General features: G+C 59.4%; 59 protein-coding genes (2 of these 59 only partly in view). 56 read left to right on the top strand and 3 right to left on the bottom strand.

The window, feature by feature from the left end:
* The 6 genes in view from rfbG to IE038_RS11710 are tightly spaced (at most 49 nt apart) and all read left to right on the top strand, a layout consistent with a single transcriptional unit that may run on beyond the window.
* On the top strand, window positions 1-631 hold the 3' portion of the coding sequence (gene rfbG / locus IE038_RS11735) for a CDP-glucose 4,6-dehydratase (protein WP_163939310.1). The gene continues 452 nt to the left of window position 1, outside the view; 631 of the gene's 1,083 nt are visible here — the last part of the coding sequence; the start codon falls outside the window, past its left edge; the stop codon is at window positions 629-631.
* The gene (gene rfbC / locus IE038_RS11730) at window positions 628-1,188 is read left to right on the top strand and encodes a dTDP-4-dehydrorhamnose 3,5-epimerase (RefSeq protein ID WP_163939308.1); all 561 of its coding nucleotides are present in this window, start codon (window positions 628-630) and stop codon (window positions 1,186-1,188) included. Before rfbG ends, rfbC begins: the two co-directional genes overlap by 4 nt.
* An 11-nt stretch (window positions 1,189-1,199) precedes the next feature.
* Window positions 1,200-2,057: an NAD-dependent epimerase/dehydratase family protein gene (locus IE038_RS11725; RefSeq protein ID WP_163939322.1), complete on the top strand. Its 858-nt coding sequence runs from the start codon at window positions 1,200-1,202 to the stop codon at window positions 2,055-2,057.
* Window positions 2,047-3,114, top strand: coding sequence for a class I SAM-dependent methyltransferase (locus IE038_RS11720; protein ID WP_163939306.1), 1,068 nt, complete (start codon window positions 2,047-2,049; stop codon window positions 3,112-3,114). Before IE038_RS11725 ends, IE038_RS11720 begins: the two co-directional genes overlap by 11 nt.
* An 18-nt stretch (window positions 3,115-3,132) precedes the next feature.
* Window positions 3,133-3,870: a cephalosporin hydroxylase family protein gene (locus IE038_RS11715; RefSeq protein WP_189395660.1), complete on the top strand. Its 738-nt coding sequence runs from the start codon at window positions 3,133-3,135 to the stop codon at window positions 3,868-3,870.
* Between the two features lie 49 nt (window positions 3,871-3,919).
* A complete protein-coding gene (locus tag IE038_RS11710) occupies window positions 3,920-6,850 on the top strand; it encodes a TIGR00180 family glycosyltransferase (RefSeq protein WP_189395659.1) in 2,931 nt (976 codons plus the stop codon).
* 154 nt (window positions 6,851-7,004) lie between these two features.
* On the opposite strand, the gene IE038_RS11705 is transcribed toward IE038_RS11710, so the two are convergent.
* On the bottom strand, window positions 7,005-7,325 hold the full coding sequence (locus IE038_RS11705) for a DUF3077 domain-containing protein (RefSeq protein ID WP_163939304.1): 321 nt from the start codon (window positions 7,323-7,325) through the stop codon (window positions 7,005-7,007).
* A gap of 616 nt (window positions 7,326-7,941) precedes the next feature.
* Between IE038_RS11705 and IE038_RS11700 the strand changes: the two genes are divergently transcribed.
* From IE038_RS11700 to IE038_RS11500, 41 genes are all read left to right on the top strand, one after another.
* The gene (locus IE038_RS11700; RefSeq protein ID WP_163939302.1) at window positions 7,942-8,871 is read left to right on the top strand and encodes a ketoacyl-ACP synthase III; all 930 of its coding nucleotides are present in this window, start codon (window positions 7,942-7,944) and stop codon (window positions 8,869-8,871) included.
* A 348-nt stretch (window positions 8,872-9,219) separates the two neighbouring features.
* Window positions 9,220-10,071 (top strand): flagellin domain-containing protein, encoded by an 852-nt coding sequence (locus IE038_RS11695; RefSeq protein WP_189395658.1) that lies wholly within the window; start codon window positions 9,220-9,222, stop codon window positions 10,069-10,071.
* 72 nt (window positions 10,072-10,143) lie between these two features.
* A complete protein-coding gene (locus IE038_RS11690) occupies window positions 10,144-10,491 on the top strand; it encodes a flagellar protein FlaG (RefSeq protein WP_189395657.1) in 348 nt (115 codons plus the stop codon).
* A gap of 70 nt (window positions 10,492-10,561) precedes the next feature.
* Entirely contained in the window at window positions 10,562-11,974 is a 1,413-nt protein-coding gene (gene fliD, locus IE038_RS11685; RefSeq protein ID WP_163933686.1) for a flagellar filament capping protein FliD, read from the top strand.
* Window positions 11,975-12,103: 129 nt separating this feature from the next.
* Complete coding sequence (gene fliS, locus IE038_RS11680; RefSeq protein ID WP_065759980.1) at window positions 12,104-12,484, top strand: flagellar export chaperone FliS; 381 nt, start codon at window positions 12,104-12,106, stop codon at window positions 12,482-12,484.
* 24 nt (window positions 12,485-12,508) lie between these two features.
* Entirely contained in the window at window positions 12,509-12,805 is a 297-nt protein-coding gene (gene fliT / locus IE038_RS11675) for a flagellar protein FliT (RefSeq protein ID WP_163933683.1), read from the top strand.
* 173 nt (window positions 12,806-12,978) lie between these two features.
* Window positions 12,979-14,454 (top strand): sigma-54 dependent transcriptional regulator, encoded by a 1,476-nt coding sequence (locus IE038_RS11670; protein ID WP_163933679.1) that lies wholly within the window; start codon window positions 12,979-12,981, stop codon window positions 14,452-14,454.
* 204 nt (window positions 14,455-14,658) lie between these two features.
* On the top strand, window positions 14,659-15,867 hold the full coding sequence (locus tag IE038_RS11665) for a sensor histidine kinase (protein WP_163933676.1): 1,209 nt from the start codon (window positions 14,659-14,661) through the stop codon (window positions 15,865-15,867).
* Window positions 15,864-17,255 carry a sigma-54-dependent transcriptional regulator gene (locus IE038_RS11660; protein ID WP_163933672.1) on the top strand — a complete coding sequence of 464 codons (1,392 nt, stop codon included), beginning with the start codon at window positions 15,864-15,866 and terminating at the stop codon, window positions 17,253-17,255. Before IE038_RS11665 ends, IE038_RS11660 begins: the two co-directional genes overlap by 4 nt.
* Window positions 17,256-17,374: 119 nt before the next feature.
* A complete protein-coding gene (gene fliE, locus IE038_RS11655; protein WP_065759985.1) occupies window positions 17,375-17,704 on the top strand; it encodes a flagellar hook-basal body complex protein FliE in 330 nt (109 codons plus the stop codon).
* A 15-nt stretch (window positions 17,705-17,719) separates the two neighbouring features.
* Entirely contained in the window at window positions 17,720-19,498 is a 1,779-nt protein-coding gene (gene fliF / locus IE038_RS11650) for a flagellar basal-body MS-ring/collar protein FliF (RefSeq protein ID WP_163933669.1), read from the top strand.
* The gene (fliG, locus tag IE038_RS11645; RefSeq protein WP_065759987.1) at window positions 19,491-20,510 is read left to right on the top strand and encodes a flagellar motor switch protein FliG; all 1,020 of its coding nucleotides are present in this window, start codon (window positions 19,491-19,493) and stop codon (window positions 20,508-20,510) included. Before fliF ends, fliG begins: the two co-directional genes overlap by 8 nt.
* A gap of 135 nt (window positions 20,511-20,645) precedes the next feature.
* Window positions 20,646-21,407, top strand: coding sequence for a flagellar assembly protein FliH (gene fliH, locus IE038_RS11640; protein ID WP_163933666.1), 762 nt, complete (start codon window positions 20,646-20,648; stop codon window positions 21,405-21,407).
* Window positions 21,397-22,755 (top strand): flagellar protein export ATPase FliI, encoded by a 1,359-nt coding sequence (fliI, locus tag IE038_RS11635; protein WP_189395656.1) that lies wholly within the window; start codon window positions 21,397-21,399, stop codon window positions 22,753-22,755. Before fliH ends, fliI begins: the two co-directional genes overlap by 11 nt.
* A gap of 6 nt (window positions 22,756-22,761) precedes the next feature.
* Window positions 22,762-23,214 carry a flagellar export protein FliJ gene (gene fliJ, locus IE038_RS11630; RefSeq protein ID WP_163933661.1) on the top strand — a complete coding sequence of 151 codons (453 nt, stop codon included), beginning with the start codon at window positions 22,762-22,764 and terminating at the stop codon, window positions 23,212-23,214.
* 88 nt (window positions 23,215-23,302) lie between these two features.
* On the top strand, window positions 23,303-23,605 hold the full coding sequence (locus IE038_RS11625) for an STAS domain-containing protein (RefSeq protein ID WP_163933658.1): 303 nt from the start codon (window positions 23,303-23,305) through the stop codon (window positions 23,603-23,605).
* 8 nt (window positions 23,606-23,613) lie between these two features.
* Window positions 23,614-25,317 (top strand): ATP-binding SpoIIE family protein phosphatase, encoded by a 1,704-nt coding sequence (locus tag IE038_RS11620; RefSeq protein ID WP_163933655.1) that lies wholly within the window; start codon window positions 23,614-23,616, stop codon window positions 25,315-25,317.
* A 25-nt stretch (window positions 25,318-25,342) separates the two neighbouring features.
* On the top strand, window positions 25,343-25,690 hold the full coding sequence (locus tag IE038_RS11615; RefSeq protein WP_163933652.1) for an Hpt domain-containing protein: 348 nt from the start codon (window positions 25,343-25,345) through the stop codon (window positions 25,688-25,690).
* A 97-nt stretch (window positions 25,691-25,787) separates the two neighbouring features.
* A complete protein-coding gene (locus tag IE038_RS11610) occupies window positions 25,788-27,149 on the top strand; it encodes a flagellar hook-length control protein FliK (RefSeq protein WP_163933650.1) in 1,362 nt (453 codons plus the stop codon).
* A gap of 165 nt (window positions 27,150-27,314) precedes the next feature.
* Entirely contained in the window at window positions 27,315-27,812 is a 498-nt protein-coding gene (fliL, locus tag IE038_RS11605) for a flagellar basal body-associated protein FliL (protein ID WP_189395654.1), read from the top strand.
* 9 nt (window positions 27,813-27,821) lie between these two features.
* A complete protein-coding gene (gene fliM / locus IE038_RS11600; RefSeq protein WP_065759996.1) occupies window positions 27,822-28,790 on the top strand; it encodes a flagellar motor switch protein FliM in 969 nt (322 codons plus the stop codon).
* A gap of 48 nt (window positions 28,791-28,838) precedes the next feature.
* Window positions 28,839-29,303, top strand: coding sequence for a flagellar motor switch protein FliN (gene fliN / locus IE038_RS11595; RefSeq protein WP_163933647.1), 465 nt, complete (start codon window positions 28,839-28,841; stop codon window positions 29,301-29,303).
* Between the two features lie 24 nt (window positions 29,304-29,327).
* Window positions 29,328-29,753, top strand: a complete 426-nt coding sequence (fliO, locus tag IE038_RS11590; RefSeq protein WP_163933691.1) for a flagellar biosynthetic protein FliO — start codon at window positions 29,328-29,330, stop codon at window positions 29,751-29,753.
* On the top strand, window positions 29,753-30,505 hold the full coding sequence (gene fliP, locus IE038_RS11585) for a flagellar type III secretion system pore protein FliP (protein WP_065759999.1): 753 nt from the start codon (window positions 29,753-29,755) through the stop codon (window positions 30,503-30,505). Before fliO ends, fliP begins: the two co-directional genes overlap by 1 nt.
* An 11-nt stretch (window positions 30,506-30,516) precedes the next feature.
* The gene (fliQ, locus tag IE038_RS11580; RefSeq protein WP_163933644.1) at window positions 30,517-30,786 is read left to right on the top strand and encodes a flagellar biosynthesis protein FliQ; all 270 of its coding nucleotides are present in this window, start codon (window positions 30,517-30,519) and stop codon (window positions 30,784-30,786) included.
* 7 nt (window positions 30,787-30,793) lie between these two features.
* The gene (fliR, locus tag IE038_RS11575; protein WP_065760001.1) at window positions 30,794-31,570 is read left to right on the top strand and encodes a flagellar biosynthetic protein FliR; all 777 of its coding nucleotides are present in this window, start codon (window positions 30,794-30,796) and stop codon (window positions 31,568-31,570) included.
* A 2-nt stretch (window positions 31,571-31,572) separates the two neighbouring features.
* Window positions 31,573-32,709: a flagellar biosynthesis protein FlhB gene (flhB, locus tag IE038_RS11570; RefSeq protein ID WP_163933641.1), complete on the top strand. Its 1,137-nt coding sequence runs from the start codon at window positions 31,573-31,575 to the stop codon at window positions 32,707-32,709.
* Between the two features lie 181 nt (window positions 32,710-32,890).
* Window positions 32,891-35,020 carry a flagellar biosynthesis protein FlhA gene (gene flhA, locus IE038_RS11565; protein WP_163933639.1) on the top strand — a complete coding sequence of 710 codons (2,130 nt, stop codon included), beginning with the start codon at window positions 32,891-32,893 and terminating at the stop codon, window positions 35,018-35,020.
* A gap of 11 nt (window positions 35,021-35,031) precedes the next feature.
* The gene (gene flhF / locus IE038_RS11560) at window positions 35,032-36,342 is read left to right on the top strand and encodes a flagellar biosynthesis GTPase FlhF (protein WP_163933636.1); all 1,311 of its coding nucleotides are present in this window, start codon (window positions 35,032-35,034) and stop codon (window positions 36,340-36,342) included.
* A 120-nt stretch (window positions 36,343-36,462) separates the two neighbouring features.
* Entirely contained in the window at window positions 36,463-37,296 is an 834-nt protein-coding gene (gene fleN, locus IE038_RS11555; RefSeq protein ID WP_163933633.1) for a flagellar synthesis regulator FleN, read from the top strand.
* Window positions 37,293-38,033, top strand: a complete 741-nt coding sequence (fliA, locus tag IE038_RS11550) for an RNA polymerase sigma factor FliA (protein WP_163933630.1) — start codon at window positions 37,293-37,295, stop codon at window positions 38,031-38,033. The genes fleN and fliA overlap by 4 nt, the downstream gene beginning before the upstream one ends.
* A 106-nt stretch (window positions 38,034-38,139) precedes the next feature.
* On the top strand, window positions 38,140-38,514 hold the full coding sequence (locus IE038_RS11545; RefSeq protein ID WP_189395653.1) for a chemotaxis response regulator CheY: 375 nt from the start codon (window positions 38,140-38,142) through the stop codon (window positions 38,512-38,514).
* Window positions 38,515-38,533: 19 nt separating this feature from the next.
* Entirely contained in the window at window positions 38,534-39,322 is a 789-nt protein-coding gene (locus IE038_RS11540) for a protein phosphatase CheZ (protein ID WP_163933624.1), read from the top strand.
* A 12-nt stretch (window positions 39,323-39,334) separates the two neighbouring features.
* The gene (locus IE038_RS11535; protein ID WP_189395652.1) at window positions 39,335-41,575 is read left to right on the top strand and encodes a chemotaxis protein CheA; all 2,241 of its coding nucleotides are present in this window, start codon (window positions 39,335-39,337) and stop codon (window positions 41,573-41,575) included.
* Window positions 41,576-41,620: 45 nt separating this feature from the next.
* Window positions 41,621-42,730: a protein-glutamate methylesterase/protein-glutamine glutaminase gene (locus IE038_RS11530; protein WP_163933621.1), complete on the top strand. Its 1,110-nt coding sequence runs from the start codon at window positions 41,621-41,623 to the stop codon at window positions 42,728-42,730.
* Complete coding sequence (locus tag IE038_RS11525) at window positions 42,730-43,470, top strand: flagellar motor protein (RefSeq protein ID WP_163933617.1); 741 nt, start codon at window positions 42,730-42,732, stop codon at window positions 43,468-43,470. The genes IE038_RS11530 and IE038_RS11525 overlap by 1 nt, the downstream gene beginning before the upstream one ends.
* A 3-nt stretch (window positions 43,471-43,473) precedes the next feature.
* Window positions 43,474-44,361, top strand: coding sequence for a flagellar motor protein MotD (motD, locus tag IE038_RS11520; protein ID WP_163933614.1), 888 nt, complete (start codon window positions 43,474-43,476; stop codon window positions 44,359-44,361).
* Between the two features lie 45 nt (window positions 44,362-44,406).
* A complete protein-coding gene (locus IE038_RS11515; protein ID WP_163933611.1) occupies window positions 44,407-45,195 on the top strand; it encodes a ParA family protein in 789 nt (262 codons plus the stop codon).
* On the top strand, window positions 45,195-46,070 hold the full coding sequence (locus IE038_RS11510) for a CheW domain-containing protein (protein ID WP_189395651.1): 876 nt from the start codon (window positions 45,195-45,197) through the stop codon (window positions 46,068-46,070). The genes IE038_RS11515 and IE038_RS11510 overlap by 1 nt, the downstream gene beginning before the upstream one ends.
* A gap of 68 nt (window positions 46,071-46,138) precedes the next feature.
* Entirely contained in the window at window positions 46,139-46,618 is a 480-nt protein-coding gene (locus IE038_RS11505; protein ID WP_065760015.1) for a chemotaxis protein CheW, read from the top strand.
* Between the two features lies 1 nt (window position 46,619).
* Window positions 46,620-47,012: a DUF2802 domain-containing protein gene (locus tag IE038_RS11500; protein ID WP_065760016.1), complete on the top strand. Its 393-nt coding sequence runs from the start codon at window positions 46,620-46,622 to the stop codon at window positions 47,010-47,012.
* Window positions 47,013-47,600: 588 nt separating this feature from the next.
* On the opposite strand, the gene IE038_RS11495 is transcribed toward IE038_RS11500, so the two are convergent.
* Together IE038_RS11495 and fliK are read right to left on the bottom strand one after the other, a co-directional pair.
* Complete coding sequence (locus IE038_RS11495) at window positions 47,601-47,939, bottom strand: EscU/YscU/HrcU family type III secretion system export apparatus switch protein (protein WP_163939550.1); 339 nt, start codon at window positions 47,937-47,939, stop codon at window positions 47,601-47,603.
* Window positions 47,936-49,507, bottom strand: coding sequence for a flagellar hook-length control protein FliK (fliK, locus tag IE038_RS11490; RefSeq protein WP_189395650.1), 1,572 nt, complete (start codon window positions 49,505-49,507; stop codon window positions 47,936-47,938). The genes IE038_RS11495 and fliK overlap by 4 nt, the downstream gene beginning before the upstream one ends.
* 194 nt (window positions 49,508-49,701) lie before the next feature.
* Here fliK and ccmA point away from each other — a divergent pair, with 194 nt between their 5' ends.
* The 9 genes in view from ccmA to ccmI are tightly spaced (at most 45 nt apart) and all read left to right on the top strand, a layout consistent with a single transcriptional unit that may run on beyond the window.
* Window positions 49,702-50,334, top strand: coding sequence for a cytochrome c biogenesis heme-transporting ATPase CcmA (gene ccmA, locus IE038_RS11485; RefSeq protein WP_163939548.1), 633 nt, complete (start codon window positions 49,702-49,704; stop codon window positions 50,332-50,334).
* Window positions 50,331-50,999 (top strand): heme exporter protein CcmB, encoded by a 669-nt coding sequence (ccmB, locus tag IE038_RS11480; RefSeq protein WP_065759853.1) that lies wholly within the window; start codon window positions 50,331-50,333, stop codon window positions 50,997-50,999. Before ccmA ends, ccmB begins: the two co-directional genes overlap by 4 nt.
* 45 nt (window positions 51,000-51,044) lie before the next feature.
* Window positions 51,045-51,821, top strand: a complete 777-nt coding sequence (locus IE038_RS11475; protein WP_163939546.1) for a heme ABC transporter permease — start codon at window positions 51,045-51,047, stop codon at window positions 51,819-51,821.
* Window positions 51,818-51,994: a heme exporter protein CcmD gene (gene ccmD, locus IE038_RS11470; protein ID WP_163939544.1), complete on the top strand. Its 177-nt coding sequence runs from the start codon at window positions 51,818-51,820 to the stop codon at window positions 51,992-51,994. The genes IE038_RS11475 and ccmD overlap by 4 nt, the downstream gene beginning before the upstream one ends.
* Window positions 51,991-52,455, top strand: coding sequence for a cytochrome c maturation protein CcmE (ccmE, locus tag IE038_RS11465; RefSeq protein WP_163939542.1), 465 nt, complete (start codon window positions 51,991-51,993; stop codon window positions 52,453-52,455). Before ccmD ends, ccmE begins: the two co-directional genes overlap by 4 nt.
* A gap of 11 nt (window positions 52,456-52,466) precedes the next feature.
* The gene (locus tag IE038_RS11460; protein WP_189395672.1) at window positions 52,467-54,440 is read left to right on the top strand and encodes a heme lyase CcmF/NrfE family subunit; all 1,974 of its coding nucleotides are present in this window, start codon (window positions 52,467-52,469) and stop codon (window positions 54,438-54,440) included.
* Window positions 54,437-54,973, top strand: coding sequence for a DsbE family thiol:disulfide interchange protein (locus IE038_RS11455; protein WP_163939538.1), 537 nt, complete (start codon window positions 54,437-54,439; stop codon window positions 54,971-54,973). The genes IE038_RS11460 and IE038_RS11455 overlap by 4 nt, the downstream gene beginning before the upstream one ends.
* On the top strand, window positions 54,970-55,446 hold the full coding sequence (locus IE038_RS11450; protein WP_163939536.1) for a cytochrome c-type biogenesis protein: 477 nt from the start codon (window positions 54,970-54,972) through the stop codon (window positions 55,444-55,446). Before IE038_RS11455 ends, IE038_RS11450 begins: the two co-directional genes overlap by 4 nt.
* Window positions 55,439-55,518, top strand: partial view of a c-type cytochrome biogenesis protein CcmI gene (gene ccmI / locus IE038_RS11445; protein WP_163939534.1) — the start only. It continues 1,129 nt past the right edge of the window; 80 of the gene's 1,209 nt are visible here — the first part of the coding sequence; the start codon lies at window positions 55,439-55,441; its stop codon lies beyond the right edge, outside the window. Before IE038_RS11450 ends, ccmI begins: the two co-directional genes overlap by 8 nt.

Genomic DNA, 55,518 nt, shown 5'->3' with positions numbered 1-55,518 from the left:
AGATGAAGCGTTGGGGGGGCATGACCCCTACAGCAGCAGCAAGGCGTGTTGCGAGATTCTGGCGCAGTCCTATGGGGCATCATTCTTCAATCCACAGCAGTATGCCGAGCATGGCTTGGCCCTGGCGACCGCGCGTGCCGGGAACGTGTTGGGTGGTGGCGATTTTTCTGCCGAGCGCCTGATCCCGGACGTGCTCAAGGCCTGGTCGGCCGATGAACCGGTGACGCTGCGTTATCCCAAGGCCGTCAGGCCCTGGCAGCACGCGCTGGAGCCCCTGGCGGGTTACCTGCAATTGGCGGCTGCGCTTTATGAGCAGGGGCCGGTGTTTGCCGGCGCGTGGAACTTTGGGCCTGATGACGCCGACATGTGCAGTGTGGGTGAGGTGATTGCCTCGCTTGCCAGTCAGTGGCCACAGGCGCCGGGTTTGCGCGTTGAGCCCAGCGACATGCACGAAGCCGGCCTGCTGCGCCTGGACAGCAGCCGCGCTCGGCAGTTGCTTGGTTGGCAGCCACGCTGGTCGTTGCAGCAGTGCCTGGAGCAGACCGTGGGTTGGCATATGGCCTGGCAGGCGGGCAAGGACATGCGTGCGGTAACGCTTTATCAACTGAACCTTTACAAGGACTGGTCATGAGTGACTTTGATCTGCAGCCGCTAGCGCTTGAAGGGCTTTGCCTGATCCAGCAAAAAGTCTTCCATGACCATCGTGGCCGCTTCGCCCGCTTGTTTTGCCAGAGCCGGCTCAGTGTGCAGGGCCGATCCTTCGAGATTCGCCAGATCAACCATTCACGTACCCTCGGCAAGGGCAGTGTGCGTGGTCTGCATTACCAGCAGGCGGGCTACGCCGAAGCGAAATTGATCACCTGTGTGCGTGGTGCTATCTGGGATGTGGCTGTCGATCTGCGCCCTGATTCGCCAACGTTCCTCCAATGGCATGCTGAGGAGCTGGTCGCCGACGATGGTCGGAGCCTGTTGATTCCAGCGGGTTTTGCCCATGGTTTTCAGGCACTCAGTGATGAGGCTGAAGTGCTCTACTTCACGGATGCCGACTATGCGCCAGCGCATGAGGCCGGGTTGTTGGTGAGTGATCCTGCTTTGGCTATTTCCTGGCCGTTGCCCGTGTGCAATCTCTCCGCCAAGGATGCGGTGCATCCGTTGCTCGATGCCGATTTTGCGGGTGTGCGCGTGTGAGCCAGCGGCCGATGAAGGTGCTGGTTACCGGCGCTACCGGGTTTGTAGGGCGACATCTGGTCGCTGCCTTGCTGGCTGAAGGCATTGCGGTACGGGCTGTTGCCCGTCGACTTGAACTGGCGCGGGAAATGCCCTGGTTTGATCAGGTCGAGTTCATGGCGGTCGACGTGCATGCCGCAGCGCTGCCAATCGATGCATTGGTCGAGGGGGTGGACGCGGTTGCCCACCTGGCCTGGCCTGGCCTGCCGAACTATCAGGCGCTGTTTCATTTCGAACGCAATTTGCCGGCTGACTACGCCTTTCTCAAGCGTGTCGTCGAGGCGGGGGTGCGGCAGGTTCTGGTGACGGGCACCTGTTTTGAGTACGGCATGCAGAACGGCCAGTTGAGCGAGCACTGCCCAGCGCAACCCAACACGGCCTACGGTCTTGCCAAGCATACCTTGAGGCTGTTCCTGGAACGTTTGCAGGGCGAGCAGCCCTTTACCCTGCAGTGGGCCCGGTTGTTCTATCTGCATGGCCCCGGGCAAGCGCCCAATAGCTTATTGGCCGGCCTGGATCGCGCCATCGATGCCAACGATGAACAATTCAACATGTCGGCGGGTGAGCAGTTGCGTGATTACCTGAGCATCGAAGAAGCCGCCGGGCTGCTGTTGAGTGTGCTGAAACAGCGGACGTTTTCCGGTGTGATCAACTGCTGCAGTGGCAAGCCCGTGTCGGTTCGCACACTGGTCGAGCAGCGGGTTCGCCAGCGCCATTCGGCGATTACCTTGAACCTTGGGTACTACCCCTATTCGCATCATGAACCCATGGCGTTCTGGGGCTCGACCGAGCGTTTGCGAGACCTGACAGGAGAGCGGCATGACGCATGAGCTATACCGGGCGCAAGGCTTGCCCGTTTTGCAGAACCGCACCTTTGCGACGGCCGAAGAGGCGCGCGCCAGCGGATACGCGGACATCGTGCTGGTACAGGATGAGCAGAGCGGTCTGATCTTCAATCAGGCGTTTGATGGCAGCAAGCTGATCTACGATGCGGACTACCAGAACGAGCAGGCGCATTCGACGCAGTTTCAGAAGCACTTGGGGGATGTCGAGCAGATTCTGGCCCGCCACTTCAGTGGGCAGCGCTTGATTGAGGTCGGTTGCGGGAAAGGTTACTTCCTGGAGATGTTGCGCGAGCGGGGCTACACCATCACCGGCGTCGACCCTTCCTACGAGGGCGATAATCCTGATGTGATCAAGGCACCTTTCACGCGTCAGTTGGGGCTGTCCGCCGAGGGTATTGTCTTGCGCCATGTTCTGGAACACATGGCTGATCCGCAGGCATTCCTGAGTGAAATTGCCGCCGCCAACCAGGGTGGAAAAATCTACATCGAAGTACCGTGCTTTGACTGGATTGTCGAGCACCATGCATGGTTCGACGTGTTCTACGAGCACGTCAATTATTTCCGGCTTGACGATCTGCGACGGCTCTTCGGCACGGTTCACGAAACCGGCCATCTGTTTGGCGGGCAATACCTCTATGTCGTCGCCGATCTTGCCAGTTTGCGCGCGCCGCGTACGGGCTCAGCCCTGCTGCAAATGCCGACGGGGTTCACCGCCAGCCTTGAGCGGGCGGTACAGATCATCAAGGACGCTCCCGATCAGCGCGCAGCGATCTGGGGGGCGTCGTCCAAGGGGGTTATCTATTCGCTGTTCCTGCAGCGCGCTGGCGTCGCGGTGGACCATGTGGTCGACATCAACCCGGCCAAGCAGGGGCGTTACCTGCCGCTCAGTGGTTTGCGCGTTTCATCGCCGCAAGAGGTGCTGGACAGCCTCCCAGATGGCGCAAACCTGTTTGTAATGAACTCGAACTACCTCGAAGAAATCAAGCGCATGACCGATGAGCGCTATGTCTACCACGCTGTAGACAGCGCCTCGTTTCAATGACAATCAGTGAGACCCTACATGACTGACAATAACGTACATCAGGCTTTTGAGGCTGAGTGCAAGGCTGAGATCGATGCCCAGGGCCAGAACGAAACGCTAAAAGGTCTGGCTCGCGACTTTTTCAATGAATCGGCCCGGCATAAGTACAGTTATCACTTCTCGTGGATGGGGCGTCCCATCATTCAATTGCCTCAGGACATGATGGCAATGCAGGAGCTGATCTGGAACATCAAGCCGGACCTGGTGATCGAGTGCGGTATTGCCCATGGCGGCTCGATTATCTACTACGCCTCGCTGCTGGAGCTGCAAGGGCACGGTGAGGTGCTCGGTATCGACAGGGATATTCGCCCACACAACCGCCAGGCCATCGAAAACCATCCGATGTTCAAGCGTATTCGCATGATCGAGGGGTCCAGCGTTGATTTGGCCGTCGTCGAACAGGTTCGTGCGTTGGCGGCGGGCAAGAAGGTTATCTTGGTACTCGATTCCAACCATACCCATGAGCATGTGCTTGAGGAACTGCGGCTGTATGCACCACTGGTTTCGCTGGGCAGCTACTGCGTCGTGATGGACACGGTGGTTGAAGACATGCCGGCCGATGCTTTTCCTGATCGTCCCTGGGGGCCAGGTGATAACCCGAAGACTGCGGTCTGGGCCTACCTGGAGGAAAACGGCGATTTTGAAATCGATCAGCAAATGAACGACAAATTGCTGATTAGTGTGGCGCCGGACGGCTATCTGCGTCGGGTTCGTTGAATTCTCTGGTCTAAAGCGCACAGGCCCCAGTGGCCGGCAGGAAAGTGATATGCACGTTGAACACATTGCACAAGAAGGCGCAGCGCTGAAAGAGCGTTTTACGCTGGTCATTATCAGTCATGAACGGCCGGCTTTCTTGCGTCGTACGCTGCAGTACTACCAAGGCTTTAGCGGTAAAGTGCTGGTCCTGGATTCTTCGCGCGAGGCGGCAGACGATCTTGTCCAGGATTATCCTGAGGTGGATTATCGCCACCTGCCGGCGTTCAGCTACAAGGGCCTTCAGGATAAGCTGGTCTACGGTGTGGCGCAGGTCAACACGCCTTACATGGCTTTTGCTGCCGACGACGATTTCCTCCTGCACGATGCGTTGGCTGAATCCGTAGCCTTCCTTGAGGCAAATCCCGAGTATGGGTTATGCCATGGCTACGGCATGATGTACCTGGCGCGTGGCACCGAGGTGAACTTCTATCGCCGAGACAAGCGGGTTTGTGAAGACTACAACTCTGATCTTTCCGAAGAGCGGGTGCTGGACTTCCTCGGGCAGTTCTTGCCGCCATTTTATGCGGTGACGCGCACCGACCTGCTGCAGCAGTGGTATGCCGTGCTGCCGGCCAATACCAGTTTTGAATGGCAGGAAATTGGTCACGCGTTCTACCTGCTTGCCTGTGCCAAGGCCAGGATCCTGCCCATTCCCTATGCTGTGCGAGAGGTCAACTACGGTGGCTCGGAGCACAACACCAATGTCTTGACCGTATTGACCTACACCGACTCCAAGTCCGTGGCCGAGCGTGAGGCGTTTGCTCAGTTCCTGGCGTCGACGCCAATGGGCTTTCGCAACAAGACACCTGATCAGATCAAGCACATCGCGTTGATGAGCTTTACCGCAATGGCCCGTGGCTTGCAAAGCGGGCGGGCGCTGGAAGCCTGCATGATCGTTCGCTCCGAGTGGTCGCAGCCGGGGGCTGAGCCTGTGCGCTTCTTTGGCGAGAAACAATTCGTCGAGATGCCGTTCTATAACAAGACGATGTTCGATCTGCTTGCACGTATCGAGTTCCTGATTCACGCCATGCCGGCGGGTCGCTTGCAGCTTCAGGAGCTGGAGCCGATCTTGCTGCGTCAATCGGAACTGATGCAGGTTCATGCCAACGACACCGAGCGCACGATCAAGAGTCGCTTGTGGGAAGCCTTGGGGTTGAGCCCGTTCAACCGTACGGTGGTAGAGCGTTTGTTGAAGTCGCTGCGTGCCACTGGCGATGATGAAGAGGTTGCCCCGCTTCAAGGCTGGTTTGAGCGTTTGTGCAGCGTGCCCGCGTATGATCGCAAGATACTGCTCGACAGTATGGCGTCCGGGCGTTTGCTGAACTGGCTGGAAGCGCGCAATCCAACAGCTGTCCAGGTTCGTCTGGCCAATAAGCGTCTGGCTCGTCATGCCGGTGGTCCGACCTTCGGCATTCTGCTGTTGGACCTGGATGCCGACATGTTCAAGCTGCAGGCGACCTTCGACAGCTTGATGGCGGGCCATTACAAGGCTTTCAAGATTGTGGTGCTGACCACGGGCGATTTGCCCGCCAACACGACACCGGAGCAGACCGTACACTTCGTCAAGGTCACTGCAGAGGATCATGTCGACAAACTCAATCGTGCGCTGACTACCCTCGGCACCGACTGGGTGATTCTTGTCGAGGCTGGCGACTGTTTCACGGCAGGTGGTTTGCTGCGCGCCAGCCTGGAGTTGCTGGAGGCCGATGGTTGCCGTGCGGTGGCAATGGATGAGGTGATGCGTCAGGCCGACGGTACCCTGGTAGAGGTTTTACGCCCAGGCGCCAGTCTCGACATGTTGCAGAGTGTTCCGGGTCTGATGGCGCGGCATTGGCTGGTGCGTCGCGAGTTGTTGCTTGAGGTGGGCGGTTACGATGCTGAGTTTGCCCGGGCACTGGAATTCGACCTGTTGCTCCGCCTGATCGGGCAGGGTGGACTGGCTGGGTTGGCTCACTTGGCCGAGCCGCTGTTGATCGGTCAGGCGCGCGTGCTCGAGTCCAATGAGCATGAGCGTGCAAGCCTGACGCGACAGGTAATACAGCGCGGCTATCCGGGGCAGGTCAGTTCGGCAAAGCCGGGTACTTACCAGATCGACTATCGTCATGAAGCACGCCCACTCGTGTCGATTGTGCTTTATTGCCAGGACAACATGGAGCAACTGCAGCCTTGTCTGGTGAGCGTGCTGCAGCGTACCCGTTACCGGAATCACGAGATTGTCATTGCCGATAACAACAGCCAGTCGCCGCAATTGCTGGCGTGGTTGTCTAGCCTGAGCGCAGGTGGCGATCGTATTCGGGTGGTACGTAGCGAACAGACCATCAGCCCGTCGGCGATGACCAACCTGGCCTGTCAGCAGGCGATCGGGGAATATCTGGTGTTGCTGGCCAGTGATGGCGAAGTGGTAAACGCCAACTGGCTGGAAAGCCTGCTTAACCAGGCGCAGCGTCCAGAGGTTGGTATCGTGGGTGGCAAGCTGCTCGACCGGGCGGGTACGGTCACTCAGGCTGGCCTGGTGCTGGGCTTTGGGGCAGGCGTTGCGCCGGCTCTGGCAGGTGAGGGCAAGGACGCGGCTGGCTATATGCAGCGGCTGCATGTCGAGCATAACGTTTCGGCCCTGTCTGCCGCGTGCCTGATGATCCGCAAGGAACTGTATCTGGCACTGGAAGGCCTCGATGAAGTCGATTTCATGACCCATTACGCCGATGTCGACCTGTGCTTGAAATCCGCTCAGGCGGGTTACCTGACGGTATGGACGCCTCAGGTGCAAGTGATTCATCACGGCGCTGTCGGGCATGAGGAAGCGGCTTTGCAGGCGTTGCGTGAGAAGTGGCCGGGCTATCTGGAAAACGATCCGGCCTATAACGCGAGCCATGCGCGCACGGGCAGAACCTTTGGCCTGGGTGCTCCAACGGCTGTGGAGTGGGAGGTGCTGGTCGGTTAATCGCCCGGTACGCCACTAATCAAAAGCCACGAGCGCCTAGGGGTGTTCGTGGCTTTTTTTATAGGGGCAGGTGTGGCCTGGGCTGCCTTGCACGGAGCTATCCGCACTGCGTAAGAGGAGGGACGATGCAAGGCTGCTACCCCCAATAGAGCACTCAGCCGCTCTGTAGTGAGTGAGAGGGCTGCACGTCTATGCCATCAAGTAGCGCTTCTACTAATCCAAGTGCCATCTCAATGCTGGTACGTGTGGACCAGAGCACGCTGAGGGTTTGGTTGTCGACCACCTCACAGGCTTTTGCGTTGGTGGCGTAGGCGGAACGCAGAAGAATGGACAGGTGTATCAGCGCATCTTCTGCATTGATGCCGGGGCGAACGCTGAATAGCGGGTCATGGCTGCCTTCGCAAGAGCCGAAAGTGGCGCTGGCGGTTCTTTGCAAGGTGCAGGTGGGTGGAGGGTCAGGGACGACTTTGTGCATGGTGAACTCCTTTTGCAATGGAGCTGCCAGTTATCGCCGCGAAACGATAGGGTGGCAGCTGTGCGCGGGTTCGCGGACCGAGGCAAAAGGAACTCGGCAGACCCGAAGGTCTCCCACGCACAGCCGCCATTACACAGAAAACGGGCACAAAAAAAGCGCCTGGAATTGTGTTGGTGGGGCGCTGTAGCGCCTTTTGCTATACGGGCCGCGACGCCCGGTCACTGAATTTGCAGTGACCGGGCGAAGGTTAGCGAGGTTGGGAAGGGTATTCAAGTGAAGGATCGGAAGGATTCAAGGTGGCTGACTTTAGCGACTGAATCTCGATAGAACGGAAAAGCATTGCCGGCAATTTCGGCTTTTTCGATGTGTAATCCATTGGTCTGGGTGTTGTTGGCTTGTCAGCAATTCGGCAAATTAAGCGTGACCTGCGAGTCATATCGCGCATCTTCACTGTATATTGTCAGGACCGGGAATCGCCCTGCCATCCGGTATGTGCCTGCCAGGCCTCCCTGGCAGCCTGCTTCGCCGCGTTTTTGGGTGGCAAACATCCCTGATTGTCGGTGCCTCTCCACTGTGCGAGCGGCGGGTATTCAGTTGTTAATTAATGGGAAGCCATATGATTGGCATTAAAAGCATCGCCAGTTACGTGCCGGCCGCTGGCGTGGACAACTACGCTCAAGGCGCAAAATTCGAAAAGGATGAAGCTTTCATCCTGGGCAAGATCGGTTCCGCTTTCCTGCCACGCAAAGATGTCGCTCAGGAAACCTCGGACCTCTGTGTAGAAGCTGTCAATGCCTTGTTTGCGGCCAACCCGCAGCTTTCGCGTGAATCCATCGATGCGTTGATTGTCGTTACTCAGAATGGTGACGAAGAAGGCTTGCCGCATACCGCTGCCATCGTTCAGGACAAGCTGGGCCTGCCGACTCATGTGGCTGCGTTTGATATCTCGCTGGGCTGCTCGGGCTACGTCTATGGTATCTACGCGCTCAAGGGCTTCATGGAAGCCACAGGCCTGAAGAACGGCCTGCTGATCACGGCTGACCCTTATTCGAAGATCGTCGATCCGGAAGACCGCAATACCACCATGCTGTTTGGTGATGCGGCCACTGCTACCTGGATGGGCGAAGATGCACCGTGGCAGTTGGGTAAAGCCAAGTTCGGTACCGACGGTTCTGGTGCAGCACACCTGAAGGTCACTGATGGTGTATTTTTCATGAACGGCCGTCAGGTGTTCAACTTTGCCTTGCTCAAGGTCCCGGCCCACCTGCATGAATTGCTGGGTGAAAGCGGCCTGCAGCCGGCAGATATCGATGCGTTCTGTATCCATCAGGGCAGCGCGGCCATCGTGGATGCGGTTGCACGACGTTTCGAGGACGACCCGGAGAAGTTCATCAAAGACATGGTCGAGACGGGTAATACCGTGTCGTCGAGCATTCCGCTGTTGCTGGAAAAGCACGTGCTTGAGTCGAATTTCAAGCGTGTGGCGTTGAGTGGCTTTGGTGTTGGCCTGTCCTGGGGATCGGCGATCATCCAGCGTGCGGACTAAGCACAGCGACTGATGACGAACCCCCCGCTTTTTAGCGGGGGTTCGTTTTTTCAGGGCGTTCTTTTTCGGGTTCCAGGTTTACTGGCGCAGGCTTGCCAGCGATGCAGGTGCTGCATGCTTGCGAGCGCTTCACAGGGCGTTGGGTGGTGTGAGGGGGGGTAGGGCGGCGCTGTTTTTATGGCGTCAAACCCTTGATTTCATTGGGCTGGCACGATGCCAGTAAAAATTTTCAAAAAATCCCTAAAGCAACGTGCCTTGACGACGATAACTATTACGAAGGTTCTCTAGGCCAAACCCGGCGGTTGCCAAGGCCGGAAGCCGCAGTATCCCACAAACGAGGAATTCGTCATGGCATTAACCGTAAACACCAACGTTGCGTCGCTGACAGTTCAGAAGAACCTGAGCAGGGCCTCTGATGCACTTAGCAACTCGATGACTCGTCTGTCTTCCGGCCTGAAAATCAACAGCGCTAAAGATGACGCTGCCGGCCTGCAGATCGCTACCCGTATGACCTCGCAGATCCGCGGTCAGACCATGGCAATCAAAAACGCCAACGACGGTATCTCCATCGCCCAGACCGCTGAAGGCGCGATGCAAGAGCAGACCAACATTCTGCAGCGTATGCGTGAACTGGCTATTCAGTCGCGAAACGACACTAACAGCACCACTGACCGTGCAGCGCTGAACAAAGAGTTCGCGGCAATGTCCGACGAACTGACTCGTATCGCAAGCAGCACCCAGCTCAACGGCAAGAACCTGCTGAACGGTAACGCTGGTACAATGACTTTCCAGGTTGGTTCCAACAATGGCGTTTCGGACCAGATCTCCATCACCCTGAGCGACTCGATGGGTGCAGTGAAGCTGGGCGTTGACTCCGACGCTGTTGCTATCACTGGTTCGGATAGTACTACTGCAGAGGCAAGCTTCCAGAAAGCGATCACTGCAATCGACACTGCCCTGCAAACCATCAACACCACTCGTGCTGACCTCGGTGCTGCACAGAACCGTCTGAGCAGCACCATCAACAACCTGCAGAACATCAACGAAAACGCCTCCGCTGCACTTGGTCGCGTACAGGACACTGACTTCGCTGCCGAGACTGCTCAGTTGACCAAGCAGCAAACTCTGCAACAAGCGTCGACTTCGGTTCTGGCTCAAGCCAACCAGTTGCCATCTGCCGTGCTGAAACTGCTTCAGTAATCACCTGATGGTTATCGGCGGGGGAGTGCGTTCATGGCGTTCCCCCGCCTTTTGCATTAAGAGGTGACAGACATGGATATGAGCGTGAAGCTGAACCAGTCTTACCCGGCAGTGCGACCCACCGAGCAGGTCGCCGAAAAAGCCACGGCAAAACAAAGTGAGCCGTCGCGGGATACAGCCGACAAGGGTGTGCCCGATACTGAAAAGGTGAAGAGTGCTGTCAAGGAAATCGAAAAATTCCTGGCCTCGAACCGACGAAATCTCGAATTCTCCACGGACGAAGAATCCGGCAAGATTGTGGTCAAAGTCATCGCTAGCGAGACCGGTGAGCTGGTGCGCCAGATTCCATCGGAAGAAGTCTTGAAGATTGCTAACAGCCTCAGCGATGTAAATAGCCTGCTGTTCAACGCGAAGGCCTGAACTGGCAGACTTACCATGTGTTCGCTAGTCTCGCTGGGCTAGGGAAGCGCGAAACCTAGAGGGATTAACAATGGCAAGTCCAATTACCTCCACTACGGGCATGGGCTCGGGGCTGAACATCGGTTCGATCGTCGAGGCACTGGTTAACTCCGACACGGCCGCCAAGCAGGCCCAGATCACCCGTCAGACGACCAACAACAAGGCCTACATCTCCGGTGTCGGTGCGCTCAAGAGTGCGCTGGCGGCTTATCAGGCTTCCATGAAGAAGCTTAACGATAGCGCTGCACCTTCATTCAATGCCTATGCTGCTAGCTCCGCCAATGAGAATGTTCTCAAGGCTACGGCAAGCAACACTGCAGTTCCCGGTACCTATGAAGTCAACGTCTCCCAATTGGCGACGGGTTCCAAGGTGGCCAGCAGGTTGTTTGCCACCGCTGACGGTGGCGCTGCGACCCCTATTCCCAAGGGCGACCTGGCCATTGAGCAGAACGGCAAGACCTATACGGTAAGCATCGGTGATGGCGCCACGCTGCAAAGCGTGCGCGACTCGATCAACGACGCCCTTGCAGTGAACGGCATCAGTGCGAACATCATCAATGAATCTGGCGGTGCGCGCCTGGTGCTGGGTTCGACGACTACCGGTGCTGGTTCCGATATCAAGGTGATAGGGGGGGCTACGGGCATTAGTATCGATGGTACCAAGCCCATGGCTACCAATGGTTCCGGTTACATTAGTGCGCTTGCTCAGGACGCGAAACTGACCATTGACGGTCTGGCTGTCACGAGCAAATCCAATACCGTCGAGAATGCTATCAGTGGTATTACGCTTGATCTCGTTGCAGTGAGCTCGGGCGCGGCTACCACTAAGGTAACAGTCGGTGCCAACAATGACGGGCTGAAAGCTTCGGTGCAGCAGTTCGTCGATGCCTACAATACGATGGTCAAGGCGGTCAATGCGCTGACAGCGACCAGTACGGATGCAAATGGCAATACGGTGCTTGGTTCGCTGACTGGGGATGCAACTACGCGTTCGCTGTTGGCGGATATTCGTAGTGAGTTGGCAACCATTGGTTCAGGTGATCGCCTGACATCGCTAAGCCAGTTGGGTATTAATACGCAAAAAGACGGCACGCTTGAGTTCAATGGCACCAAGTTCACCGCTGCCATGAATGACAAGAAACTGGGCAATGAGGTCCAGGAGCTGTTCACGGGCACCAATGGTGTCTTTGAGCGGATGAACAAAGCGATTGAGCCCTACATCAAGACTGATGGTGTTCTGACTTCGCGTGCCAATAATCTGAATGCGCTGCAGAAGCGGCTTGATCAGCAGCAAGAAGACCTTGATCGTCGTGTCGAACTGCTCACAGCTTCGCTGACCAAGAAGTACATCGCTATGGATACCGTGGTGGGTAAGCTGAAGGCGCAGGCTAATAGCATCACCTCGATCTTTGAGGCGATCACTGCGCAGCAACGGAATTCCTGATCGATTGGCGGTGCCAAAAGCCCGGCGTCACCCTTTGGGTGCGCCGGGCTTTGTACATGGTGGCTAAAGTTTTTTGACGCGCTGTCGATACAGCCGTTATATGAATCCTTTTGTGTGACGAGGTAGAACATGAACCCTATGTTGGCCCTTCGGCAATACCAGAAAGTTAACGGTCAGGCGCAGACCTCCGAGGCTAGCCCGCACCGCTTGGTGCAAATGCTGATGCAGGGCGGCCTGGACCGTATTGCTCAGGCCAAGGGCGCCATGGCGCGCAATGATATCGCCCAGAAAGGCATCCTGATCGGCAAGGTCATCGGTATCGTCGGCGGCTTGCGCGAGGGGCTGGATCTGGAAAATCATGCTGATTCATTGGCGGACCTGGACAGCCTGTATGCCTACATGAGTAAGCGTCTGGTCGAAGCCAATGTGCAGAACGATCCGGAAATTCTCAACGAGGTAGCTCGTTTGCTGATTACCGTCAAGGAAGGCTGGGACGCAATTGGCGAATAATTCGCTTGCGCCGAGGAGGTTGTGATGAGCGCCGTGCTCGAGCGTATTGAACAAACCCGTGACGCACTACTGGGAGCATTGGCCAATCGTGACTGGGATGCGATCAGTGATCTGGATGTGAATTGCCGCCTCTGCGTCGATGATGTGCTGGGTGAGCCCGAGCTGGATGAGGCGGTGTTGCGCGTCAAGCTTGAGGAGTTGCTCGGTGTCTATCGGCAATTAATTGAGGTTGCAAGTGGTGAGCGTCAAACAATAGTCGATGAATTGGCACAGATCCGACAAGCCAAAAACGCGGCAAAGGTATACCATCTGTTTACCTGACGCTGGCCGATTCGAAAAAGAAGTGCGCCATAAATTTGACTATGTGCGACTTTTTGACTTAACTAGTGGCTGTTTTCTAAATGTTGACGTCCAAGCACTGACGGTTCAGTCGGAATGATGTCGAGCAAGCCCTGAGCGTGGGGCGCTGAGTTGACTAGGGAAGTTGCTATTGCATGTGGCGTGAAACCAAAATTCTCCTGATCGATGACGACAGTGTTCGCCGCCGCGATTTAGCGGTGGTCCTGAATTTTCTCGGCGAAGACAATTTATCCTGCTCAAGCCATGACTGGCAGCAGGTCGTCGAGTCGTTGTCATCCAGTCGTGAAGTACTTTGCGTCCTGATTGGTGCTGTGAATGCTCCGGCAAGTCTTTCGGGCTTGCTTAAGACCGTGGCAGCCTGGGATGAGTTCCTTCCTGTGTTGCTTTTGGGCGAAATTTCTTCTGCCGATCTGCCAGATGAGTTGCGCCGCCGCGTGCTGTCCAGCCTTGAAATGCCGCCCAGCTACAGCAAGTTGCTGGATTCCCTGCACCGTGCGCAGGTCTATCGCGAGATGTACGATGCTGCCCGTGAGCGTGGTCGGCAGCGTGAGCCGAACCTGTTTCGCAGCCTGGTCGGCACCAGTCGTGCCATCCAGCATGTGCGGCAGATGATGCAGCAGGTGGCTGATACCGACGCCAGTGTGTTGATCCTGGGTGAGTCGGGCACTGGCAAGGAAGTGGTTGCGCGCAACCTTCATTACCATTCCAAGCGCCGCGAAGCGCCGTTCGTGCCAGTGAACTGTGGTGCGATTCCGGCAGAGCTGCTGGAAAGCGAATTGTTCGGCCATGAGAAGGGCGCCTTCACCGGTGCAATCACCAGCCGTGCCGGGCGTTTCGAGTTGGCCAATGGCGGCACCCTGTTCCTTGATGAAATTGGCGACATGCCGCTGCCGATGCAGGTCAAGCTGCTGCGGGTGCTGCAGGAGCGAACCTTCGAGCGTGTGGGCAGCAACAAAACCCAGAGCATTGATGTGCGTATCATCGCCGCGACCCACAAAAACCTCGAGAGCATGATCGAGGTGGGGTCCTTCCGTGAGGACCTGTATTACCGGCTTAACGTTTTCCCCATCGAAATGGCTCCCCTGCGAGAGCGGGTTGAAGACATCCCGTTGCTGATGAACGAGTTGATCTCGCGCATGGAGCACGAAAAGCGTGGCTCTATCCGCTTCAATTCGGCTGCGATCATGTCGCTGTGCCGTCATGGCTGGCCGGGCAACGTCCGTGAGCTGGCCAACCTGGTCGAGCGCATGGCGATCATGCACCCATATGGGGTGATCGGGGTCTCCGAGCTGCCTAAGAAGTTCCGCTATGTCGACGATGAGGATGAGCATCTGGTCGACAGTTTGCGCTCTGATCTTGAGGAGCGCGTGGCAATCAACGGTCACACGCCGAACTTCTCCAGTCACGCCATGCTGCCGCCCGAGGGGCTGGATCTCAAGGACTACCTCGGCAGTCTGGAGCAGGGCTTGATCCAGCAGGCGCTTGACGACGCCAGTGGTGTGGTGGCGCGTGCTGCAGAGCGTTTGCGTATCCGGCGTACCACGTTGGTCGAGAAAATGCGCAAGTACGGCATGAGTCGACGTGAGGGCGATGAGCAGGCAGAAGATTGACACCTGCCGGGCGGCGGCGGAAGTCGAAGTGCTACTGTCGCCGCCAATATCCTTATCCTTTGCAGGGCTGTAGTGCCCGTCGCCGTTGGTTCTCGCTGGTGTTTGCAGGTAGCGTGGCTGTGCCGTGAAAAGTATCCGGCACGGCTATTGCTATATCGCTGGCAACATACCGTTTTATGACGGTCAGCCACGCGAGAGTGCACGATGCCCCACGCCGCTACCATCTCCAGTCTCCCTGAGCTGAAGGGAGCGAACACTTGTGAGCAGGAAAGTCGTAACGGGCTTGAGCAGGCCTTTGCCCTGTTCGACCAGATGTCGACGCAGCTCAATCAATCCTACAACCTGCTTGAGGCGCGAGTCACAGAGCTCAAGGGTGAGCTGGCGGTGGTCAGCGCTCAGCGGATGGCTGAACTGGCAGAGAAAGAGCGGTTGGCCAACCGTCTGCAGAATCTTCTGGATTTGCTGCCGGGGGGCGTCATTGTCATCGATGCGTTGGGCCGGGTGCGTGAAGCCAACCCCGCTGCGCGTGAATTGCTGGGTGAGCCGTTGGACGGTGAGTTGTGGCGCCATGTGATCGCGCGCAGCTTTGCACCACGTGAAGATGATGGTCATGAGGTGTCATTGCGCGATGGTCGGCGTCTGTCTATAGCCACTCGATCGCTTGATGCCGAGCCGGGGCAGTTGGTGCTGCTCAATGACCTGACCGAAACCCGCCATCTTCAGGATCAGCTTGCGCGCCATCAGCGTCTGTCGTCGCTGGGGCGAATGGTAGCGTCGCTCGCCCATCAGATTCGCACGCCCTTGTCTGCGGCCTTGCTGTACGCCAGTCACCTGGCGGAGCAGACCTTGCCTGTGGAAACTCAGCAGCGTTTCGCCGCTACCCTCAAGGAGCGTTTGCACGAGCTGGAGCATCAGGTGCGCGACATGCTGGTGTTCGCTCGCGGCGAGTTGCCATTAACCGATCGCCTGACACCCAAGGCGTTGTTTCAGGCCTTGCAGCAGGCCGCACACCCTCATGTTCAGGGGCACCTGGTGCGTTGGCAATGTGACAGCCATCTGGGTGATCTGTTGTGCAACCGCGACACCTTGGTTGGGGCGTTGCTCAATCTGATTGAGAACGCGATACAGGCCAGTACGGATCAGGCTCGTTTGAAAATTCACCTGTATCGCCGAGATCAGGTGCTGTACGTGAGCGTGAGTGATGCCGGGGAGGGTATTGATGCCGGGTTGCTGGCGCGCTTGGGTGAACCGTTCCTGACCACCAAGGCGACCGGTACCGGGCTGGGTCTGGCGGTGGTCAAGGCGGTGGTGCGGGCGCATCAGGGCGAGCTGCAGTTGCGCTCGCGTCCTGGGCGAGGTACGTGTGCCCGTGTCAGCTTGCCCTTGATCGGTGCGCAGGAGGGTGTAGCGTGACGGCGATCAAGGTGTTGCTGGTCGAAGATGACCGGGTGCTGCGCCAAGCCCTTGGCGATACCCTGATGTTGGGGGGGGTCGACTATCTGGCGGTGAGTTCTGCGGAAGAGGCGTTGGCGGCGGTTGCTGAGCAGGCCTTCAGTCTGGTGGTCAGTGATGTGAATATGCCGGGCATGGACGGTCACCAACTGCTGGCGCTGTTGCGGGCCCGCCATCCGCAGTTGCCCGTGCTGTTGATGACGGCGCACGCAGCGGTTGAGCGCGCCGTGCAGGCGATGCGCCAAGGGGCTGTCGATTATCTGGTCAAGCCGTTCGAGCCGCGCGCCCTGCTGGACCTGGTGGGTTGTCATGCCGTCGGGGCGCCCGACAGTGCTGAAGGTGACGGTCCTGTGGCGCGCGAACCGGCCAGTGCCCAGTTGCTGGAACTGGCGGCAAGGGTGGCTCGCAGTGATTCTACCGTGCTGATTTCCGGTGAGTCCGGTACCGGTAAAGAGGTGCTGGCGCGCTACATCCATCAGCAGTCGCCGCGGGCCCAGCAACCGTTTGTAGCGATCAACTGCGCAGCAATTCCCGACAACATGCTCGAGGCTACCCTGTTCGGTCACGAGAAGGGTTCGTTTACCGGGGCCATTGCCGCTCAGGCGGGAAAGTTCGAGCAGGCGGATGGCGGTACCTTGCTGCTTGATGAAATTTCCGAAATGCCACTGGGCTTGCAGGCCAAGCTCTTGCGTGTGCTGCAAGAGCGCGAGGTGGAGCGAGTGGGTGGGCGTAAGCCGATTGCGCTGGATATCCGTGTGGTCGCCACTACCAACCGTGACTTGGCCGGTGAAGTGGCGGCGGGGCGGTTCCGTGAAGATCTCTACTATCGTTTGTCGGTGTTTCCCCTCGCCTGGCGCCCCTTGCGCGAGCGCAGTGCCGATATTCTGCCGCTGGCCGAGCGTTTGCTGGCGCGCCACGTCAATAAAATGAAACATGCGCCGGTCAAGTTGTCCCCTGGTGCCCAGTCCTGCTTGCAGGAATACCCGTGGCCAGGCAACGTGCGTGAGCTGGATAATGCGATCCAGAGGGCGCTGATTTTGCAGCAGGGCGGCGTGATCGAAGCGGAAGATTTCTGTCTGGCGGGCGTCCTGCCTGCGTTGGCACCGGCATCTGTCGAGCCGCAGGCGTTAGCCCCTTCGTTGCCTGAACAAGAAGTCAACGGCCTGGGAGATGACTTGCGTCGGCACGAATTCCAGATGATCATCGACACCCTTCGCGCTGAGCGCGGTCGCCGCAAAGAGGCCGCCGAGCGACTGGGCATCAGTCCTCGTACCCTGCGTTACAAGCTTGCGCAGATGCGTGATGCAGGGGTGGATGTCGAAGCCAGCCTGTACGCCTCGGGCGGCTAAAGCCCTGGTTATTTAGAGTTTTTATTCGGCTCGTTACGTAGCTGGCACTCTTGTTGCTAAGTCCAGCCTATCCGCTGCGTGAGTGTCAAAAAAATGCGGGCCGTCGGAGAGAGAAGTCCATGAGCCAAGGTGTTGAATTTAATCGATTGATGTTGGACATGCGCGCCATGCAGATGGACGCCATGTCCATGCCGAAGGCTGCGGCACCAGCGTCTGAGCTAGGCTCTAGCAATTTTGCCGACATGCTCGGCCAGGCGATCAACAAGGTCAGCGACACCCAGAATGCGTCTACTCAGTTGGCCAATGCGTTTGAAGTTGGCAAGAGCGGCGTCGACCTCACCGACGTAATGATTGCTTCGCAGAAAGCGAGCGTTTCCTTTCAAGCCTTGACCCAGGTGCGCAACAAGCTGGTGCAGGCCTATCAAGACATCATGCAGATGCCGGTTTAAGGGCGAGATTGAGTCATGGCCGAAGCAGTCGTCGATAACGTGCCAGCCAATAGCAGGCCGCCAGCTCCCAAGCCGCCTTTATTCGGTTTGTCGTTCCTGGAAAATATTTCGCAGATGCCGGTGCTGCGTCAGGTCGGTCTGCTGGTCGGTCTTGCCGCGAGCGTGGCGATTGGCTTTGCCGTAGTGCTTTGGTCACAGCAGCCTGACTACCGTCCGCTGTATGGCAGCCTCACCGGCATGGACACCAAGCAGGTCATGGAAACGCTGGCTGCTGCGGATATCCCGTACAACGTCGAACCCAACTCGGGTGCGTTGCTGGTCAAGTCCGAGGATATTTCCCGTGCCCGCTTGAAACTGGCTGCTGCCGGCGTAGCGCCGAGCGATGGCAATGTCGGTTTTGAAATCCTCGACAAGGAGCAGGGGCTGGGCACCAGCCAGTTCATGGAAGCGACCCGCTATCGTCGGGGCCTCGAAGGTGAGCTGGCGCGGACCATTTCCAGCCTGAGCAATGTCAAGGGCGCGCGTGTCCATCTGGCGATTCCGAAAAGTTCGGTGTTCGTCCGTGACGAGCGAAAACCCAGCGCCTCGATTCTGGTCGAGTTGTACCCGGGCCGTGGTCTTGAGCCTGGTCAGGTGATGGCCATCATCAACCTGGTGGCAACCAGCGTACCGGAGCTGGAAAAGTCTCAGGTCACCGTGGTTGACCAGAAGGGCAACCTGCTCTCCGATCAGGTGCAGAACTCCGAACTGAGCATGGCTGGCAAACAGTTCGATTACAGCCGCCGCATGGAAGGCATGCTGACTCAGCGCGTACACAACATCCTGAACCCTGTACTGGGCAATGACCGCTACAAGGCGGAAGTGTCCACCGACGTCGACTTCAGTGCGGTCGAGTCGACCTCTGAACAGTTCAACCCAGACCAGCCTGCCTTGCGTAGCGAGCAGTCGGTCAATGAACAGCGCTCCAGCAGCATGGGGCCGCAAGGTGTGCCAGGGGCGCTGAGCAACCAGCCTCCCGGTCCTGCTTCGGCGCCACAACAGACCGGCCAGGCGCAGGCCGCCGCTGGCATGATTCAGCCAGGCCAGCCACTGCTCGATGCCAATGGGCAGCAGATCATGGACCCGGCAACCGGCCAGCCAATGCTTGCGCCGTACCCGGCAGACAAACGCCAGCAGTCGACCAAGAACTTTGAACTGGACCGCTCCATCAGCCATACCCGTCAGCAGCAAGGGCGTCTGACGCGCCTGTCGGTTGCCGTGGTGGTTGACGATCAGGTCAAGCTCGACCCTGCTACCGGCGAGACCACGCGTACGCCTTGGGGTGCCGAAGATTTGGCGCGCTTTACCCGCCTGGTTCAGGACGCAGTGGGCTTTGATGCCAGCCGCGGTGACAGCGTCAGTGTGATCAACGTACCGTTTGCTGCCGACCGTGGCGAAGAGATCGCCGATATTCCGTTCTATTCGCAGCCCTGGTTCTGGGACATCGTCAAGCAAGTGCTTGGTGTGCTCTTTATCCTGGTGCTGGTGTTCGGTGTATTGCGTCCGGTGCTCAACAACATCACCGGCAATGGCAAGCAAGCCGCTGGCGATGGCGACATGGAACTGGGCGGTATGATCGGTCTGGATGGCGAACTGGCCAACGACCGGGTAACCCTGGGTGGTCCGCAAAGCATTCTCTTGCCGAGCCCGAGCGAGGGCTATGACGCTCAGCTCAATGCAATCAAGAGCCTGGTGGCCGAAGACCCGGGCCGTGTGGCCCAGGTCGTGAAAGAGTGGATCAACGCCGATGAGTGATAACCGAGCGGTTACCGCCAAACTGACCCGTGTCGACAAGGCCGCTATCCTGCTGTTGTCATTGGGTGAAACCGACGCTGCACAAGTGTTGCGCCACATGGGGCCCAAGGAGGTCCAGCGGGTCGGCGTGGCCATGGCGCAAATGGGCAACGTGCATCGCGAGCAGGTCGAGCAGGTGATGAGCGAGTTCGTCGAGATCGTCGGCGACCAGACCAGCCTTGGCGTCGGCTCCGACGGTTACATCCGCAAGATGCTGACCCAGGCATTGGGTGAAGACAAGGCCAACGGCCTGATCGATCGTATCCTGCTCGGTGGTAACACCAGTGGCCTGGACAGCCTGAAATGGATGGAGCCGCGCGCTGTAGCCGATGTGATTCGTTACGAGCACCCGCAGATTCAGGCCATTGTCGTGGCCTATCTCGACCCTGACCAGGCGGGTGAGGTGCTGAGCAACTTCGACCACAAGGTGCGCCTGGACATCATCCTGCGTGTATCGTCACTGAATACGGTTCAGCCAGCGGCACTCAAGGAACTGAACCAGATCCTCGAGAAGCAGTTCTCTGGCAACTCCAATGCTGCTCGGACGACGCTGGGTGGTATCAAGCGTGCTGCCGACATCATGAACTTCCTCGACAGTTCCGTCGAAGGCCAGCTCATGGACGCGATCCGCGATGTGGATGGCGATCTTTCCGAGCAGATCGAAGACCTCATGTTTGTCTTCAACAACCTTGCCGATGTCGACGACCGAGGCATTCAGGCCCTGTTGCGCGAAGTGTCCTCCGACGTGCTGGTGGTTTCGCTCAAAGGTGCTGATGAGCGGGTCAAGGACAAGGTCTTCAAGAACATGTCCAAGCGTGCTTCGGAGTTGCTGCGTGACGATCTTGAGGCCAAGGGGCCGGTTCGTGTCAGCGATGTCGAAGCGGCGCAGAAAGAAATCCTCACCATTGCCCGACGCATGGCCGAAGCTGGAGAAATCGTGCTTGGCGGCAAGGGTGCCGAGGAAATGATCTAACGACCTTGATGCGGGTGCCGTCACATTGCAGGCCGGCACCCGCGATAGGATCAATGCGATGCCGGTGGATGCGCGGTGTTCGCATCGCTGGCACGCCAGTGCCGATACGGTGCTTTATTTTGAGCGCGTGGAATCATGTCGACCAACGAGCATTTAACTGAACTGATTCGCGCTGGCGACCTGGAAGCCTTCGATCGTTGGGCTTTGCCTTCGTTCGACCCGGAGCCAGAACCCGAGCCTGAACCGGAACCCGAGATCGTCGAAGACGAGATAGAGGAAGTGCCGCTGGAGGAAGTCCAGCCGCTGACGCTTGAAGAGTTGGAGAGTATCCGTCAGGAGGCCTACAACGAGGGCTTCGCCACCGGTGAGCGCGAAGGCTTCCACAGCACTCAGCTCAAGGTTCGGCAAGAGGCCGAAGTGGCCCTGGCCGCCAAGTTGGCCAGTCTTGAGCAACTGATGAGCAACCTGCTTGAGCCGATTGCCGAGCAGGATGTCCAGATCGAAAAGTCTCTGGTACATCTGGTTGCGCACATCTCGCGGCAGGTCGTTGGCCGTGAGCTGCGCATCGACTCCAGTGAGATCACCCATGTGCTGCGCGAAGCGTTGAAGCTGCTGCCGATGGGTGCGGACAATATCCGTATTCACGTCAATCCGCAGGACTTCGAGCTGGCCAAGGCGCTGCGCGAACGTCATGAAGAAAGCTGGCGTCTGCTCGAAGATGAAGCGCTGCTGCCGGGAGGTTGCCGTATCGAGACTTCCCAGAGCCGCATTGACGCGACCATGGAAACGCGTATCGAGAAAGCCGTGGCGCAGTTGTTCGACCAGTTGCACGACCAGAGCCTGCATCCGGCAGCGCCGGACCTGGCCATCGAACTGGACGCGCCCGATGCGCCTTGAGCGTACCAGCTTCGGCAAGCGTCTCGGCACCTATGCCGACGCCGTCAAGTTGCCGTCTCAGCCGGTTGTCGAAGGGCGGTTGTTGCGCATGGTCGGCCTTACGCTGGAGGCCGAGGGGTTACGTGCGGCAGTCGGCAGTCGTTGCGTGGTCATCAATGACGATAGCTATCACCCGGTGCAGGTTGAAGCCGAGGTCATGGGCTTCTCCGGTGGCAAGGTGTTTCTGATGCCGGTGGGCAGCGTGGCGGGTATCGCGCCGGGAGCCCGGGTCGTACCGCTCGCTGAGAGCGGCCGCCTGCCGATGGGCATGAGCATGCTCGGGCGGGTGCTTGACGGTGCCGGTCGTGCGCTGGACGGCAAGGGCGGCATGAGGGCTGAAGATTGGGTGCCGATGGATGGTCCGACGATCAACCCGCTCAACCGCGACCCGATCAGCCAGCCTCTGGATGTCGGCATCCGCAGTATCAATGGCCTGCTCACCGTGGGGCGCGGCCAGCGCCTGGGGCTGTTCGCCGGTACCGGCGTGGGCAAGAGTGTGCTGCTGGGCATGATGACCCGGTTTACCGAAGCCGACATCATCGTCGTCGGGCTGATTGGTGAGCGGGGGCGTGAGGTCAAGGAGTTCATCGAGCACATCCTGGGTACTGAAGGCTTGAAACGCTCCGTCGTGGTTGCCTCGCCCGCCGATGATGCACCGCTGATGCGCTTGCGGGCCGCCATGTACTGCACGCGTATCGCCGAGTATTTCCGCGACAAGGGCAAGAATGTCCTGTTGCTGATGGATTCACTGACGCGCTTTGCCCAGGCACAGCGGGAAATTGCCCTGGCCATCGGCGAGCCGCCGGCGACCAAGGGGTATCCGCCGTCGGTGTTTGCCAAGCTGCCCAAGCTAGTGGAGCGAGCCGGTAACGGTGAGGCCGGTGGTGGCTCGATCACTGCGTTCTATACCGTATTGTCCGAAGGTGATGACCAGCAAGACCCGATTGCGGATTCGGCGCGGGGCGTGCTCGATGGCCATATCGTGCTGTCGCGGCGGCTGGCTGAAGAAGGGCATTACCCGGCCATTGATATCGAAGCCTCTATCAGTCGGGTGATGCCGCAGGTGGTCAGCCCTGAGCAGATGGGGCAAGCCCAGCAGTTCAAGCAGCTGTGGTCGCGCCTTTCGCAAAGCCGCGACCTGATCAGTGTGGGCGCCTACGTTGCCGGGGGCGACCGCGAGACCGACCTGGCGATTTCGCTGCAACCGAAGTTGGTGCACTTCCTGCGCCAAGGGCTGAACGACAACGTCAGCCTCGCTGCGAGCGGCGAACAGTTGGCCAGTGTGTTCGCGCCCGTCGCGCCGGGCTGATAGATCATGGCCCAGCCAAGTCGAGCGGCGCGTCTTGCGCCCGTAGTGGAAATGGCCGAGAACAATGAGCGTCAGGCAGCTCAGCGCCTCGGCCAGTTCCAGCAGCAGGTGAATATGGCTCAGGCCAAGCTTGCCGAGCTTGATCGCTTTCGCGAAGAGTATCAGCAGCAGTGGCTGCAGCGGGGCGGGCAGGGGGTTACGGGTAACTGGTTGATGGGGTATCAACGCTTTCTCAGTCAGTTGGACACGGCAATGGCCCAGCAGCACCAGAGCCTGACCTGGCACAAGAGTAATCTGCATAACGCCCGCACGACCTGGCAGCAAGCCTATGCGCGCGTCGAGGGATTGCGCAAACTGGTGCAGCGTTACATTGACGAAGCGCGGATGGTGGAGGACAAGCGCGAGCAAAAGCTGCTCGACGAGCTGTCGCAGCGCCTGCCCAGGCATGATCGTTACTGATATTTAGTACGGTTTGGGTTGTCGTGGCGTGGGAGGGCTGCTACACCTTCCTTTGTCTGCAATTGCCATCTTCGAAGGAATCGCATAAATGGCTGTGGAATCCGAGCTATCCCAGGACGGGAAACTGACCATTCGCGTGAAGGGTCGGTTTGACTTTGGCAGGCACATGGAGTTCCGGGGTTCATACGAGCGCCTTCAATCCGTACCTCGCTGTGTTGTGGTCGACCTCAAGGAGGCAACGTACCTCGACAGCTCTGCGCTGGGCATGCTGTTGCTGTTGCGTGACCATATGGGGGGCGACAAGTCGCAGGTCAGCATGGTCAATGTCGGCTCGGATGTGCGCAAGATCCTGGCGATTTCCAATTTTGACAAGCTGTTTGACATCAGTTGAGCCTGCCCATGTCAAGTCAGGATGTCTTGACCGTACTGATTGCCGAAGACAGCGCGACTGATCGGTTGTTGCTGGCCGCTATCGTTCAAAAGCAAGGGCACCAGGTGTTGATGGCGGAAAATGGCGAACAGGCGGTTGCCTTGTTTGCGGCCCAACGACCGCACCTGGTGCTGCTCGATGCCTTGATGCCGGTCATGGATGGCTTTGAGGCGGCGCGCACGATCAAGCTTTTGGCGGGTGAAACCCTGGTGCCTGTGATCTTTCTGACTTCGCTGAGCGAAGAGGAAGCGCTGGTGCGTTGCCTGGAGGCCGGCGGGGATGACTTTCTCGCCAAGCCTTACAGTCAGGTGATCCTGGCGGCGAAAATCAAGGCCATGGAGCGCATGCGTCGCCTGCAGGCGACGGTGCTTGAGCAGCGTGATCAGCTTGCCCATCATCACCGTCATCTGCTCAATGAGCAGCGGGTGGCCAAGGCGGTTTTCGATAAGGTGGCGCATGCAGGTTGCCTGGACTCGCCGAACATCCGTTTCCTGCAGTCCCCTTATGCGCTGTTCAACGGCGACTTGATGCTGGCAGCCTTTACACCCTCCGGGGATATGCATGTGCTGCTGGGCGACTTCACAGGCCATGGCTTGCCCGCTGCAGTGGGCGCGATGCCATTGGCGGAGGTGTTCTATGGCATGACGGCCAAGGGCTACGGCCTGGCGGAGACCTTGCGCGAGATGAACGCCAAGCTCAAACGTATATTGCCGGTGGACATGTTCTGTTGTGCGGTTCTGCTCAATGTGAGTTTTCAGCGGCGTACGGTTGAGGTGTGGAACGGCGGTATGCCCGATGCCTACTTGCTGCGGGCTACCGGCGGCGAGCCATTGCCGCTGGTGTCACATTTCCTGCCACTGGGTGTTCTGCCCCCAGAGCAATTCGATGACCATACGCAGGTGGTGCCCATGGCGGTGGGGGATCGTCTGTTTCTGCTCAGCGATGGCGTTGTCGATACCCGTGATGAAAATGAGCAGTTGTTTGGTGCTGAGCGCCTGCGTCAGGTGCTCATCGCCAATCAGGTGCCCGGGCAGCTGTTTGAGGATATCCAGGCGGCGTTAGCGCATTTTGGCGGGCAGCCCCGTGATGATGTGAGCATGATGGACCTGTGCATGGTCGAGTCTCATGCGTTGTCGCTGCCGCCGCTCACTTACACCGACAGCGGTCAATCCAGCCCGCTGGACTGGTCGCTCCACCTGGAGTTTCGTGCTGAAAGCCTCAAGCGCTTTAATCCGCTGCCCTTCCTCTTGCACCTGTTGCAGGAAATTCATGGTTTGCGGGTTCGCAGTGGTGAGTTGCACAGCGTGCTCAGCGAGTTGTACTCCAATGCGCTGGAGCACGGCGTGTTGGCGCTTGATTCCCGGTTGAAGCGAGATGCCTGCGGGTTTACCGAGTACTATCGGGAGCGAAATCGGCGTCTACAGGCCTTGCAGGAGGGTTACATTCGCGTGGGCCTGCAGGTGGAGCCTCTCGCCTCGGGTGGGCGTCTGACCATTGAAGTCGAAGACAGCGGCGCGGGCTTCGACGTCGAGAGCGTGCTTGGGTGCTCGCGGGCTGGGCAAGGTTTTTTTGGCCGTGGCTTGAGCTTGATACGCGGTTTGAGCCAGCAGGCGCAATGGCTTGATGGCGGGCGTCGCGCCTGCGTAGTGTTCGTCTGGGTGTCTGAGGCATAATCCAGCTTGATCAAGGAGTGAACAAGTGTCAGACAATCATATTGATCGCAAGGTACTGAGCGATTTGCAGGAAGTCATGGAAGATGGCTATCTGTATCTGCTTGAAACCTTTCTCTCGGACTCTGAGGAGCGCCTTAGCCAGTTGCATGAGGCCAAGGATGCCGAGGAGCTCGGCTTGGCTGCCCATAGCTTCAAGGGCAGCACCGGCAATATGGGGGCAATGGTGTTGGCCGAACTGTGTCAGCAGCTTGAGGAGCGAGTAAAGCAGCGCCCGCTCTACGGCATCGAGGATCTCATCAACCGCATTGATCGTGAATATGCGGCGGTTCGTCAGCTGTACTGTGCTGAGCGACAACGGATCCTGATCGGGTGATGTGTGTTGCCGACGTGGCGTGCTGCTTCGGGCTGGCGTGACTTTTGCAGTATCTTTTCCATCACTGTATCAGACACGCTGTCACGGAGACCCTTTCATGCCTGTCGCCACAAACCCATTGCTGCAATCGGGCTCCGTAGCCAATTCATCGCGGGCATCCGTTGCGTCCTCGGACAAGTCTCAGCAGGCGCTTGGCGACAAGGCTTCAGGCTTCTCCCAAGTGCTTTCGCAATCCAGGGACAAGGTCGCAGATGCGCCTTCGGTCGATAAGTCGGCTGTGCCGACCGGTGCTGCCAATAGTGGCAACAGCAAGGTCGACGGGCAGCAGAAAGTTGCCGTCAGCGGCAAAAACTTGCCTGCGGATAAAGCGGATAAAAAAGACGTTCAGCGTCAGGATGACGCTCAGGCCGCCGACCCTGCGCCAGCGGAAGACGCTGTGGCGGCAGATGGCACGGTCGATCAGACCGATCCGCAGTTACTTGATCCGAGTCTGGTTGCCGGTCAGATCACCGACGCGCAGCCAGGGGCGCAACTGATCCAGGCTCAGGCCGAAGCGGTCGCGCCTGTGGTACAGGCTGCGCAGCTCCAGGCGCAGGCGCCGGTTGCCGAGGATGTCCCGCAAGAACCACCTTTCGATCCTGAGGCTGATCCGCTTGCGGATTTGCCGACACTGCGTCTTGCACTGGAGCAGAGTGCTCAGGCCCAGGGAACGACGTCGGTGAATGCCGCTACAACCGGCAAATCGGCTCAGCCACAATCTGAAGCGGTTCCGGGGCAGTCTGCCGTCAATACACTGGCGGCCATCGTCGACAAGCCAGGTGCCGAGACGGAGCAGGGCGAGCCTGGTGACAAGGCGTTTGGTGCGCTGCTGGACGACGGTCTGAAAGATCCCAAGGCGGCCGCCAGTGATACGCGTGTCGATAACTTTGCCGAGCGCTTGAGTGCCTTGACCCAGGCGGCAACCGCCAAGACAGCCAATGCCGTACCGGTTGCAGCAGCGCCCCTGAATCAACCGCTGGCCATGAACCAGAGCGGGTGGACCGAAGGTCTGGTCAACCGTGTCATGTACCTGTCCAGTCAGAACCTGAAGTCAGCCGATATCCAGCTGCAGCCTGCTGAGCTGGGGCGCCTGGACATTCGTGTCAACCTGGCGGCCGACCAGCCGGCCCAGATCACTTTCGTCAGTGGTCATGTCGTGGTTCGCGATGCGCTTGAGGGGCAGGTACATCGTCTGCGTGAATTGTTTGCCCAGCAGGGGCTGGCGCAGCCGGATGTCAACGTTTCCGATCAGTCGCGTGGTCAGCAACAGGGCGCTGAAGAAGGTCCGCGCCTGAGCGGTGTTGCTTCGCGGCGCAGTGAGTCTGGCGAGTCCGGCGAGCTGAGCGAGGGTGAAGCGGGCGTCAAAGCGGTCGAGCGGCAGGTGGTGATCGGCTCCAGTGCAGTGGATTACTACGCCTGATGTGAGTCGCAGCGGGGCCCGCGCAAGGCTGGCCCCTTTCGGTTTTTTTCGGGCGACCTTGCCGGTGCTTCCGGGAATCGATCAGCTGTTCCGGAAAACTGGCATAACACTTGCTCAACCCTCGCCATCTGACTGAAATCTCTTGATGAGTGACGGATTATTGGCATGGCGAAGAGCGACGCAGTGAAAGACCCCGCCTCGAAAGGCAAACTCAAACTGATCCTGCTGCTGGTATTGGCATTGCTCCTGGCGATTGGTTTGTCCGTGGGGGCCACTTGGTTCTTCCTGCACAAGGCTGGCAGCAAGCCTGAGGCCGAACCCGCGCAGGCGACCAACGTCAAGCCGGCAGCGATCTACGAACCGCTGTCTCCTGCATTCGTAGTCAACTTCAACCAGAACGGTCGTCAGCGTTTCATGCAGGTGAGTATCACCATGCAGGGGCGCGATCAGGCAGCGCTGGATGCACTGAAGGTGCATATGCCGGTAATCCGCAACAACCTGGTCATGCTGTTCTCCGGTCAGGGCTTCGATACCCTGGCAACGCCGGTCGGCCAGGAAATGTTGCGCCAGAAGGCCACTGCCAGTGTTCAGGAAGTGGCGCAGAAGGAAGTTGGCAAGCTGGTCGTCGACCAGTTGCTGTTCACCAATTTCGTATTGCAGTAGGAGCCCAAAATGGCCGTGCAGGACCTGCTGTCCCAGGATGAAATCGATGCCCTGTTGCACGGTGTCGATGATGGTCTGGTGCAAACCGAAAGCGCTGCCGAGCCTGGTAGTGTCAAAAGTTACGACCTGACCAGCCAGGATCGGATCGTCCGCGGACGCATGCCGACCCTGGAAATGATCAACGAGCGTTTCGCCCGTTACACCCGTATCAGCATGTTCAACCTGTTGCGTCGTTCCGCCGATGTGGCGGTAGGCGGTGTACAGGTAATGAAGTTTGGCGAGTACGTGCATTCGTTGTACGTGCCGACCAGCTTGAACCTGGTGAAAATCAAGCCGTTGCGTGGCACGTCGCTGTTCATCCTTGATGCCAAGCTGGTGTTCAAGCTGGTGGACAACTTCTTTGGCGGTGACGGTCGTCACGCCAAGATCGAGGGTCGGGAGTTCACGCCGACTGAGCTGCGTGTGGTACGCATGGTGCTGGATCAGGCCTTCGTCGACTTGAAGGAAGCCTGGCAGGCGATCATGCCGGTCAACTTTGAGTACATCAACTCGGAGGTCAACCCGGCCATGGCCAACATCGTCGGCCCGAGTGAGGCTGTGGTGGTTTCGACCTTCCACATCGAACTCGATGGTGGCGGTGGCGACCTGCACGTGACCATGCCGTACTCGATGATCGAGCCGGTGCGGGAGATGCTTGATGCAGGCTTCCAGTCCGACCTGGATGACCAGGATGAACGATGGGTCAAGGCGCTGCGAGAAGACGTGCTGGATGTCAGCGTGCCCTTGAGTGCCACGGTGGCTCGACGTCAGTTGCGCCTGCGCGACATCCTGCACATGCAGCCCGGCGACGTGATCCCTATCGAATTACCCGAAGAACTGATCCTGCGGGCTAATGGCGTGCCGTCGTTCAAGGCCAAGCTGGGTTCGCACAAGGGCACCCTGGCCCTGCAGATAACCGATCCGATCGAGCGCCGCTAAGCGGTGCTGCTGGTTTACCCCCCGAATTGATTGTACGTCGAGGACAAAATGGCTGACGAAAACGATATCACCTCCATGGAAGATCAGGCCCTGGCCGATGAGTGGGCTGCTGCCTTGAGCGAAACTGGCGAGGGCGGTCAGGCCGACATCGATGCCCTGATGTCGGGTGGCAGCACGGCGCCTGCTTCGGGTCGCCTGCCGATGGAGGAGTTTCCTTCCTCGCCGCGCAGCAATGAGCAGGTCAGCCTGGAAGGGCCGAACCTGGATGTGATCCTGGATATTCCAGTGAGCATTTCCATGGAAGTCGGCAGTACTGAAATCAACATCCGTAACCTGCTGCAACTCAACCAGGGTTCGGTCATCGAACTTGATCGTCTGGCCGGTGAGCCGCTGGATGTACTGGTTAACGGCACGCTGATTGCTCACGGCGAAGTGGTTGTGGTCAACGAGAAGTTCGGTATTCGTCTGACCGACGTGATCAGCCCGAGCGAACGTATCAAGAAGCTGCGCTAAGTGAAAAACACTCTGCTCAAGGGCCTGGTCGTGGCCGGCCTGTTCTTCGTCGACGTGGCCTTTGCAGCACAACCAGTGGCAACTGCCGCAGCGCCCGTTGCACCCGGAAGTGTCGGTGGGCAGTTGGCGCAGTTGGTGCTGGGGCTGCTGGTGGTTGTCGGCCTGATCTTCTTCCTGGCCTGGCTGCTGCGCCGGGTGCAGCAGGCCGCGCCTCGTGGTGATCAGGTGATCGAGATCATCGGTACGCGGGCCTTGGGGCCGCGCGACCGCCTGCTGCTGGTCAAGGTGGGTAACGAGCAGATTCTGCTGGGGCATTCGCCCGGCACGATCGAGGCTTTGCACGTATTGCGTGAGCCTGTCGAAGTGCCGTCGGGTGCGCGACAGGCTACGCCGGAATTCGCTCAGCGCCTGATGGAGTTGCTGGGCAAGGATCAGAAGGACAAGACGTAATGGGCGCATTGCGCATGATGTTGACGCTGCTGCTGATGCTGGCGGCGCCGTTGGCCCTGGCTGCCGATCCGTTGTCGATCCCGGCCATTACCTTGTCCAATGGGGCGAATGGGCAGCAGGAATACTCTGTCAGCCTGCAGATCCTGCTGATCATGACCGCGCTGAGTTTCATTCCAGCGTTCGTCATACTGATGACCAGTTTCACCCGGATCATTATCGTCTTCTCGATTTTGCGTCAGGCCCTGGGCTTGCAGCAGACCCCGTCGAACCAGATCCTGACCGGCATGGCGCTGTTCCTGACCATGTTCATCATGGCTCCGGTGTTCGATCGGGTGAACCGCGATGCCCTGCAGCCTTACCTGAACGAAACGCTCACGGCGCAGGATGCCATTGCCAAGGCCGAAGTGCCGCTGAAGGACTTCATGCTGGCGCAAACCCGGCAGAGCGACCTTGACCTGTTCATGCGTCTGTCCAAGCGTACTGACATCGCAACGCCTGACCAGGCACCGTTGACGATTCTGGTGCCGGCCTTTGTGACCTCCGAGCTCAAGACCGCGTTTCAAATCGGCTTCATGATCTTCATTCCGTTCTTGATCATCGACCTGGTGGTCGCCAGTGTGCTGATGGCCATGGGTATGATGATGCTTTCGCCGTTGATCATCTCGTTGCCGTTCAAGATCATGCTCTTCGTGCTGGTGGACGGCTGGGCGCTTATCATTGGTACCCTGGCCGGCAGTTTCGGCGGCGTCTAGGAGAATCGCGCATGACCCCGGAAGTCGCTGTCGACCTGTTTCGCGATGCGCTGTGGCTGACCACGATGATGGTGGCCGTGCTGGTTGTGCCGAGCCTGCTGGTCGGCCTGGTGGTCGCGATGTTTCAGGCGGCTACCCAGATCAACGAGCAGACCTTGAGCTTCTTGCCGCGGCTGTTGGTGATGCTGGTGACCCTGATCGTAGTGGGGCCGTGGCTGGTTCGCACGTTCATGGAGTACATCGTGTCGCTGTACAGCAGTATCCCGCAGCTGATCGGTTGAGTGCGGCATGCTTGAGTTGACCGATGCGCAGATCAGCACGTGGGTGGCCTCGTTCATCCTGCCGCTGTTTCGTGTGGCTGCCGTGCTGATGACCATGCCGATTTTCGGTACCACCTTGTTGCCCGCGCGCATCCGTCTGTATTTCGCGGTGGCCATTACGGTGGTTATCGTGCCTGGCTTGCCGCCCCTGCCTGAGGTCAATCCGTTGAGCCTGAGCGGGTTGCTGCTGATTGCCGAGCAGGTGATCATCGGCGCCTTGTTCGGCATGGCGCTGCAGTTGTTCTTCCAGGCCTTTGTGATTGCCGGGCAAATTGTCGCCATCCAGATGGGTATGGCGTTCGCCTCCATGGTCGACCCGGCCAACGGTGTTAACGTCGCGGTGGTCAGCCAGTTCCTGACGATGCTGGTGACGCTCTTGTTTCTGTCGATGAACGGCCATCTGGTGGTGTTTGAGGTTCTCACCGAGAGTTTCACTACGTTGCCGATCGGTAGTGGCCTGCTCGTCAATCATTTCTGGGACATGGCAGGGCGCTTGGGCTGGGTGCTGGGGGCTGCGCTGCTTCTGGTATTGCCCGCGATCACTGCGTTGCTGGTGGTCAACATCGCCTTTGGCGTGATGACCCGCGCCGCGCCGCAGCTGAATATTTTCTCCATCGGCTTTCCCTTGACCCTGGTGTTGGGGCTTGGGATTTTCTGGGTGGGTCTGGCTGACATTTTGTCCCATTACCAGTCATTGGCCTCCGAGGCCCTGCAATGGCTGCGTGAACTGGCGAGGGCGCGCTGAGCATGGCAGAGAGCGAGAGCGGTCAGGACAAAACAGAAGACCCCACCGACAAGCGCAAGAAGGACGCCCGTGAAAAGGGCGAGATTGCGCGCTCCAAAGAACTCAATACGGTCGCGGTGACCCTGGCCGGTGCGGGTGGGTTGTTGGTCTTCGGCGGTGCCTTGGCGCAAACGCTGATGGAGCTGATGCGGATCAATTTCACCTTGTCGCGTGAAGTGCTGATCGACGAGCGCTCCATGGGGATCTTCCTGCTGGCCTCGGGCAAGATGGCCATGCTCGCCACTCAGCCGGTGTTGCTGGTGCTGCTGCTGGCGGCGATCATCGGGCCAATCTCCCTGGGGGGCTTTCTGTTCGCCGGCAGTAGCCTGGCCCCCAAGTTCAGCCGAATGAACCCGATGTCCGGGATCAAGCGCATGTTTTCCATGCACGCGCTGACCGAGTTGCTCAAGGCGTTGGCGAAGTTTTTTGTGATCTTGATGGTGGCCTTGGCGGTGCTGTCTTCAGATCGCGACGACCTGCTTGCCATTGCGCATGAACCGCTCGAACAGGCGGTCATCCATAGTGTCCAGGTGGTGGGCTGGAGTGCCTTGTGGATGGCGGCGGGTCTACTGTTGATCGCTGCTGTGGATGCGCCGCTGCAACTTTGGCAGGCGCACAAGAAGCTGTTGATGACCAAGCAGGAAGTGCGTGACGAGTACAAGGACAGTGAAGGCCGTCCAGAGGTCAAGCAGCGTATTCGTCAGACTCAGCGCGAGATGTCGCAGCGCCGAATGATGGCGGCCATTCCCGAGGCCGATGTGGTCATCACCAACCCGACACACTATGCGGTGGCACTCAAGTACGACCCTGAGAAGGGTGGGGCTCCATTGTTGCTGGCCAAGGGCACTGACTTCATCGCACTGAAGATTCGTGAAATTGCAGGCGAACACAAGATCCAGATTCTTGAGTCGGCGGCGTTGGCGCGATCGATCTACTACTCCACCGAGCTGGAAGAAGAGATTCCGGCAGGCCTGTACCTGGCCGTGGCGCAGGTGTTGGCCTATGTCTTCCAGGTTCGTCAGTACCGTGCGGGCAAGGGCAAGGCGCCGGAGCCCCTCAAGGATGTACCGATTCCGCCGGATTTGCGTCGGGACTCCTGATCCTTCCCTGGTGTGATGCAATCCTGCGGCGAGCAGGCTTGCCGGCGATGATCGCGCGGCATGCTTCCAGGTCCCCCCTAAAAACCTCTTGTTGCTCAACAGACGCAAAGTTGGAAGGCTTCTTGCAGAGGCAGCGCCACGCGTCTTCGTGGCGTCAAAAGTTTGCTTGAGAGGAATACCGGTGGATCGCACTCAGTTAATCAACAGCGCCCGTAGCAACCTGGTCGGCCTTGGCCGTGGAAACCTGGGTGTGCCGCTGTTGCTGCTGGTGTTGCTGGCAATGATGATGTTGCCGATCCCGCCGTTTCTGCTCGACGTGTTCTTCACGTTCAACATCGCCCTGTCGATTGTGGTTCTGCTGGTCTGTGTCTACGCGTTGCGGCCACTGGATTTTGCTGTTTTCCCGACCATTTTGCTGGTGGCGACACTGTTGCGCCTGGCGTTGAACGTGGCGTCGACGCGGGTGGTCATGCTCCATGGCCATGATGGTCATGCTGCCGCCGGTAAGGTGATTCAGGCCTTTGGTGAGGTGGTGATCGGCGGTAACTACGTGGTCGGTATCGTGGTCTTCGCCATCCTGATGATCATCAACTTCGTCGTGGTTACCAAGGGTGCCGGGCGTATCTCCGAAGTGAGTGCGCGGTTTACCCTCGATGCGATGCCCGGTAAGCAAATGGCAATCGACGCCGACCTCAATGCCGGCCTGATCGATCAGGGGCAGGCCAAGGCGCGTCGCTCCGAGGTGGCTCAGGAAGCCGAGTTCTACGGTTCCATGGACGGTGCCAGCAAGTTTGTGCGCGGTGACGCCATCGCCGGCCTGCTGATTCTGTTCATCAACCTGATCGGCGGCATGGCCGTCGGTATGTTCCAGCACAACATGACCTTCGCCGATGCGGGCAAGGTGTATGCGTTGTTGACCATTGGTGACGGTTTGGTGGCGCAATTGCCGTCGCTGCTGTTGTCCACTGCTGCGGCGATCATGGTGACTCGCGCCTCGGGCTCCGAGGACATGGGCAAGCAGATCAACCGGCAGATGTTCGAGTCGCCGAAGGCCTTGGCTGTTTCAGCCGGGATCATGCTGGTGATGGGCCTGGTGCCGGGCATGCCGCACATTGCCTTTATCGGCTTGGCGGCGCTGGCCGGCGGTGCCGCCTACATGGTGTGGCGCAAGCAGAATCAGGCCAAGCTCAAGGCACAGGAAATGGCTCAGTTGCAGCAAGACCTGCTGCCGTCTCCGCAGCGCGCGATGGAAACCAAGGAGCTGGGTTGGGATGACGTCACGCCGATTGACATGATTGGCCTGGAAGTGGGCTATCGCCTGATTCCCTTGGTCGATCGCAACCAGGGTGGCCAGCTGTTGGCGCGGATCAAGGGGGTGCGCAAAAAGCTCTCCCAGGACCTGGGTTTTCTGATGCCCACGGTGCATATCCGCGACAACCTGGACCTCGCGCCGAGTGTTTATCGTTTGACGCTCATGGGCGTTATCCTGGCCGAGGCGGAGATCTATCCTGATCGTGAGCTGGCGATCAACCCTGGGCAGGTCTTCGGTACGCTCAACGGCATTGCAGCCAAGGACCCGGCCTTCGGGCTGGAGGCCGTGTGGATCGATGTGGGGCAGCGCAGTCAGGCCCAGTCGCTGGGTTACACCGTGGTCGACGCCAGTACCGTGGTCGCTACGCACTTGAATCAGATCCTGCACAAGCATTGCCATGAGCTGATCGGCCACGAAGAGGTTCAGCAGTTGCTGCAGGTGTTGGCCAAGGGCTCGCCGAAACTGGCCGAGGAGCTGGTGCCGGGCATCATGTCGTTGTCGGGGCTGCTCAAGGTGTTGCAGGCGCTGTTGTCCGAGCAGGTGCCGGTGCGTGATATCCGCAGCATTGCCGAGGCCATCGCGAACAATGCCGGCAAGAGTCAAGATACCGCCGCTTTGGTGGCTGCGGTGCGCGTCGGATTGTGTCGCGCCATCGTGCAAAGCATTGTCGGTACTGAGTCTGAGCTGCCTGTGATCACCCTTGAGCCAAGGTTGGAACAGATTTTGCTCAATAGTTTGCAAAGGGCCGGGCAAGGTCAAGAAGAGGGCGTTCTTCTTGAGCCAAGCATGGCCGAAAAGCTTCAGCGTTCGTTGATCGAGGCTGCCCAGCGTCAGGAAATGCAAGGGCAACCGGCGATCTTGTTGGTCGCAGGGCCGATACGGGCGATGCTGTCGCGTTTTGGTCGCCTGGCAGTACCGAATTTGCATGTTTTGGCGTATCAGGAAATACCTGACAACAAGCAAGTTACCATCGTTGCCACAGTAGGCCCCAACGGCTGAGGTAGTGGGTTATGCAAGTTAAGCGTTTTTTCGCAGCCGATATGCGTCAGGCCATGAAGTTGGTTCGTGATGAGCTGGGGGCTGAGGCCGCCATCATCGGCAACCGACGGATTGCTGGCGGTGTCGAGCTGACGGCTGCGCTGGACTACAAGCTGTCCGCCTTGGCCCCACGGGTGCCCAATGTCGAACTCGAAGACGAATTGCGCAAGACACAGTCGCGCATTGTCACTGCCCAAGCTGAATTGAGCAGCCGTGTCGACGGTGACGAGACCGCCAATCGCCAGTTGTTTGCCGGCTTGCCGCTGACGGCATCGGAGCCGCTGATCGAGCCGCACGTCGACGAGCCGGCGCGTCCCCAGGTTGCACCTGCACCTGCGGTCGATCAGCGCCTGTTCGATTCGATGCGTTCCGAGCTGTCGGGTTTGCGTGAATTGCTGGAAGTGCAGCTGGGCTCGCTGGCCTGGACTCAACTGCAGGGCAGCAAGCCGCAGCAAGCGAGCCTTTGGCGCCGCCTGCAGCGTATTGGCTTGTCGGGGCCGTTGTCCCGCGAGCTGCTTGACCTGACCGCCGAGATTGAAGAACCGCGCCATGCCTGGCGGATGTTGCTGGCTCACCTGGCACGGATGATCAATGTGCCGGAAGTCGACCCGATCGAAGAGGGTGGGGTGATCGCCATGGTCGGCCCGGCCGGCATGGGCAAGACCACGACCCTTGCGAAGCTGGCGGCCCGTTATGTGCTCAAGTACGGTGCGCAGAACCTGGCGCTGGTGAGCATGGACAGTTTCCGCATCGGTGCTCAGGAACAACTGAAAACGCTCGGGCGTATCCTCAATGTCTCGGTCACTCATGTCGATCCGGGGCAGTCATTGGGGCAAGCGTTGGAGCCGTTGCTGCGCAAGCGTGTGGTGCTGATCGATACTGCAGGTTTGCAGGCCAGTGATCCGGCCCTGCGCATGCAACTGGAGACGCTGGCTGGTCGCGGTATCCAGGCGAAGAACTATCTGGTGTTGGCGACAACCAGCCAGAAGCAGGTGCTGACTGCGGCCTATCACAGCTACAAACGCTGTGGCCTGGCCGGTTGCATCCTGACCAAACTCGATGAAACCGCCAGCCTCGGAGAAGTGCTGAGCCTGGCGATCAGTCATGAATTGCCGGTGGCCTATCTGACGGATGGGCCGCGCATTCCGGATGACTTGCACCTGCCGCGCCGCCATCAGTTGGTCAGCCGCGCGGTCAGTGTGCAAATGCAGGACGAGCCCAGCGAGGAGGCCATGGCCGATATGTTCGCTGATCTCTATCACGGCCCCAAGCGTGTTGGTTGAGGGGCAGGTGAAGACGTTGCAAAGAATCTACATCAATGGTCTGCCAGGCATTTTTCAGGTGTTTGAAAGCGCAGCCAGTCATGTGGCCTCGGTCTAAGCAAGGCAAGGTAAAGAACAAACATGGGTAGCATGCATCCCGTACAGGTGATCGCCGTGACCGGCGGTAAAGGTGGCGTTGGCAAGACTAACGTGTCAGTGAACCTGTCACTGGCGTTGGCTGAGCTCGGCCGTCGCGTCATGCTGCTGGACGCCGACCTGGGCCTGGCTAACGTCGACGTGTTGCTGGGCCTTACGCCAAAGCGAACCCTGGCCGACGTCATCGAAGGACACTGCGAACTGCGCGATGTGTTGCTGCAGGGGCCGGGTGGCGTGCGCATCGTGCCCGCAGCGTCGGGTACGCAAAGCATGGTTCATCTGGCGCCCGCACAGCATGCAGGCCTGATTCAGGCGTTCAGCGATATCGGCGATAACCTCGATGTGCTGGTAATTGATACCGCTGCGGGTATTGGTGAATCGGTCGTCAGCTTCGTTCGCGCAGCCCAGGAAGTATTGCTGGTGGTCTGTGACGAGCCGACCTCGATTACCGACGCCTATGCGCTGATCAAGCTGCTTAACCGCGATTACGGCATGAACCGCTTCCGCGTGCTCGCGAACATGGCACAAAGCCCTCAGGAAGGTCGCAACCTGTTCGCTAAGTTGACCAAGGTCACGGATCGCTTCCTAGATGTCGCCCTACAATACGTCGGTGCGGTGCCCTATGACGAATGCGTACGCAAAGCCGTGCAGAAGCAGCGAGCGGTCTATGAAGCCTTCCCGCGTTCCAAGTGCGCGCTGGCGTTCAAGGCCATCGCTCAGAAGGTTGATAGCTGGCCGTTGCCGGCCAACCCGCGCGGCCATCTGGAATTTTTCGTCGAGCGTCTGGTGCAGCCGACCAGCGTAGGGCCAGCGCTATGAGTGCGAGCGGTTTTCGGATGTACAGCAAGGCCTCGCGCGACGCGCAGTATGAGTTGGTCGAACGCTATGCGCCGTTGGTCAAGCGCATTGCCTACCACCTGTTGGCGCGCTTGCCGGCCAGTGTTCAGGTCGAAGACCTGATCCAGGCCGGCATGATCGGTTTGCTTGAGGTGGCCAATAAATACGACGCCAGCAAAGGCGCCAGTTTCGAGACCTACGCCGGCATTCGCATCCGTGGTGCGATGCTCGACGAAGTGCGCAAGGGCGATTGGGCGCCGCGCTCGGTTCATCGCAATACCCGCATGGTCAGTGACGCAATTCGCGCTGTTGAAGCAAAAACAGGTCGTGACGCTAAAGATCATGAGGTTGCTGCCGAACTTCAATTGAGTCTCGATGATTATTACGGGATTTTGAATGACACCTTGGGCAGTCGCCTGTTCAGCTTCGACGACCTGTTGCAGGACGGCGAGCATGAAGGGCTGCACGAGGACGGCGCCAGTGCCCAGATCGAGCCTTCGCGCGATCTGGAGGACGAGCGCTTTCAGGCGGCGTTGGCAGATGCCATTGCCAACCTGCCTGAGCGCGAGCGTCTGGTGTTGGCGTTGTATTACGACGAAGAGCTGAACCTCAAGGAAATCGGCGAGGTGCTTGGGGTCAGTGAGTCGCGGGTCAGCCAGTTGCACAGCCAGTGTGCTGCACGCTTGCGTGGGCGACTGGGAGAATGGCGCGCGCGTTGATTGCTGGGTTTCATGCAGTCGTGAAAATGTTGTGCCGGATTTGATTGAGTGCGCGTTCAGCGCTGAGCGCGTTAAAGACTGCTTGGAGGTCTAATTGGACAAGAACATGAAAATCCTCATCGTTGACGATTTTTCGACGATGCGGCGGATCATCAAGAACCTGTTGCGTGACCTGGGTTTCACCAATACCCAGGAAGCGGACGACGGCATCACTGCACTGCCAATGCTGCACAGCGGCAACTTTGATTTCCTGGTGACGGACTGGAACATGCCAGGCATGTCCGGTATCGACCTGCTGCGTACGGTTCGCGCTGACGAGCGCCTGAAGCACCTGCCGGTGCTGATGGTAACCGCAGAGGCCAAGCGTGATCAGATCATTGAGGCAGCTCAGGCTGGCGTTAACGGTTACGTGGTAAAACCATTCACGGCTCAGGTGCTGAAAGAAAAGATCGAGAAGATCTTCGAGCGCGTCAATAGCTGAGGTACACCACGGGGGCGCTATGGAGCACAAACAATCGTCGTTGGGCGACTTCGAGTCGACACTGAAGAAACATGCCAACGAGCTTGTCGAGAGCCTTGAACGAGGTCAATTCGGCGACGCGGTACAACTGATCCATCAGCTGAACCAGACCCGTGATCGTGGCCTGTATCAGGAAGTCGGCAAGCTCACCCGCGAATTGCACAGTGCGATCGTCAGTTTTCATATTGACCCGCAGATGCCGCAGGCTGAGGAAGTTTCGCAGATCACCGATGCCACCGAGCGCTTGTCCTATGTGGTCAAGCTCACCGAGGGCGCGGCTAACCGGACCATGGACCTGGTCGAGCAAAGTACACCGGTGCTTCAAGCATTGAGCGCCGAGGCAAGTACCTTGAGTGCCGACTGGCAGCGTTTCATGCGTCGAGAAGTGGCTGCGCCAGAGTTTCGTGAGCTGGCGCGTCGCGTTGACAGTTTTCTGACGCGCAGCGAGGCAGGCACCCGGGAAGTGGCAGGCCACCTCAATGACATTGTGTTGGCTCAGGACTACCAAGACCTGACCGGCCAGGTGATCAAGCGCGTCACGCAACTGGTTACCGAAGTAGAAAGCAATCTGCTCAAGCTCGTATTGATGGCCAGTCAAGTCGACCGTTTTGCCGGTATTGAACATGACCACCAGCAGCTACGTGCTGAAAAAGATCAAGAAAAACATCCGACTCGGGGTGAAGGTCCGCAGATTCATGCCGATAAGCGTGAAGACGTCGTGTCCGGTCAGGACGATGTCGACGATCTGTTGTCCAGCCTGGGTTTTTAGGGAGCACGTTTAATGAGCTTCGGCGCCGATGAAGAAATCCTCCAGGATTTCCTGGTAGAAGCCGGCGAAATTCTTGAGCAACTGTCCGAGCAATTGGTCGAGCTGGAAAGCCGACCTGATGATTCGGACCTGCTCAATGCAATCTTTCGCGGCTTTCACACTGTAAAAGGGGGCGCCGGCTTCCTCCAGCTCAATGAGCTGGTGGAGTGCTGCCATATTGCCGAGAACGTGTTCGACATTCTGCGCAAGGGTGAGCGTCGCGTTGACTCCGAGCTGATGGACGTCGTTCTGGAAGCCCTGGACACGGTCAACAGCATGTTCGGCCAAGTGCGTGAGCGCAGCGATGTTACGCCCGCCACACCAGAGCTTCTGGCTGCACTGGCACGCCTGGCCGAACCGGCTTCGGCCCAGCCGGCCGCAGTGCCTGAGCCTGTCGTTGAGTCCGAGCCAGAGCCGGTTGCCGAAGCGCCCGCAGCGGCGGAGTCCGGCGATATTACCGATACGGAATTCGAACAGCTGCTCGACTCGCTCAATGCCGTCAAGGCTGAGGCCGAAGCGCCCGTTGCTCCTGTCGCGCCGGCCGGTGATGAGATCACCGATGATGAGTTCGAGTCGTTGCTGGACCAACTGCATGGTAAAGGTCAGTTTGCCGCCGGCAGTCTTGCCACGGCAGCTACCCCTGCGTCGGAAGCGGTTGCCGAGGCTGGCGCTGAAGCCGGGAACGAAATCACGGACGACGAGTTTGAAGCGCTGCTGGACCAGCTTCATGGCAAGGGCACCTTTGCCGTGGATGCCCTGCCGGCAGCCGCAGTGGAGTCTGCGGGGGCTGAAGCCCCGGGCGATCATATTTCCGAGCACGAGTTTGAGGCGTTGCTCGATCAGATTCATGGCAAAGGCAAGTTTGCCGAGGGCGCTGCTGCATCCGCTTCGGCAGCGCAGGCCACCGTTGCCAAACCGGCAGCCAAGCCGGCGCCTGCTCCTGCGGCGGCACCTGCTCCTGTTGCCAAGCCTGCTGCAGCAGCTGCACCAGCGCCTGCTCGTCAGGCTGCACCCGCATCAGCCGACAAGCATGCTGCCAGTGAAGCCGAAACGACGGTGCGGGTCGATACCGCCCGCCTCGATGAGATCATGAACATGGTCGGCGAGTTGGTGCTGGTGCGTAACCGCTTGGTGCGTCTGGGCCTGAACAGTGGCGATGAGGCCATGTCCAAGGCCGTTTCGAACCTCGACGTGGTCACCGCTGATCTGCAGACCGCGGTCATGAAGACCCGTATGCAGCCGATCAAGAAGGTCTTCGGGCGCTTCCCGCGCCTGGTTCGTGACCTGGCACGCCAGTTGAAGAAAGAAATCAACCTGGAGCTGGTGGGCGAAGAGACCGACCTGGACAAAAACCTCGTCGAGGCGCTGGCCGACCCGTTGGTCCACTTGGTGCGCAACGCCGTCGACCATGGTGTCGAAACGCCGGAAGAGCGCGAAGCCTCTGGCAAGTCCCGTGGCGGCAAGGTCGTGCTTTCGGCTGAGCAGGAGGGCGATCACATCCTGTTGTCGATCTCCGACGACGGCAAAGGCATGGACCCCAACGTGCTGCGCGCCAAGGCTGTGGAAAAGGGCCTGATGGACAAGGATGCAGCGGATCGCCTGAGCGAATCGGACTGCTACAACCTGATCTTCGCCCCGGGCTTTTCCACCAAGACCGAGATTTCCGATGTGTCCGGCCGAGGTGTCGGCATGGACGTGGTGAAAACCAAGATCTCCCAGCTCAATGGCTCGATCAACATCTACTCGGCCAAGGGGCAGGGTTCGAAGATCGTCATCAAGGTGCCGTTGACCCTGGCGATCATGCCAACGCTGATGGTCATGCTTGGCAACCAGGCGTTCGCCTTCCCGCTGGTCAACGTCAACGAAATTTTCCACCTCGATCTGTCGCGTACCAACGTGGTGGATGGTCAGGAAGTGGTGATCGTACGTGATAAGGCGTTGCCACTGTTTTATCTCAAGCGCTGGTTGGTCAGCTCTGCCGCTCATGAAGAGCAGCATGAAGGCCATGTGGTGATTCTCTCGGTGGGCACTCAGCGGATCGGCTTCGTCGTCGATCAACTGGTCGGCCAGGAAGAGGTAGTCATCAAGCCGCTGGGCAAGATGCTGCAAGGCACCCCAGGGATGTCGGGCGCCACCATTACCGGTGACGGGCGCATTGCGCTGATCCTCGACGTTCCGAGCATGCTCAAGCGTTACGCTGCCCGGCGTATTTGATCCCGGTGGCGCGGTCTTTCGACCGCGCCCCGTAATGGAGTGTTTATGGCAGTCAAGGTCCTGGTGGTGGATGATTCCGGTTTCTTCCGCCGCCGTGTCTCGGAAATTCTTTCAGCGGACCCGACTATCCAGGTCGTGGGCACCGCGACCAACGGCAAGGAAGCGATCGACCAAGCCCTGTCGCTCAAGCCCGATGTCATCACCATGGACTATGAAATGCCCATGATGGATGGCATCACCGCCGTTCGGCACATCATGCAGCGTTGCCCGACGCCGGTATTGATGTTTTCTTCGCTGACCCACGAAGGCGCTCGCGTTACCCTCGATGCACTGGATGCCGGTGCGGTGGATTACCTGCCGAAGAACTTCGAGGACATTTCGCGCAACCCGGAAAAGGTCAAGCAGCTGCTGTGTGAGAAGGTTCATACCATTTCCCGCAGCAACCGCCGTTTCAGCAGTTTCGCTACGCCAGCACCTGTTGCAGCGCCGAGCCCGCAGGCCAGTGTCAGCAGTATGGCGTCGCCAGGCCTCTCTCGCCCTGCACCCGTGCCCGCACGGGCGGCTGCACCCAGCTCGCCTGCGCCCAAGCGTAAGTCCTACAAGCTGTTGGCCATTGGCACGTCGACGGGCGGCCCGGTTGCCCTGCAACGCGTACTGACCCAGCTTCCGGCAAACTTCCCGGCGCCGATCGTATTGATCCAGCACATGCCAGCGGCCTTCACCAAGGCATTTGCCGAGCGTCTGGACAAGCTATGCAAGATCAGCGTCAAGGAGGCCGAGGACGGCGACGTGTTGCGTCCTGGTCTGGCGCTGCTGGCCCCAGGCGGCAAACAGATGATGGTCGATGCGCGTGGTACGGTGAAAATCCTTCCGGGCGACGAACGTCTGAACTACAAGCCGTGCGTGGACATCACCTTCGGCTCTGCTGCGAAGTCCTACGGTGACAAGGTCTTGGCCGTGGTGTTGACCGGCATGGGTGCCGATGGCCGTGAGGGTGCACGCCTGCTCAAGCAGGGCGGTAGCCAGGTCTGGGCTCAGGATGAAGCCAGTTGCGTGATCTATGGCATGCCCATGGCCATCGTAAAGGCCAATCTGGCAGACGCGGTGTACGGCCTGGATGAGATTGGCCGGCACCTGGTCGAGGCGTGTGTCTAATGGATGTCTTGAGCCTTATCGGGATCATCCTGGCTTTTGTCGCCATTATTGGTGGCAACTACCTGGAAGGCGGTCATCTTTCTGCGCTGATCAACGGCCCTGCAGCCCTGATCGTACTGGGCGGCACGTTGGCGGCTTCGCTGCTGCAGTCGCCGATGAGCGCTTTCAAGCGGGCGATGCAAATTGCCATCTGGATCCTGTTTCCGCCACGGGTTGACCTGGCCGGTGGTATCGACCGGGTCGTCAATTGGAGCCTGACGGCGCGCAAGGAAGGCCTGTTGGGGCTGGAAGGCGTGGCTGACGCTGAATCCGATCCATATGCGCGCAAGGGCTTGCAACTGTTGGTCGATGGTGCGGAACCGGAAGCGATTCGAAGCATTCTCGAGGTGGATTTCTACACCCAGGAAAGCCGGGATATTCAGGCTGCAAAGGTGTTCGAGAGCATGGGCGGCTATGCGCCGACCATCGGTATCATCGGTGCGGTCATGGGCTTGATCCATGTAATGGGTAACCTGGCAGACCCGTCCCAATTGGGTAATGGTATTGCCGTTGCGTTTGTGGCGACGATCTATGGTGTTGCCAGTGCCAACCTGATCCTGCTGCCGATTGCCAACAAGCTGAAAGCCCTGGCCCTGCGCCAGTCGCGGTACCGGGAAATGCTCCTGGAAGGCCTGTTGTCGATTGCTGAAGGTGAAAACCCGCGCTCGATCGAGTTGAAGCTTCAGGGCTTCATGGAGTAACACATGGCTCGCCGTCGCGCCCCCGAAGAACATGAGAATCACGAGCGCTGGCTGGTGTCGTACGCCGACTTCATCACCTTGCTGTTTGCCTTTTTCGTGGTCATGTACTCGATTTCCTCGATCAACGAGGGCAAGTACAAAATAATTTCCCAGGCCCTGCTCGGTGTCTTCAATGACCCCGAGCGGAGCATGCGGCCGATCCCGATTGGCGATGAGCAGCCGCTCAGCGTCAAGCCCGCCGAACCTTTGATCAGGGACAGTGAGCAGGTCGATGCTGGCCTTGCTCAAGCCAACAGTGATCCCCTCAAGACCATCTCCAATGATGTGCGCGATGCCTTCGGTGACTTGATCAAATCTGATCAGATGACCGTGCGCGGCAACGAATTGTGGGTGGAGATCGAATTGAACTCCTCGTTGTTGTTTGGCAGTGGCGATGCCATGCCCAGCGATGCAGCCTTCAACATCATTGAAAAAGTGGCGCGGATTCTCAAACCTTTTGCCAACCCGGTACATGTCGAGGGCTTCACTGACGATTTACCGATCCGGACTGCGCAGTACCCGACCAACTGGGAGCTGTCGTCGGCGCGGGCGGCGAGCATCGTGCGCCTGTTGGCGATGGAAGGCGTCAACCCCGCGCGCATGGCCTCGGTGGGCTATGGCGAGTTTCAACCGATTGCCAGCAACACGTCGGCAGAAGGGCGTGCCCGCAACCGTCGGGTGGTGCTGGTGATCTCGCGTAACCTTGAAGTACGCCGCAGCCTGACCGGCACAGGCAGCGCCAATGCCACGCCAGATGCAGCCATGAAGCGAGCTGGCACACAAACTGCACCGCGAGTGGTATCACCGACGGTCGGGGCCAACCCCGTCAATTCCCCGTCACCGACCTTATAACCGATCCCGGTAGGGCAGGTTGCCGTAGCGGGAGGAAGCAGCGCAATGAGAGTCTGGGCAGTAGCCAATCAAAAAGGTGGCGTCGGCAAGACCACCACTTCCATCGCCTTGGCCGGCTTGCTGGCTGATGCGGGCAAGCGCGTGGTCGTGGTCGACCTCGATCCTCATGGATCGATGACCAGCTACTTCGGGCATAACCCCGATACCCTGGAACACAGTAGTTTCGACCTGTTCCTGCACAAAGGCAGCGTTCCTGAAGGCTTGCCGGGGCAACTGCTGCTGCCGACCAGCCACGACAACATATCGTTGTTGCCGTCGAGTACCGCGCTGGCCACTCTGGAGCGTCAGTCCCCCGGGCAAAGTGGCCTGGGCCTGGTGATCGCCAAGAGTCTGGCGCAGCTGTGGCAGGATTTCGACTATGCAATCATCGACAGCCCGCCGCTACTCGGCGTGTTGATGGTCAACGCCTTGGCTGCCAGCCAGCAACTGGTGATTCCGGTGCAAACCGAGTACCTGGCGGTCAAGGGGCTCGAACGTATGGTCAGCACCCTGGCGATGGTGAACCGCTCGCGCAAGCAGGCGTTGCCGTTCCATATCGTACCGACCTTGTTCGATCGGCGTACCCAGGCGTCCATGGGCACGCTGCGGGTGCTGCGTGACAGTTACCCGGAAAACATATGGCAGGGCTACATCCCGGTTGATACGCGCCTGCGTGATGCCAGCCGTGCCGGTTTGACGCCTTCGCAATTTGACGGCAAAAGCCGTGGCGTAACCGCTTACAGGGCGCTGCTCAAGCAGTTGCTTACCCACAACGCCGCAGCGCAGGTGGCTTGATGACTCGCCCCGCGTTGATCGCCACCCGGCCACAACTGGCCCTGCAATCCTACCTGGATGGCTTGTTGCAGGAAGCGACCGAAGAGTTGGAGCCGCCGCGTGTTGAAACGGTTCGCCCTCCCGTTGAAGCGCCAGTGGAACTGGATGAGTTTCAGGCGGCCGTGCTTGAAGAGCAGGTGCGTGACGCCAAGCGTCAGCCGTCTGTATCGGTAGAAGTCACGACAACGGTATTTGCCGAGCCGACCCGCTTGGTGATGCCTGTAACCGCGCCACCACTGGAGGTGGCGGCAGCGCCAGCGCCAGCGGCTGCGGTGGTCGAAACGCCCGTGCCGGTTGAGCCGCTGGTGGAGATTCATTTACCGCCTGCACTCAACCCACCTGTACCGCCGTTGACAACGGATGGTCGCCCGGCGTGGGCTGCCGAGCCGTTTGAGTGCCTGCTGTTCGACGTCGCCGGGCTGACACTGGCCGTTCCGCTGGTGTGCCTGGGTTCGATTTACTCATTGGCCGGTCAGGAACTGACGCCGTTGTTTGGCCAGCCTGACTGGTTCCTCGGCATCCTGCCAAGCCAGGCCGGCAACCTGAAAGTCCTGGACACTGCCCGTTGGGTCATGCCTGACCGCTACCGCGATGATTTCCGCCAAGGGCTGCAGTACGTGATTTCGGTACAGGGTTACGAGTGGGGGCTGGCGGTGCATCAGGTGAGCCGCTCGTTGCGCCTGGACCCCAATGAAATCAAATGGCGCAGCCAACGTGGTCAGCGGCCATGGCTGGCCGGAACCGTGATTGAACATATGTGCGCCTTGCTGGATGTCGCCGAGTTGGCTGAGCTGATTGCCAGTGGTGCGGTCAAGCAGATGCACAAGCAACCATAAAATGAGGGTCGCACCACGTGCGGCCACACTGAGCACACCGCCGACGGCGGATTTTGAGGGTTAGGGGAATGAAAAAGACATCTGCACAAGGTTCCGAAGATCCGATTCTGCAGTGGGTGACCTTCCGCCTGGACAACGAGTCCTATGGCATCAATGTGATGCAGGTGCAGGAAGTCCTTCGCTACACCGAAATTGCGCCTGTGCCGGGTGCGCCGAGCTATGTGCTGGGCATCATCAACCTGCGCGGTAACGTCGTCACCGTGATTGATACGCGTCAGCGTTTCGGCCTGGCCCCGACCGACGTCAGCGACAATACCCGTATCGTCATCATCGAAGCGGACAAGCAAGTTGTCGGCATTCTGGTCGACAGCGTTGCCGAAGTGGTCTACCTGCGCCAATCGGAAGTTGAAACCGCGCCGAATGTTGGCAACGAGGAATCGGCCAAGTTCATTCAAGGCGTATGCAACAAGAACGGCGAGCTGCTGATTCTGGTTGAGTTGGACAAGATGATGACCGAGGAAGAATGGTCCGAGCTGGAGAACATCTGATTTGATCTTCGAGGTTGCAGTCATTTTTCTGGCACTGCTCTGGGCGGTAAGCTTGTGGCTGTTTCTGGGGTACAGCAAGCGCCAGCGTGAACTGGCCTCGCAACAGGCCCAGGGTGATGCGCTGCGTGATCAGCGCATCAAGGACCTGGCCAAACGCCTGGACGATTACCAGAACGGCACCGTGCGAATGGGCGAAGCCCTGCATGAGTTGCGTGCGGTAGTGGCACCGTTGCCCGACAAGCTGATGCAGTTGGAGCAGCGTGATCCCAACAGCCTGTCCTTTGCCCAGGCTGAGCGTTTGGTTGGTATGGGCGCCAGCGTCGACGAACTGACCCAGTCCTGTGGCCTGACCCAGGCCGAGGCAGAGCTGATGAGTAAGCTGCACCGTGGCTAAGCGTCCAATCAACTGCATCAAGGTCAAGAACCGCGCCGTTTTCCTTCACGGATAAGCGGCGAGTTCCTCCCTCGTCCCGACATCCGGCCCTCCGCTGCGCTACGGGTCCTCTCACTCCGGCAGTGCTCCCGCCGGGACCGTGCTGAAGGGCCTTCCTGGCCCTCAGCGCTCACCAGGCATCCCTGCCTGGCACTCAGCTACCAAGCGAAGCAGCGAGCCTCTGCTTCTCAGTGCGCGGAATGTCAGGCGCCGCAGGACGTCCCTTCAGAAGGCTGAGTGGAGTCATCGCGGAGTGGGGTGCGAGGCATGGAGGCCTCGCAAGTGCTGATGGGCCATGGATGGCCCGTCGGCGCGTCCACACGGGAGCGATGGCGTAAGGAAGGCACCCGAAGCGCAGCGGAGGGCCGGATGTCGGGACAGGGCGTTTTGCCCACTTTTGCGCCCTATCAAAAGTGGGTCGCCGTAAAGGGCGAAACCAGCCGGTGGTGCCGCTGCAGGGAATGGATATGCTCTCGAGGTGAGTGCCGATAGGCACAAACACGCATCGCCCCTGATAGAAACTGCTTCATTAAGTGAACAGCATTACGCTCAGAGGGGGAGCGTCGGCAGCCCCAGCGTCTGTGGCGTTACATCACGCTCCTGTACACCTTCATCGACAAAGCCCACCGGCACCTTGCCTTTGAGTTGCCAGGCGAACGCGATGATCTCCGCGATGGTCAGGTACAAGGCTTCCGGGATACGGTCGCCCAATTCCATGCGTGCCAGCAGTGTTACCAGATCGGCGTTTTCGTAGATCGGCACTTCATGGTCGCGTGCCAGGGCCAGGATCGCTTCGGCCAGTGCGTCATCACCTTTGGCTGTAAGGGTAGGGGCTTGTTGGCCGTCGTAGCTCAGGGCAATGGCCTGGCGAGGGGCTTTGTCAGTCATGCGTTTTCATCCACCCAACGTTGTTCCAGACGCGTACGCGCCCCTTGCGGCGGTGTACCGTGATGGCAGTTCAATTCGCCGACGCTCAACCCCCGTGCAAGCAAGCGCGCCCTCAGGTCGTTCAGTTGGCTTTCGATCAGGCGCGCTGTACCGGGCAGTTCGGCCCATAACTGGCTCGAAAGGCAGCCCTGGGCTAGCTGCGCCTGCACTTGCAACGGGCCTAATGGGCTGAGATCGAACGACAGCTCAATCTTCCAGCGCATTTCCAGTGGGTCGCGCTTTTCACGCTCTGGGTCGGCCTGTTGTTCGGGTGTCTCTTCGCGTTGCAGTTTGACCTGCAAGGGCATGAACTCCTGGCCGGTACGCAGCGGAACTTCCAGTTGCCACGTGGTCTGCAGGGTGCCATCGGCCGTACTGCCGGTTTGCTCAAGGCTCGCCAGTTGGTGACTTTGCAGTCGAGACACTGCCCCAGCCGCCAGGCGCAGCAGATGCTCCAGATCGCCTTCGCCCTCCAGGCTTTGCAGTAGCCGTGAGGGCAGGGGGAAGCTGGAAGGGGTGGTGCGTGCGCCCACCTGGCCGAGCATGCCCAGTGCGTTGCGCAGCATGCCTGGCATGGTCTGGGACAGGGTGGTGGCTGCCGTGGCCGGGTTGAACGGCGTGCTGCTGGGTAGCCCTTGCAGTACCTGTGCGATCAGGCGCACTACCTGGGCCTTGAGGTCCGGGGCAAGGCTGTTGGGCAGGCCATTGAGCAACTTGGCTTCCAGAAACAGGCCGCTGTTGTTCATGGCCTGGGCCAGGCCCTTCGCATCGCTGAGCTGGCGGACATCCGGCAGGCTGGCGAGCAGTGCATCGACGTTGGTGCGCAACGCGGCAGGTTGCTGATCATCGCTGGCGATTCGCTGCAAAGCGGCCAGCAGGCTCGGCAGCGACGCTTGGCGGGCTTGCTGGCTACTCAGGTGTTGAGCGATTGCCAACTGGTCCTGACGGCCGCTCAGCGGCATGAAGGACAGCTGCTGTTCGCCACGCACGACCGCACTGAGCAAGCTGCCCAGTGGCAGCGGGCGAGGGCTGTCCACGGCCAGGGTGGCGCCTGCCTGGGCGGTATTGAGCAGGCTGACCAGTGAGCGGAACACGCTGGCCTGACCGTTGGCCTGGGGCAATGCCTGGCTGGTCAGCACCTTGCCTTGCAGCAGGGTGCCGACCGGCAGTTGGCGGGTGTCGATCTGGGTCAGCGTGGTGACCGTGTTGGCCTTGGCCTGTTGCACGCCAATGGCCAGGGCCGAGGCGCTGGGCTGACTGACGGTCAGTTGGCTGCCTTGGGCCAGCGGCTGGCTGCTGTTGGCTTGTACGTTGGTTTGCCGCCCGTTGTCCTGGGTCAGCTTGAGCAGCAGTTGGAAGTCCTGGCCATTCTGTTTCAGCGAGAGGACTTCAGCGTCTGCGGTTTCGCCGGGAGCCAGCAGGCCCTGCTGCGGCTGCAAAAGCCTGAGCAGCTCACCTGTCATGGCAGCACTGCGTGCTTGCGGATTGACCAGTGCCTGCGTGCCGAGGCTGTTGATTTCGCCTGTCATCGAGTTACAACCTGTCGAAATAGCCCTCTTTGCAGTAGGACATGGCATGTATAATGCGGCCCGATCTTTCGGGGAGCCTTGGGCTCGCGGTCTGGTGCTCTTTTGAACAGACCAGTCGGCCGCGTCACCGTTCCAGTATAACGGCCGCGCCGGGACCGACTTGAGACAGTCATCCGAACCAATAAGGCAAACCTGTGATCCCTCAACTCGAAGCGGTGGCCCTGGCCTGCGAGCGTGACTGGCGAATGCTCTTCGAGCATCTCGATCTGCAGTTGGCCGCTGGCGACATGCTCCAGATCAGCGGTCCCAACGGCAGTGGTAAAACCAGCCTGTTGCGGCTTTTGGCCGGTTTGATGCGCCCGACCAGTGGCGAAATCCTCGTTCAGGGCAAGCCCTTGGCCGAGCAGCGCGGCGAACTGGCCCGGTTGCTGCTGTGGATTGGCCACGCGGCGGGGATCAAGGACCTGCTCACGCCCGAGGAAAACCTTAGCTGGCTGTGCGCCTTGCACCGCCCGGCCGGGCGCGAGGCGATCTGGCAGGCACTTGAAACGGTTGGCTTGCGTGGCTTCGAGGATGTGCCCTGTCATACGTTGTCGGCCGGTCAGCAGCGTCGTGTGGCCCTGGCCCGGTTGTACCTGGACAGCCCGCCGCTGTGGATTCTCGACGAACCGTTCACGGCACTCGACAAGCAGGGGGTGGCCCAGTTGGAAGCTCATCTGGCACGCCACTGTGAGACGGGCGGCATGGTGATTCTCACCACACACCATACGCTGGAGCGCAAACCCTCCGGTTACCGTGAACTGAACCTGGGGCAGTGGGCCGCATGAGTGTATTTGTCCTGTTGCTGAGCCGCGAGGCGCGGCTGCTGTGTCGACGCCCGGCAGAGCTGGCCAACCCCCTGGTGTTCTTCGCCATCGTCATTGCGCTGTTCCCTTTGGCGGTCGGTCCTGAGACACAATTGTTGCAAACCTTGTCACCTGGGTTAGTGTGGGTGGCGGCACTTTTGTCCGTCCTGCTCTCGCTGGACGGGCTTTTCCGCAGTGATTTCGAGGATGGATCGCTCGAGCAGTGGGTCCTTTCGTCGCACCCCCTGCCTCTTCTGGTATTGGCCAAGGTGCTGGCACACTGGGCCTTTTCCGGCCTGGCACTGGTATTGTTGGCACCGCTGCTGGCCTTGATGCTCGGCTTGCCGAGTGCCAGCCTGCCGGTGCTGCTGGCATCACTTTTGCTCGGCACTCCAGTGTTGAGCCTGTTGGGTGCCGTGGGTGCGGCCCTGACGGTCGGTTTGAAACGCGGCGGCCTGCTACTGGCGCTGTTGATTCTGCCGTTGTATATCCCGGTGTTGATTCTGGGCAGTGGCGCGTTGCAGGCGTCGCTGCAGGCGATGCCGGCGACCGGTTATCTGCTCTGGCTTGGTAGCCTGACCGCCCTGGCAGTAACGCTGGCACCCTTTGCAATAGCGGCTGGCCTGAAGATCAGCGTCGGCGAATAATGAGGTCTGGGCTTACTGCCCAGCAAAGACCCTGGATGTACCGTGATGAAAAGCAGCGCAATCAGCTGGACGTGGTTTCATAAACTGGGCTCGCCCAAGTGGTTCTATTCCATCAGTGGGCGGATGCTGCCGTGGCTGGCTGTCGCCGCTGTACTGTTGCTGACGGTGGGCGTGGTCTGGGGCCTGGCCTTTGCTCCCCAGGATTATCAGCAGGGCAACAGTTTTCGCATCATCTACATCCACGTGCCCGCGGCCATGCTGGCGCAGTCCTGCTACGTGATGCTGGCAGTGGCCGGGGTGGTCGGCCTGGTCTGGAAAATGAAGATCGCTGATATCGCACTGCAGTGCGCTGCGCCCATCGGCGCCTGGATGACCGCCGTGGCGCTGGTCACCGGTGCCATCTGGGGCAAGCCGACCTGGGGTAGCTGGTGGGTCTGGGATGCCCGTCTGACGTCCATGTTGATCCTCCTTTTTCTGTACTTCGGTCTTATTGCCCTGGGCCAGGCCATCAGCAATCGTGAGAGTGCGGCCAAGGCCTGTGCGGTGCTGGCGATTGTCGGGGTGATCAACATCCCGATCATCAAATATTCGGTGGAGTGGTGGAACACCCTGCACCAGGGCGCCACCTTCACCCTGACCGAGAAACCGGCGATGCCGGCGGAAATGTGGTTGCCGCTGCTGCTCACGGCACTGGGCTTCTATTGCTTCTTTGGTACCGTGCTGCTGATGCGCATGCGCCTGGAGGTGCTCAAGCGTGAGGCCCGTAGTAGCTGGGTGAAAAGTGAAGTGATGAATACCCTGGGTCGGGAGCTGGCACGATGAGTTTCACGTCCTTCAGCGATTTTCTCGCCATGGGCCACCACGGCCTGTATGTCTGGTCGGCCTACGGCATCAGCCTGGTAGTGCTGGCGATCAACGTCGCGGCGCCGATCCTGGCCCGTCGTCGTTACCTGCAAGAAGAGGCGCGTCGTCTGCGCCGGGAGCGTAATCAGTGAATCCGCAACGCAAGAAGCGCCTGTTCATCATTCTCGGCCTGCTCGCCGGCCTCGGCGTTGCCGTGGCGCTGGCCCTGAGTGCCTTGCAGCAGAACATCAACCTGTTCTACACCCCAACCCAGATTGCCAATGGCGAGGCGCCCCAGGATACCCGTATCCGCGCGGGCGGCATGGTTGAAAAAGGTTCCCTGCAACGTTCCGGCGACTCGTTGGACGTGCGTTTCGTGGTCACCGACTTCAACAAGTCAGTGCCCATTACCTACCGCGGTATCCTCCCGGACCTGTTTCGCGAAGGGCAGGGCATTGTCGCGCTCGGCAAGCTGAATGCCGACGGGGTGGTGGTGGCCGACGAAGTACTGGCCAAGCACGATGAAAAGTACATGCCGCCAGAAGTGACCAAGGCGCTCAAGGAAAGCGGTCAGGTCGCAACGGATGCTGGCCAGGCCGGAGGCAAACCATGAACGCCGCGTTGGTGATTCCCGAACTGGGCCAGTTGGCCATGATCCTGGCGCTGTGCTTTGCCTGCGTCCAGGCCAGCGTGCCATTGCTCGGCGCCTGGCGCGGTGACAGCCTGTGGATGAGCCTGGCACGGCCCGCGGCCTGGGGCCAGTTTGCCTTCCTGGCCTTCGCCTTTGCCTGTCTGACCCACGCTTTCATGACCGACAACTTCTCGGTTGCCTATGTCGCCAGCAACTCTAACAGTGCCTTGCCTTGGTACTTCAAGTTCAGTGCGGTATGGGGTGCCCATGAGGGGTCGCTGCTGCTCTGGGCCTTGATCCTCGGTGGCTGGACCTTTGCCGTGTCGATTTTCTCCCGGCAATTGCCTCAGGTGATGCTCGCCCGGGTGCTGGCGGTCATGGGCATGATCAGTGTGGGCTTCATGTCGTTCCTGATTGTCACCTCCAACCCGTTCCAGCGGCTGCTGCCACAGGTGCCGACCGATGGTCGCGACCTCAACCCGTTGCTGCAGGATGTGGGGCTGATCGTTCACCCACCGATGCTCTACATGGGTTATGTCGGTTTCTCGGTTGCCTTTGCCTTCGCCATCGCTGCCTTGCTTGGTGGTCGTCTTGATGCGGCCTGGGCACGTTGGTCACGGCCATGGACGATCGTTGCCTGGGCGTTCCTCGGCATTGGAATCACCCTGGGCTCCTGGTGGGCCTATTACGAACTGGGTTGGGGGGGCTGGTGGTTCTGGGACCCGGTAGAGAACGCCTCGTTCATGCCGTGGCTGGTGGGCACAGCGCTGATTCACTCCCTGGCCGTGACGGAAAAGCGCGGTGTGTTCAAGAGCTGGACGGTACTGCTGGCGATTGCCGCATTTTCGTTGAGCCTGCTGGGTACCTTCCTGGTTCGTTCGGGCGTATTGACCTCGGTGCATGCCTTTGCGTCCGACCCCGAGCGCGGTGTGTTCATCCTCATGTTCCTGCTGTGCGTGGTCGGCGGCTCGCTGACCCTGTTCGCGTTGCGTGCCCCGGTGGTCAAGAGCCAGGTCGGCTTTGCCCTGTGGTCGCGTGAGACCCTGCTGCTGGCCAACAACCTGGTGCTGGTGGTCGCTGCCTCGATGATCCTGCTTGGTACCTTGTACCCGCTGGTGCTCGACGCCATGACCGGGGCGAAACTGTCCGTTGGCCCGCCTTACTTCGATGCCCTGTTCCTGCCGCTGATGGCCCTGTTGATGGTGGTGTTGGCCATAGGTGTGCTGGTGCGCTGGAAAGACACCCCCGGCAAATGGTTGCTGAACATGCTCGCGCCAGTACTGGTTGGTAGCGCCATTCTGGCGCCGATTGGCGGGCTGATCGTGGATGACTTCGATTGGCCAGTACTGACCACCTTTGCCCTGGCGGCGTGGATCGTGCTTGCTGGCGTGCGTGATCTTCTCGACAAGACGCGCCACAAGGGTGTGTTCAAAGGTATGCGGAGCCTCACTCGCAGCTATTGGGGGATGCACGTCGCTCACTTCGGCCTGGCGGTTTGCGCGTTGGGTGTGGTGCTGTCGAGTAACAACAGTGCCGAGCGCGACCTGCGCCTGGCGCCGGGCGAGTCAGTGGAGCTGGCGGGCTATCACTTCATTTTCGAGGGCGCCAAGCATTTCGAGGGGCCTAACTTCACCTCCGACAAGGGCACGGTCCGGGTGGTCAAGGACGGTCGAGAGATCAGCGTCCTGCATCCAGAGAAGCGCTTGTACACCGTGCAGCAGTCGATGATGACCGAGGCGGGCATTGATGCCGGCTTCACCCGTGACCTCTATGTCGCCCTCGGCGAGCCGTTGGACAATGGCGCCTGGGCCGTACGGGTTCATGTCAAACCGTTCGTACGCTGGATCTGGCTGGGTGGTTTGCTGACCGGTCTGGGCGGCCTGCTGGCAGCGTTGGATGGGCGTTATCGGGTCAAGGTGAAAAGCCGTGTACGTGAAGTACTGGGCATGTCTGGAGCAACTGCATGAAGCGTTGGATCATGGTACTGCCGCTGGCGGTGTTTCTGCTGGTGGCGGTGTTCCTCTATCGGGGCTTGTACCTGGACCCGGCTGAACTGCCCTCGGCAATGATTGGCAAGCCGTTCCCGAGTTTCTCGCTGCCCGCCGTGGAGGGCGAGAAAACCCTGACCCAGGCCGACCTGCTGGGCAAACCGGCACTGGTCAACGTCTGGGGCACCTGGTGCGTGTCTTGCCGGGTTGAGCACCCGGTGCTGAACAAGCTGGCCGAGCAGGGGGTGTTGATCTATGGGGTCAACTACAAGGATGACAACGCCGCCGCGCTGAAATGGCTGAAGGACTTCCACAACCCGTACCAGCTCAATATCCGCGATGAGCAAGGCACCCTGGGCCTGGACCTGGGCGTGTACGGCGCACCTGAGACGTTCCTGATCGATGCCAAGGGCATCATTCGCCACAAGTTTGTGGGGGTCGTCGACGAGACGGTCTGGCGCGAGCAACTGGCAGCGTTGTACCAGGGCCTGGTCGATGAGGTTCGGCCATGAGGCGCTGGCTAGCAGCGGCCGTGCTTGGCCTGAGCCTGGCCGGGGTGGCCCACGCGGCGATCGATACCTATCAGTTCGCCGATGATGCCGAACGTGAGCGGTATCACGATCTGACCAAGGAACTGCGCTGCCCCAAGTGCCAGAACCAGGACATCGCAGACTCCAACGCGCCCATCGCCGCCGACTTGCGTCGGGAAATCTTCCGGATGCTTGGCGAGGGCAAGAGCAACCAGCAGATCATCGACTTCATGGTTGACCGCTACGGTGATTTCGTCCGTTACAAGCCGGCCCTGACGGCGCGTACCTGGTTGCTGTGGTTCGGGCCCGGTGTCCTGCTGTTGGGTGGTGTCGTGGTGCTTGCGGTGATCGTGCGCAAACGTCGCACGCCGGTAATCAACGGCACCGCCGACCTTTCTCCCGAGGAGCGTGAGCGCCTCGCCAAACTGTTGGAAAAAGAACAGACCCATGACTGATTTCTGGCTTGCTGCAGGCCTGCTGTTACTGGTAGCCCTGAGCTTTTTGCTGATCCCTGTGCTGCGCGGACG

It is taken from the genome of Pseudomonas laurentiana, assembly GCF_014648275.1.
In the GTDB taxonomy this organism is placed as follows: domain Bacteria; phylum Pseudomonadota; class Gammaproteobacteria; order Pseudomonadales; family Pseudomonadaceae; genus Aquipseudomonas; species Aquipseudomonas laurentiana.
The sequence above is the reverse complement of the archived record's forward strand: the minus strand, read 5'-3'. Positions and strand labels throughout refer to the sequence as shown.

Excerpts from the sequence above, each read along its gene's own strand:
- fliR (WP_065760001.1), top strand. The coding sequence starts at position 30,794 with ATGCTTGAGTTGACCGATGCGCAGATCAGCACGTGGGTGGCCTCGTTC.
- IE038_RS11545 (WP_189395653.1), top strand. The coding sequence starts at position 38,140 with ATGAAAATCCTCATCGTTGACGATTTTTCGACGATGCGGCGGATCATC.
- IE038_RS11455 (WP_163939538.1), top strand. The coding sequence starts at position 54,437 with ATGAAGCGTTGGATCATGGTACTGCCGCTGGCGGTGTTTCTGCTGGTG.
- ccmB (WP_065759853.1), top strand. The coding sequence starts at position 50,331 with ATGAGTGTATTTGTCCTGTTGCTGAGCCGCGAGGCGCGGCTGCTGTGT.
- flhF (WP_163933636.1), top strand. The coding sequence starts at position 35,032 with ATGCAAGTTAAGCGTTTTTTCGCAGCCGATATGCGTCAGGCCATGAAG.
- IE038_RS11475 (WP_163939546.1), top strand. The coding sequence starts at position 51,045 with ATGAAAAGCAGCGCAATCAGCTGGACGTGGTTTCATAAACTGGGCTCG.
- IE038_RS11610 (WP_163933650.1), top strand. The coding sequence starts at position 25,788 with ATGCCTGTCGCCACAAACCCATTGCTGCAATCGGGCTCCGTAGCCAAT.
- IE038_RS11535 (WP_189395652.1), top strand. The coding sequence starts at position 39,335 with ATGAGCTTCGGCGCCGATGAAGAAATCCTCCAGGATTTCCTGGTAGAA.
- IE038_RS11625 (WP_163933658.1), top strand. The coding sequence starts at position 23,303 with ATGGCTGTGGAATCCGAGCTATCCCAGGACGGGAAACTGACCATTCGC.
- IE038_RS11530 (WP_163933621.1), top strand. The coding sequence starts at position 41,621 with ATGGCAGTCAAGGTCCTGGTGGTGGATGATTCCGGTTTCTTCCGCCGC.
- fliP (WP_065759999.1), top strand. The coding sequence starts at position 29,753 with ATGGGCGCATTGCGCATGATGTTGACGCTGCTGCTGATGCTGGCGGCG.
- fliL (WP_189395654.1), top strand. The coding sequence starts at position 27,315 with ATGGCGAAGAGCGACGCAGTGAAAGACCCCGCCTCGAAAGGCAAACTC.
- IE038_RS11670 (WP_163933679.1), top strand. The coding sequence starts at position 12,979 with ATGTGGCGTGAAACCAAAATTCTCCTGATCGATGACGACAGTGTTCGC.
- fliE (WP_065759985.1), top strand. The coding sequence starts at position 17,375 with ATGAGCCAAGGTGTTGAATTTAATCGATTGATGTTGGACATGCGCGCC.
- IE038_RS11515 (WP_163933611.1), top strand. The coding sequence starts at position 44,407 with ATGAGAGTCTGGGCAGTAGCCAATCAAAAAGGTGGCGTCGGCAAGACC.
- IE038_RS11505 (WP_065760015.1), top strand. The coding sequence starts at position 46,139 with ATGAAAAAGACATCTGCACAAGGTTCCGAAGATCCGATTCTGCAGTGG.
- fliQ (WP_163933644.1), top strand. The coding sequence starts at position 30,517 with ATGACCCCGGAAGTCGCTGTCGACCTGTTTCGCGATGCGCTGTGGCTG.
- fliA (WP_163933630.1), top strand. The coding sequence starts at position 37,293 with ATGAGTGCGAGCGGTTTTCGGATGTACAGCAAGGCCTCGCGCGACGCG.
- fliF (WP_163933669.1), top strand. The coding sequence starts at position 17,720 with ATGGCCGAAGCAGTCGTCGATAACGTGCCAGCCAATAGCAGGCCGCCA.
- IE038_RS11710 (WP_189395659.1), top strand. The coding sequence starts at position 3,920 with ATGCACGTTGAACACATTGCACAAGAAGGCGCAGCGCTGAAAGAGCGT.
- IE038_RS11715 (WP_189395660.1), top strand. The coding sequence starts at position 3,133 with ATGACTGACAATAACGTACATCAGGCTTTTGAGGCTGAGTGCAAGGCT.
- fliJ (WP_163933661.1), top strand. The coding sequence starts at position 22,762 with ATGGCCCAGCCAAGTCGAGCGGCGCGTCTTGCGCCCGTAGTGGAAATG.
- flhB (WP_163933641.1), top strand. The coding sequence starts at position 31,573 with ATGGCAGAGAGCGAGAGCGGTCAGGACAAAACAGAAGACCCCACCGAC.
- fleN (WP_163933633.1), top strand. The coding sequence starts at position 36,463 with ATGGGTAGCATGCATCCCGTACAGGTGATCGCCGTGACCGGCGGTAAA.
- IE038_RS11720 (WP_163939306.1), top strand. The coding sequence starts at position 2,047 with ATGACGCATGAGCTATACCGGGCGCAAGGCTTGCCCGTTTTGCAGAAC.
- IE038_RS11700 (WP_163939302.1), top strand. The coding sequence starts at position 7,942 with ATGATTGGCATTAAAAGCATCGCCAGTTACGTGCCGGCCGCTGGCGTG.
- fliM (WP_065759996.1), top strand. The coding sequence starts at position 27,822 with ATGGCCGTGCAGGACCTGCTGTCCCAGGATGAAATCGATGCCCTGTTG.
- ccmD (WP_163939544.1), top strand. The coding sequence starts at position 51,818 with ATGAGTTTCACGTCCTTCAGCGATTTTCTCGCCATGGGCCACCACGGC.
- IE038_RS11450 (WP_163939536.1), top strand. The coding sequence starts at position 54,970 with ATGAGGCGCTGGCTAGCAGCGGCCGTGCTTGGCCTGAGCCTGGCCGGG.
- IE038_RS11690 (WP_189395657.1), top strand. The coding sequence starts at position 10,144 with ATGGATATGAGCGTGAAGCTGAACCAGTCTTACCCGGCAGTGCGACCC.
- fliH (WP_163933666.1), top strand. The coding sequence starts at position 20,646 with ATGTCGACCAACGAGCATTTAACTGAACTGATTCGCGCTGGCGACCTG.
- rfbC (WP_163939308.1), top strand. The coding sequence starts at position 628 with ATGAGTGACTTTGATCTGCAGCCGCTAGCGCTTGAAGGGCTTTGCCTG.
- IE038_RS11725 (WP_163939322.1), top strand. The coding sequence starts at position 1,200 with ATGAAGGTGCTGGTTACCGGCGCTACCGGGTTTGTAGGGCGACATCTG.
- fliT (WP_163933683.1), top strand. The coding sequence starts at position 12,509 with ATGAGCGCCGTGCTCGAGCGTATTGAACAAACCCGTGACGCACTACTG.
- fliK (WP_189395650.1), bottom strand. The coding sequence starts at position 49,507 with ATGACAGGCGAAATCAACAGCCTCGGCACGCAGGCACTGGTCAATCCG.
- IE038_RS11510 (WP_189395651.1), top strand. The coding sequence starts at position 45,195 with ATGACTCGCCCCGCGTTGATCGCCACCCGGCCACAACTGGCCCTGCAA.
- IE038_RS11525 (WP_163933617.1), top strand. The coding sequence starts at position 42,730 with ATGGATGTCTTGAGCCTTATCGGGATCATCCTGGCTTTTGTCGCCATT.
- fliN (WP_163933647.1), top strand. The coding sequence starts at position 28,839 with ATGGCTGACGAAAACGATATCACCTCCATGGAAGATCAGGCCCTGGCC.
- fliG (WP_065759987.1), top strand. The coding sequence starts at position 19,491 with ATGAGTGATAACCGAGCGGTTACCGCCAAACTGACCCGTGTCGACAAG.
- motD (WP_163933614.1), top strand. The coding sequence starts at position 43,474 with ATGGCTCGCCGTCGCGCCCCCGAAGAACATGAGAATCACGAGCGCTGG.
- fliS (WP_065759980.1), top strand. The coding sequence starts at position 12,104 with ATGAACCCTATGTTGGCCCTTCGGCAATACCAGAAAGTTAACGGTCAG.
- IE038_RS11695 (WP_189395658.1), top strand. The coding sequence starts at position 9,220 with ATGGCATTAACCGTAAACACCAACGTTGCGTCGCTGACAGTTCAGAAG.
- fliI (WP_189395656.1), top strand. The coding sequence starts at position 21,397 with ATGCGCCTTGAGCGTACCAGCTTCGGCAAGCGTCTCGGCACCTATGCC.
- IE038_RS11665 (WP_163933676.1), top strand. The coding sequence starts at position 14,659 with ATGCCCCACGCCGCTACCATCTCCAGTCTCCCTGAGCTGAAGGGAGCG.
- IE038_RS11495 (WP_163939550.1), bottom strand. The coding sequence starts at position 47,939 with ATGACTGACAAAGCCCCTCGCCAGGCCATTGCCCTGAGCTACGACGGC.
- fliD (WP_163933686.1), top strand. The coding sequence starts at position 10,562 with ATGGCAAGTCCAATTACCTCCACTACGGGCATGGGCTCGGGGCTGAAC.
- IE038_RS11620 (WP_163933655.1), top strand. The coding sequence starts at position 23,614 with ATGTCAAGTCAGGATGTCTTGACCGTACTGATTGCCGAAGACAGCGCG.
- IE038_RS11705 (WP_163939304.1), bottom strand. The coding sequence starts at position 7,325 with ATGCACAAAGTCGTCCCTGACCCTCCACCCACCTGCACCTTGCAAAGA.
- IE038_RS11540 (WP_163933624.1), top strand. The coding sequence starts at position 38,534 with ATGGAGCACAAACAATCGTCGTTGGGCGACTTCGAGTCGACACTGAAG.